This window comes from Melioribacteraceae bacterium (assembly GCA_019638015.1).
Lineage (GTDB): Bacteria > Bacteroidota > Ignavibacteria > Ignavibacteriales > Melioribacteraceae > JAHBUP01.
The window spans coordinates 1,384,115-1,441,785 of record JAHBUP010000001.1 but is presented as its reverse complement, the minus strand read 5'-3'; the positions used below and the strand labels follow the sequence as shown (position 1 = coordinate 1,441,785).

68 protein-coding genes and 5 tRNA genes (1 of these 73 cut by a window edge) are annotated in these 57,671 nt (G+C 35.7%); 1 reads left to right on the top strand and 72 read right to left on the bottom strand.

Annotated elements, in window-relative coordinates; translation table 11 throughout:
* Positions 1-28: 28 nt before the first annotated feature.
* The 72 genes from KF816_05960 to KF816_05605 all read right to left on the bottom strand — a co-directional run bounded on the left by KF816_05960 (position 29) and on the right by KF816_05605 (position 56,638).
* On the bottom strand, positions 29-1,024 hold the full coding sequence (locus KF816_05960) for a MoxR family ATPase (GenBank protein ID MBX3007557.1): 996 nt from the start codon (positions 1,022-1,024) through the stop codon (positions 29-31).
* A gap of 21 nt (positions 1,025-1,045) precedes the next feature.
* Positions 1,046-2,314: a peptidylprolyl isomerase gene (locus KF816_05955; protein ID MBX3007556.1), complete on the bottom strand. Its 1,269-nt coding sequence runs from the start codon at positions 2,312-2,314 to the stop codon at positions 1,046-1,048.
* Positions 2,311-3,147, bottom strand: a complete 837-nt coding sequence (locus KF816_05950) for a peptidyl-prolyl cis-trans isomerase (protein ID MBX3007555.1) — start codon at positions 3,145-3,147, stop codon at positions 2,311-2,313. The genes KF816_05955 and KF816_05950 overlap by 4 nt, the downstream gene beginning before the upstream one ends.
* Positions 3,119-5,089 carry a peptidylprolyl isomerase gene (locus tag KF816_05945; protein ID MBX3007554.1) on the bottom strand — a complete coding sequence of 657 codons (1,971 nt, stop codon included), beginning with the start codon at positions 5,087-5,089 and terminating at the stop codon, positions 3,119-3,121. Before KF816_05945 ends, KF816_05950 begins: the two co-directional genes overlap by 29 nt.
* Positions 5,090-5,170: 81 nt before the next feature.
* Positions 5,171-6,130 (bottom strand): site-specific DNA-methyltransferase, encoded by a 960-nt coding sequence (locus KF816_05940; GenBank protein MBX3007553.1) that lies wholly within the window; start codon positions 6,128-6,130, stop codon positions 5,171-5,173.
* A gap of 29 nt (positions 6,131-6,159) precedes the next feature.
* The gene (gene metG / locus KF816_05935; protein ID MBX3007552.1) at positions 6,160-8,214 is read right to left on the bottom strand and encodes a methionine--tRNA ligase; all 2,055 of its coding nucleotides are present in this window, start codon (positions 8,212-8,214) and stop codon (positions 6,160-6,162) included.
* 80 nt (positions 8,215-8,294) lie between these two features.
* A complete protein-coding gene (tsaA, locus tag KF816_05930) occupies positions 8,295-9,098 on the bottom strand; it encodes a tRNA (N6-threonylcarbamoyladenosine(37)-N6)-methyltransferase TrmO (protein ID MBX3007551.1) in 804 nt (267 codons plus the stop codon).
* A gap of 93 nt (positions 9,099-9,191) precedes the next feature.
* The gene (locus KF816_05925; protein ID MBX3007550.1) at positions 9,192-11,015 is read right to left on the bottom strand and encodes a long-chain fatty acid--CoA ligase; all 1,824 of its coding nucleotides are present in this window, start codon (positions 11,013-11,015) and stop codon (positions 9,192-9,194) included.
* 81 nt (positions 11,016-11,096) lie between these two features.
* Positions 11,097-11,435: a hypothetical protein gene (locus tag KF816_05920; protein ID MBX3007549.1), complete on the bottom strand. Its 339-nt coding sequence runs from the start codon at positions 11,433-11,435 to the stop codon at positions 11,097-11,099.
* Positions 11,436-11,523: 88 nt separating this feature from the next.
* Entirely contained in the window at positions 11,524-12,915 is a 1,392-nt protein-coding gene (fumC, locus tag KF816_05915; GenBank protein MBX3007548.1) for a class II fumarate hydratase, read from the bottom strand.
* Positions 12,916-12,950: 35 nt separating this feature from the next.
* Positions 12,951-13,652: a C40 family peptidase gene (locus tag KF816_05910; GenBank protein MBX3007547.1), complete on the bottom strand. Its 702-nt coding sequence runs from the start codon at positions 13,650-13,652 to the stop codon at positions 12,951-12,953.
* Positions 13,653-14,507, bottom strand: coding sequence for a sigma-70 family RNA polymerase sigma factor (locus KF816_05905; protein MBX3007546.1), 855 nt, complete (start codon positions 14,505-14,507; stop codon positions 13,653-13,655). It lies immediately after the preceding gene.
* Positions 14,508-14,516: 9 nt separating this feature from the next.
* Entirely contained in the window at positions 14,517-14,789 is a 273-nt protein-coding gene (locus tag KF816_05900; GenBank protein ID MBX3007545.1) for a EutN/CcmL family microcompartment protein, read from the bottom strand.
* Between the two features lie 11 nt (positions 14,790-14,800).
* Positions 14,801-15,073, bottom strand: a complete 273-nt coding sequence (locus KF816_05895) for a EutN/CcmL family microcompartment protein (protein MBX3007544.1) — start codon at positions 15,071-15,073, stop codon at positions 14,801-14,803.
* A complete protein-coding gene (locus KF816_05890) occupies positions 15,024-15,473 on the bottom strand; it encodes a hypothetical protein (GenBank protein MBX3007543.1) in 450 nt (149 codons plus the stop codon). The genes KF816_05895 and KF816_05890 overlap by 50 nt, the downstream gene beginning before the upstream one ends.
* Positions 15,451-15,615, bottom strand: a complete 165-nt coding sequence (locus KF816_05885; GenBank protein MBX3007542.1) for a hypothetical protein — start codon at positions 15,613-15,615, stop codon at positions 15,451-15,453. The genes KF816_05890 and KF816_05885 overlap by 23 nt, the downstream gene beginning before the upstream one ends.
* A complete protein-coding gene (locus tag KF816_05880; GenBank protein ID MBX3007541.1) occupies positions 15,608-16,771 on the bottom strand; it encodes a phosphopentomutase in 1,164 nt (387 codons plus the stop codon). Before KF816_05880 ends, KF816_05885 begins: the two co-directional genes overlap by 8 nt.
* A gap of 2 nt (positions 16,772-16,773) precedes the next feature.
* Positions 16,774-18,648 (bottom strand): GAF domain-containing protein, encoded by a 1,875-nt coding sequence (locus tag KF816_05875; protein ID MBX3007540.1) that lies wholly within the window; start codon positions 18,646-18,648, stop codon positions 16,774-16,776.
* 76 nt (positions 18,649-18,724) lie between these two features.
* Entirely contained in the window at positions 18,725-19,303 is a 579-nt protein-coding gene (gene yihA, locus KF816_05870; GenBank protein MBX3007539.1) for a ribosome biogenesis GTP-binding protein YihA/YsxC, read from the bottom strand.
* Positions 19,304-19,363: 60 nt separating this feature from the next.
* On the bottom strand, positions 19,364-19,939 hold the full coding sequence (rplQ, locus tag KF816_05865; protein MBX3007538.1) for a 50S ribosomal protein L17: 576 nt from the start codon (positions 19,937-19,939) through the stop codon (positions 19,364-19,366).
* A 21-nt stretch (positions 19,940-19,960) separates the two neighbouring features.
* The gene (locus KF816_05860; protein MBX3007537.1) at positions 19,961-20,956 is read right to left on the bottom strand and encodes a DNA-directed RNA polymerase subunit alpha; all 996 of its coding nucleotides are present in this window, start codon (positions 20,954-20,956) and stop codon (positions 19,961-19,963) included.
* A 21-nt stretch (positions 20,957-20,977) separates the two neighbouring features.
* On the bottom strand, positions 20,978-21,604 hold the full coding sequence (rpsD, locus tag KF816_05855; GenBank protein MBX3007536.1) for a 30S ribosomal protein S4: 627 nt from the start codon (positions 21,602-21,604) through the stop codon (positions 20,978-20,980).
* 15 nt (positions 21,605-21,619) lie between these two features.
* Positions 21,620-22,006: a 30S ribosomal protein S11 gene (gene rpsK, locus KF816_05850; GenBank protein ID MBX3007535.1), complete on the bottom strand. Its 387-nt coding sequence runs from the start codon at positions 22,004-22,006 to the stop codon at positions 21,620-21,622.
* A 28-nt stretch (positions 22,007-22,034) separates the two neighbouring features.
* Complete coding sequence (gene rpsM / locus KF816_05845; GenBank protein ID MBX3007534.1) at positions 22,035-22,418, bottom strand: 30S ribosomal protein S13; 384 nt, start codon at positions 22,416-22,418, stop codon at positions 22,035-22,037.
* Positions 22,419-22,434: 16 nt separating this feature from the next.
* The gene (rpmJ, locus tag KF816_05840) at positions 22,435-22,548 is read right to left on the bottom strand and encodes a 50S ribosomal protein L36 (protein MBX3007533.1); all 114 of its coding nucleotides are present in this window, start codon (positions 22,546-22,548) and stop codon (positions 22,435-22,437) included.
* A 10-nt stretch (positions 22,549-22,558) separates the two neighbouring features.
* Entirely contained in the window at positions 22,559-22,777 is a 219-nt protein-coding gene (infA, locus tag KF816_05835) for a translation initiation factor IF-1 (protein ID MBX3007532.1), read from the bottom strand.
* A gap of 7 nt (positions 22,778-22,784) precedes the next feature.
* Positions 22,785-23,546 (bottom strand): type I methionyl aminopeptidase, encoded by a 762-nt coding sequence (map, locus tag KF816_05830; GenBank protein ID MBX3007531.1) that lies wholly within the window; start codon positions 23,544-23,546, stop codon positions 22,785-22,787.
* Positions 23,547-23,561: 15 nt separating this feature from the next.
* Positions 23,562-24,896 (bottom strand): preprotein translocase subunit SecY, encoded by a 1,335-nt coding sequence (gene secY, locus KF816_05825; protein ID MBX3007530.1) that lies wholly within the window; start codon positions 24,894-24,896, stop codon positions 23,562-23,564.
* A complete protein-coding gene (gene rplO / locus KF816_05820; GenBank protein ID MBX3007529.1) occupies positions 24,896-25,360 on the bottom strand; it encodes a 50S ribosomal protein L15 in 465 nt (154 codons plus the stop codon). The genes secY and rplO overlap by 1 nt, the downstream gene beginning before the upstream one ends.
* Positions 25,361-25,369: 9 nt before the next feature.
* Positions 25,370-25,558, bottom strand: a complete 189-nt coding sequence (gene rpmD, locus KF816_05815) for a 50S ribosomal protein L30 (protein ID MBX3007528.1) — start codon at positions 25,556-25,558, stop codon at positions 25,370-25,372.
* 11 nt (positions 25,559-25,569) lie between these two features.
* Positions 25,570-26,082: a 30S ribosomal protein S5 gene (rpsE, locus tag KF816_05810; GenBank protein MBX3007527.1), complete on the bottom strand. Its 513-nt coding sequence runs from the start codon at positions 26,080-26,082 to the stop codon at positions 25,570-25,572.
* A gap of 41 nt (positions 26,083-26,123) precedes the next feature.
* Positions 26,124-26,197: transfer RNA gene (locus KF816_05805), tRNA-Gln, on the bottom strand.
* Between the two features lie 4 nt (positions 26,198-26,201).
* Positions 26,202-26,567 carry a 50S ribosomal protein L18 gene (rplR, locus tag KF816_05800; GenBank protein ID MBX3007526.1) on the bottom strand — a complete coding sequence of 122 codons (366 nt, stop codon included), beginning with the start codon at positions 26,565-26,567 and terminating at the stop codon, positions 26,202-26,204.
* A 12-nt stretch (positions 26,568-26,579) separates the two neighbouring features.
* Positions 26,580-27,119 (bottom strand): 50S ribosomal protein L6, encoded by a 540-nt coding sequence (rplF, locus tag KF816_05795; GenBank protein ID MBX3007525.1) that lies wholly within the window; start codon positions 27,117-27,119, stop codon positions 26,580-26,582.
* Between the two features lie 23 nt (positions 27,120-27,142).
* Positions 27,143-27,538, bottom strand: coding sequence for a 30S ribosomal protein S8 (rpsH, locus tag KF816_05790; GenBank protein MBX3007524.1), 396 nt, complete (start codon positions 27,536-27,538; stop codon positions 27,143-27,145).
* Positions 27,539-27,555: 17 nt separating this feature from the next.
* A complete protein-coding gene (gene rpsN, locus KF816_05785) occupies positions 27,556-27,825 on the bottom strand; it encodes a 30S ribosomal protein S14 (GenBank protein MBX3007523.1) in 270 nt (89 codons plus the stop codon).
* Positions 27,826-27,834: 9 nt separating this feature from the next.
* The gene (gene rplE, locus KF816_05780) at positions 27,835-28,479 is read right to left on the bottom strand and encodes a 50S ribosomal protein L5 (protein MBX3007522.1); all 645 of its coding nucleotides are present in this window, start codon (positions 28,477-28,479) and stop codon (positions 27,835-27,837) included.
* 16 nt (positions 28,480-28,495) lie between these two features.
* Entirely contained in the window at positions 28,496-28,822 is a 327-nt protein-coding gene (gene rplX, locus KF816_05775; GenBank protein ID MBX3007521.1) for a 50S ribosomal protein L24, read from the bottom strand.
* Positions 28,823-28,834: 12 nt separating this feature from the next.
* The gene (gene rplN / locus KF816_05770) at positions 28,835-29,203 is read right to left on the bottom strand and encodes a 50S ribosomal protein L14 (GenBank protein MBX3007520.1); all 369 of its coding nucleotides are present in this window, start codon (positions 29,201-29,203) and stop codon (positions 28,835-28,837) included.
* 26 nt (positions 29,204-29,229) lie between these two features.
* Positions 29,230-29,487: a 30S ribosomal protein S17 gene (gene rpsQ / locus KF816_05765; GenBank protein MBX3007519.1), complete on the bottom strand. Its 258-nt coding sequence runs from the start codon at positions 29,485-29,487 to the stop codon at positions 29,230-29,232.
* Positions 29,488-29,504: 17 nt separating this feature from the next.
* Entirely contained in the window at positions 29,505-29,723 is a 219-nt protein-coding gene (gene rpmC / locus KF816_05760) for a 50S ribosomal protein L29 (protein ID MBX3007518.1), read from the bottom strand.
* Positions 29,724-29,739: 16 nt separating this feature from the next.
* The gene (gene rplP, locus KF816_05755) at positions 29,740-30,159 is read right to left on the bottom strand and encodes a 50S ribosomal protein L16 (GenBank protein ID MBX3007517.1); all 420 of its coding nucleotides are present in this window, start codon (positions 30,157-30,159) and stop codon (positions 29,740-29,742) included.
* Positions 30,160-30,180: 21 nt separating this feature from the next.
* The gene (gene rpsC / locus KF816_05750; protein MBX3007516.1) at positions 30,181-30,822 is read right to left on the bottom strand and encodes a 30S ribosomal protein S3; all 642 of its coding nucleotides are present in this window, start codon (positions 30,820-30,822) and stop codon (positions 30,181-30,183) included.
* A 12-nt stretch (positions 30,823-30,834) separates the two neighbouring features.
* Positions 30,835-31,179 (bottom strand): 50S ribosomal protein L22, encoded by a 345-nt coding sequence (gene rplV, locus KF816_05745; protein MBX3007515.1) that lies wholly within the window; start codon positions 31,177-31,179, stop codon positions 30,835-30,837.
* A gap of 15 nt (positions 31,180-31,194) precedes the next feature.
* Positions 31,195-31,482 carry a 30S ribosomal protein S19 gene (gene rpsS, locus KF816_05740; protein MBX3007514.1) on the bottom strand — a complete coding sequence of 96 codons (288 nt, stop codon included), beginning with the start codon at positions 31,480-31,482 and terminating at the stop codon, positions 31,195-31,197.
* 13 nt (positions 31,483-31,495) lie between these two features.
* Positions 31,496-32,320: a 50S ribosomal protein L2 gene (rplB, locus tag KF816_05735; GenBank protein MBX3007513.1), complete on the bottom strand. Its 825-nt coding sequence runs from the start codon at positions 32,318-32,320 to the stop codon at positions 31,496-31,498.
* Positions 32,321-32,339: 19 nt separating this feature from the next.
* Entirely contained in the window at positions 32,340-32,636 is a 297-nt protein-coding gene (gene rplW, locus KF816_05730; GenBank protein ID MBX3007512.1) for a 50S ribosomal protein L23, read from the bottom strand.
* Between the two features lie 13 nt (positions 32,637-32,649).
* Complete coding sequence (gene rplD, locus KF816_05725) at positions 32,650-33,276, bottom strand: 50S ribosomal protein L4 (protein ID MBX3007511.1); 627 nt, start codon at positions 33,274-33,276, stop codon at positions 32,650-32,652.
* Positions 33,277-33,287: 11 nt separating this feature from the next.
* On the bottom strand, positions 33,288-33,908 hold the full coding sequence (gene rplC / locus KF816_05720; protein MBX3007510.1) for a 50S ribosomal protein L3: 621 nt from the start codon (positions 33,906-33,908) through the stop codon (positions 33,288-33,290).
* 11 nt (positions 33,909-33,919) lie between these two features.
* Positions 33,920-34,228 (bottom strand): 30S ribosomal protein S10, encoded by a 309-nt coding sequence (rpsJ, locus tag KF816_05715; GenBank protein ID MBX3007509.1) that lies wholly within the window; start codon positions 34,226-34,228, stop codon positions 33,920-33,922.
* A 69-nt stretch (positions 34,229-34,297) separates the two neighbouring features.
* A complete protein-coding gene (gene tuf / locus KF816_05710) occupies positions 34,298-35,503 on the bottom strand; it encodes an elongation factor Tu (GenBank protein ID MBX3007508.1) in 1,206 nt (401 codons plus the stop codon).
* 55 nt (positions 35,504-35,558) lie between these two features.
* The gene (gene fusA / locus KF816_05705) at positions 35,559-37,652 is read right to left on the bottom strand and encodes an elongation factor G (GenBank protein MBX3007507.1); all 2,094 of its coding nucleotides are present in this window, start codon (positions 37,650-37,652) and stop codon (positions 35,559-35,561) included.
* Positions 37,653-37,672: 20 nt separating this feature from the next.
* Complete coding sequence (gene rpsG / locus KF816_05700) at positions 37,673-38,140, bottom strand: 30S ribosomal protein S7 (GenBank protein MBX3007506.1); 468 nt, start codon at positions 38,138-38,140, stop codon at positions 37,673-37,675.
* A gap of 6 nt (positions 38,141-38,146) precedes the next feature.
* A complete protein-coding gene (rpsL, locus tag KF816_05695; GenBank protein MBX3007505.1) occupies positions 38,147-38,524 on the bottom strand; it encodes a 30S ribosomal protein S12 in 378 nt (125 codons plus the stop codon).
* 106 nt (positions 38,525-38,630) lie between these two features.
* Positions 38,631-42,872 carry a DNA-directed RNA polymerase subunit beta' gene (gene rpoC / locus KF816_05690; protein MBX3007504.1) on the bottom strand — a complete coding sequence of 1,414 codons (4,242 nt, stop codon included), beginning with the start codon at positions 42,870-42,872 and terminating at the stop codon, positions 38,631-38,633.
* A gap of 50 nt (positions 42,873-42,922) precedes the next feature.
* Positions 42,923-46,702: a DNA-directed RNA polymerase subunit beta gene (gene rpoB, locus KF816_05685; GenBank protein MBX3007503.1), complete on the bottom strand. Its 3,780-nt coding sequence runs from the start codon at positions 46,700-46,702 to the stop codon at positions 42,923-42,925.
* Between the two features lie 115 nt (positions 46,703-46,817).
* Positions 46,818-47,198, bottom strand: coding sequence for a 50S ribosomal protein L7/L12 (rplL, locus tag KF816_05680; protein MBX3007502.1), 381 nt, complete (start codon positions 47,196-47,198; stop codon positions 46,818-46,820).
* Between the two features lie 40 nt (positions 47,199-47,238).
* Positions 47,239-47,760: a 50S ribosomal protein L10 gene (gene rplJ, locus KF816_05675; GenBank protein ID MBX3007501.1), complete on the bottom strand. Its 522-nt coding sequence runs from the start codon at positions 47,758-47,760 to the stop codon at positions 47,239-47,241.
* Positions 47,761-47,838: 78 nt separating this feature from the next.
* Positions 47,839-48,540 (bottom strand): 50S ribosomal protein L1, encoded by a 702-nt coding sequence (gene rplA / locus KF816_05670; GenBank protein ID MBX3007500.1) that lies wholly within the window; start codon positions 48,538-48,540, stop codon positions 47,839-47,841.
* Positions 48,541-48,569: 29 nt separating this feature from the next.
* The gene (gene rplK, locus KF816_05665) at positions 48,570-48,995 is read right to left on the bottom strand and encodes a 50S ribosomal protein L11 (GenBank protein MBX3007499.1); all 426 of its coding nucleotides are present in this window, start codon (positions 48,993-48,995) and stop codon (positions 48,570-48,572) included.
* Between the two features lie 18 nt (positions 48,996-49,013).
* Positions 49,014-49,559 (bottom strand): transcription termination/antitermination factor NusG, encoded by a 546-nt coding sequence (gene nusG, locus KF816_05660; GenBank protein MBX3007498.1) that lies wholly within the window; start codon positions 49,557-49,559, stop codon positions 49,014-49,016.
* 1 nt (position 49,560) lies between these two features.
* Positions 49,561-49,743, bottom strand: a complete 183-nt coding sequence (gene secE / locus KF816_05655; GenBank protein MBX3007497.1) for a preprotein translocase subunit SecE — start codon at positions 49,741-49,743, stop codon at positions 49,561-49,563.
* Positions 49,744-49,769: 26 nt separating this feature from the next.
* A tRNA-Trp gene (locus tag KF816_05650) sits at positions 49,770-49,842 on the bottom strand.
* A gap of 1 nt (position 49,843) precedes the next feature.
* The gene (gene rpmG / locus KF816_05645) at positions 49,844-50,011 is read right to left on the bottom strand and encodes a 50S ribosomal protein L33 (protein ID MBX3007496.1); all 168 of its coding nucleotides are present in this window, start codon (positions 50,009-50,011) and stop codon (positions 49,844-49,846) included.
* Positions 50,012-50,053: 42 nt separating this feature from the next.
* A tRNA-Thr gene (locus KF816_05640) sits at positions 50,054-50,126 on the bottom strand.
* Between the two features lie 5 nt (positions 50,127-50,131).
* Positions 50,132-50,204: transfer RNA gene (locus KF816_05635), tRNA-Gly, on the bottom strand.
* Positions 50,205-50,332: 128 nt separating this feature from the next.
* Positions 50,333-50,416: transfer RNA gene (locus tag KF816_05630), tRNA-Tyr, on the bottom strand.
* A 91-nt stretch (positions 50,417-50,507) separates the two neighbouring features.
* Complete coding sequence (locus KF816_05625) at positions 50,508-52,046, bottom strand: YifB family Mg chelatase-like AAA ATPase (protein MBX3007495.1); 1,539 nt, start codon at positions 52,044-52,046, stop codon at positions 50,508-50,510.
* A 55-nt stretch (positions 52,047-52,101) separates the two neighbouring features.
* Positions 52,102-52,599 (bottom strand): NADH-quinone oxidoreductase subunit NuoI, encoded by a 498-nt coding sequence (nuoI, locus tag KF816_05620; GenBank protein ID MBX3007494.1) that lies wholly within the window; start codon positions 52,597-52,599, stop codon positions 52,102-52,104.
* Between the two features lie 16 nt (positions 52,600-52,615).
* Positions 52,616-53,647 carry an NADH-quinone oxidoreductase subunit NuoH gene (nuoH, locus tag KF816_05615; GenBank protein ID MBX3007493.1) on the bottom strand — a complete coding sequence of 344 codons (1,032 nt, stop codon included), beginning with the start codon at positions 53,645-53,647 and terminating at the stop codon, positions 52,616-52,618.
* Positions 53,648-53,683: 36 nt separating this feature from the next.
* Complete coding sequence (locus KF816_05610) at positions 53,684-55,351, bottom strand: (2Fe-2S)-binding protein (protein MBX3007492.1); 1,668 nt, start codon at positions 55,349-55,351, stop codon at positions 53,684-53,686.
* 12 nt (positions 55,352-55,363) lie between these two features.
* Positions 55,364-56,638 carry an insulinase family protein gene (locus KF816_05605; protein MBX3007491.1) on the bottom strand — a complete coding sequence of 425 codons (1,275 nt, stop codon included), beginning with the start codon at positions 56,636-56,638 and terminating at the stop codon, positions 55,364-55,366.
* 324 nt (positions 56,639-56,962) lie between these two features.
* Here KF816_05605 and KF816_05600 point away from each other — a divergent pair, with 324 nt between their 5' ends.
* On the top strand, positions 56,963-57,671 hold the 5' end (the start) of the coding sequence (locus KF816_05600) for a response regulator (GenBank protein ID MBX3007490.1). The gene runs 1,868 nt beyond the window's last position; 709 of the gene's 2,577 nt are visible here — the first part of the coding sequence; its start codon is at positions 56,963-56,965; its stop codon lies off the right edge, out of view.

Below are 57,671 nucleotides of genomic sequence, written 5' to 3'. Positions count from 1 at the left end.
AGTTTAAAAAGAGTTAAATATTAGTTGGTTATTTTGAACTGATCAAATGATCAATAATTTCAACAGATGATATCCCTTCAGCCTCGGCGCTAAAATTTGGGATAATACGATGTCGCAATACTGGTTTCAAAAAATAATTTACGTCTTCAATATTAGGGGTAAATCTCTTTTGCATTATTGCTCTAGTTTTAGCTGCAAGTATTAAATATTGTGCCGCACGCGGTCCGGCACCCCAGTTAACCCAATCTTTTACAAATTTATTGCTATTGGCTGATGTCGGTCTTGTAGAATTAACAAAATTAACTGTGTACTCAATAACATTTTCGGCAACAGGTACCTTTCGAACTAAATCTTGAAAGTTTTTTAATTCATCCTTCGAAACCATAACTTCTATTTTGGGGAAATAATTGCCGGTAGTATTTTTAACAATTTCAGTTTCTTCCTTAGGTGTTGGGTAGTCGAGCCATAAATTAAACATAAATCTATCTAACTGGGCTTCTGGTAATGGATAGGTGCCTTCCTGCTCAATTGGATTTTGTGTAGCTAAAACAAAGAAAGGTTCATCAAGTTTATGTGATACACCTGCCGCTGTAACTCGATGCTCCTGCATAGCTTCGAGAAGTGCCGATTGTGTTTTAGGAGGAGTTCTATTTATTTCATCCGCCAAAATGATATTAGAAAATATAGGACCTTTAATAAATCTGAATCCCCTCTTCTGAGTTGATGGATCTTCATCAATAATTTCGGTACCTGTAATATCTGCGGGCATTAAATCGGGGGTAAATTGAATTCGACTGAAGCTAAGATCTAAAACTTGAGATAATGTTTTTATAATTAATGTTTTTGCTAAACCGGGTACACCAACCAATAAACAATGCCCATTAGAAAAAATGCTGACCAGCATCTGCTCTAAAATGTCTTCTTGACCAACTATGATTTTTTTAATTTCGGTTTTTACACTATTTACCGAATTATGAAGCTTTTCAACGGCTTCTACATCCTTTGCAGATTCAATTTCTTTCAAAACATTATCCTTAAAAAATAGTTATAAACGGATTTCGTAATAAATTTTGGATCGGATATCATCAATTAGTTTATCATACATTTTTTGTTTCTTCTGAAATTCGGCTAATTTTTTTATTTCATCATAATCCATTTCAAGATTGGCTTTATGTTGTGGTATTCTTTTAACTAATTTAACGATATGATAGCCATAGGCTCCACGATCAATCTCAAGTCGTTTAGGAAAACTAATCTCACCATCTTTTAATTTATAAATTACATCTAGCAGAGATTTTTCTAATTGGCTAGTTTCAAAAATTCCAAAGTTTCCGCCAAATTTTGCCGATTCTTTATCATCACTATATTTGCGAGCGAAGTACTCAAATGTATTTACATTTTTAAGAATAGAATCCCGAATATCACTCAAAAATTCGATAGCGGCTAAATCCGCTTGGTCATCAGCTTTAACTTTGGTTAAAATATGACGAGCACGAATTGCATCTCCTCGTCTTTCTAATAATTGGATTATATGAAATCCCACCGGTGATTCAATTACTGTTGACATTTGATTGGGCATTAATGCGAAAGCCGCGGCTTCAAATTCGGGATAGAATACTCCCCGTTTTACGAATCCAAGATCGCCACCTTGTGAAGCACTTCCTGGATCATCAGAATACTTTTTTGCTAATTCATCAAAATCAGCACCTTTCTTCAGTGAGTCCAATAGAAATTGCGCAAATTCTCGAGCCTTTGTTTTAACTCGATCTCCAGTTTTTGGATTTTGAAAAATATGAGAGATATGATATTTATCTGGGACAATGCCTAATGAATCTTTAAAAGTATCATAAAAATCCTCAACCTCTTTTCTCGAAGCCTCTACCTGCCCAAATCGCTTTTGCTGAAGAACTTGTACCATCAAATTTTTCTTTGTGTCATCGTATAAACTGCGTTTCAGTTTTTCAACCGGCATTCCGTAAACCTGTTCTAGCCGTTCCCGGCTGCCATACTGCTGAACAAAATAATTAATTTGGTATTCCAACTGCTGATTTACTTGTTCATCCTTAACTGTAACAGAATCTAACTCAGCTTGAGCATACATAAATTTTTCCTCGATCATTTCATTCAGAACTTGTTCAACCACCAGAGGATCAGAGGGATTTAAATTCTTTTGAGCCGCTACATAATTAACTCTAAAATCCAGCTCAGTTTTAAGAATAACCTCATTATCAACAACAGCTACTATTCTATCTAATACCTGCTGAGCAAATAAATTTATAGATAATAAAAATATTACTAAAATGTACTTTTTCATTCTGAATACCTCTCCAATACAAGGTTGTGATCTTCTATTAAGTTATTAATGTATTTCCTAAGATAATCCCGGTTCTTATTGAGCTGAACTCGTTGTTTAATTTCTTCTTTAATTATTTCCGGTTTAGGATACGAATCCTTATCCAACTTCTGAATTAATTGAATAACGCAATATTTGCCTTCTTCAACCTGAAACACGGTACTGGTTTCGAGCGGCTCTAGAATTGTTAATACTCTTCGTAATGAAACGGGCATCAAATTATATTTATAAGAAAAATAATTTGAGGAGGCTTGATGAAAATTAAGATCGCCTCTGAATGCAATCATTGCTTTATTCCAATCACTTTCCATCAACATATTTCTAAACTTTACCGCTGCATCAAAATTAGAGAAGTAAATTATATTATAAGTAAAAGCATCATCTATTAGTTTAAAGTCGTCCTTATGCTTTTCGTAAAAATCATAAATTTCTTCTTCTGTTATCTCAACCTTATTATTCTCAAGCATATCTTGAAGAAATAGTCCAATCGCTAACTCTTTTCTACTTTTTGCCAAAGTATTTTGATAAGTATCAGTTTCTGTTATTCCGTTTTTCACCGCTTCTTGATATAAAATTTCCCTTTCAATCCAATCATTAATAAGTTCTTCGCGTGTTTTATTTGAACTGCCAGGGTTTTCGAGCAGTTCAATTAAAGTATCCTCAGTTAATTCTGAATCGTTGACTTTTGCTATTATACTGCTTTTCTTTTCTTTATCGGAGCATCCAATAAATAAAATTAAAAGAAAAATTGGCAGAATTAAATAATTAATTTTCGAATGCCTTGGATAACTCATTGTAATAGTATTTTGGTTGATTGATTTTCTTTAATCCATCGATATATTCGGCTTCATATCTTTTACTTTCTAACTCCTGCAATTTGCTTGCAATTTCAGCCTGGCATTCCGATGCATATTTAATTCTTGCTTCTTCTTTATTAATTAATTTTACTATTGACCATCCATCTTGGAATGGGAACGGATTAGAATATGAACCAATCTCATTAAGCAAGTTTGCGTTCTTCGATAATTCATTTACGTCAACTTCAACTAATCCAAAATAACCCATTTTATTTTCATATCCGACACGCTTATTATACTTTGTGTATAATGAGTCAAACTCAGTTCCTTTACCTAATTCTGAATGGATAACTTTGATCAATGAATCGCTTTGTACATAAATCTCCTTAAACTCAACTCTATCTTTCCAGCGGTAATTTTCTTTATTCTTATCATAATAATTTTGAATCATTGCGCTATCTACAACAACTTTGCCCCAAACTTCCTCTTCGAGTATTTTAAATAAATACATTCCATTCTTGTATTCATCTAGCAGATTAGCGAACTCCTTATTTTCAAGATGATAAATCATTGCTTTATCATTTATTAATGATTGTTGTGCAAATTGTTCGATCCCCGTCTTTAATGAATTAGCATTAAGTGGGGCGTTAGCCAAGCCTTGTGTACTCATAAAAAAGAATAATGTGTCACATTTAATGTTTTCAACTTTAGTATTAAATATTACTTTATCCTTGAATTCATTATAAAGAGGTGTTTCTTTGTAACCTATTTTAAGTGAGTCGTTCTTAGCTACTATTGCATCAAAGACAGTTTGATTTATCTGGAAATTCAATTCATTTTTTAATGATGCTATATAAGCAGCATTATCAGCATTAAATCTGGTTCGCTGATAAATCTGTTTTAATTCCTCTTTTTCCATTTCTAACGAAGGTAAGGGCTCAATACCAGTTACTTTTATCAAATGATATCCGAAGGGAGATTTTACCGGTGCGGATACTTCATTAACATTCAGCTTGAAGGCTACTTCATCAAATTCTTTAACCATTCGTCCGCGGGAGAACGATCCTAAATCACCCTTTTTATTTGCCGAACCTGGATCTTGAGAATATTTGAGTGCCATTTCACCAAAATCGGCACCATTTTTTATTTGTTTTTCAACTTCTAAAATTTTTGCTAAGGCTTTTAGTGTATCGGCATTATTAGTAGAATCTTTAAAGGAGATCAAGATATGTTGGGCAGATATTGCTGGCTTTCTTAATATTTTGTCGGTTATCTTAATTACATGATACCCAAAAGATGATTGAACGAGATCCGGATAAACTTTACCTACTTCTGTTGCATAACAAGCATCCTCAATTTGAGTTGGAATAGCTCCAGCAGTAAAATAATATACATCTCCGCCAGTATCTTTCGTATATTTATCATAGGAGTATTGTTTAGCGAGAGTTACAAAATCTTCGCCATTATTAAGTCTATCGATCAACTGTTTCCCAAACGCTTTAAGTTTTTCATCGTCGGTATAAATTGAATCTTCAATCAAAAAAATATGACTAGCCCTCAATTCATATTTTCTTCTTTCGTGTAATTTTTCGATGCCAGGTTTGAAAAGTTTATTTTCAACTATTAAAGCATTGCCAATGGTTTTTCTATAATCATCGAATTCTTTCTGCATATCTGTATCTTTGGTATAACCGCGAACTTCAGCATCTCTTAATTTTAACCTGTAATTCACATACAAGTCGAGAAAATTTTTTCGTTCTTCAATTGAAGATTTTTTTGCAACTTCAACAGATCCGCTATTCTTTAAATAAGCTTTTTCGAATTCCTCTAGGTCAATTTCATATTTACCAAACTCTGCTAAAACAATTTTAGAATTTTGGCTGGTACATGAATAAAAAGATAGTGTAACAAAAAAAATAATTATCAGTGTGTTACGCATTACGAATCCTCCACTTGCTGAATTTAAAGGTTGCTATTTAGCCACATACCGAGTTAAAATCAAGGTATGTATAATTTGAATTTATTTGGCAGAATTACCGGGTTTTATACGGAATGGATGGGTATTGCGTTCCCAAAAAAAACCATGTTCATAACCCTGTATTTCGTCACCAAATTTGCAGTTATTTAACCGCTTTTCGGTAATACATGCATATTCCTTATCGAGTTCAATACCGGTATAGTTTCTTCCCAATTTCTTGGCAGTCACCAAGGTTGTGCCTGAGCCGGCAAAAGGGTCAAATACATAATCCCCCTTTTTAGAAGATGCAATAATTAGTTTTGCAATTAATTTTTCCGGTTTCTGGGTGGGATGTTCTGTATTCTCCGGCATAGACCAAAATGGCACTGAAATATCATTCCATAAATTTGATGGAAAAGTAAGACGGTAATTTGTGCCATTCTCAAATTTCCAATCCTTTGGGATACCGTTTTCATCCCGGTAAGGGGCAATAACTTTTTTTAATAATTTAACTTTCTCTGAATTAAAATGGTATTTATTAGAAACAGTACAAAACCAGATATCTTCCGAACTGTTCTTCCAATTACTTTTTGCCCCCCTTCCCTTCTCCCTTTCCCAAGTAATTCTATTTCTAATTTTGAAATGTTTTTGGAGTACTGTGGCGATAGAGATAGAAGTAAACCAATCGCTGCAAACATAAATTGAAGCTTCCGCTTTTAGAATGGGTTTCAACTTAATTATAATCTCATCAAACCAGGAGGCGTACTCATCAACTCCTTTTGATTTATAAACATTTGAATTGAAGTTTTTGTAAATATTATAAGGTGGATCAATGATTAACAAATCAACAAAATTGGATGGGAGAAAATCTGCCGCTTTATAAAAATCTTGATTTATAGTTTTGTTTGAAATATCACTAATCGAACTTTTGTTCTCTAACTTTATGAGTCTTTGTGTGTACAGTTTTTTTTCACCCGGCAACAGAAGTATGGTTTTATTTAAAGTTGATTTTTGCTTTTTCAAGAATAATTATTAATTAGTGAAAGGATAATTTATTTAGCGTTTGTACCAAGTTTAATTTCACTATCAACTTCGATTAGTTTTACTTTTCCCTCCTCAGAACTGTCTAATGCGAGCACCATTCCTTGAGATTCTAAACCAAATAATTTGGCCGGTTGAAGATTTGCAACCATAAGAATTTTTTTACCTACTAATTCTTCAGGTGTGTAGCTTTTAGCAATCCCGGCAACTACTTGCCTTTTTTCATTACCCAAATCAAGCTGCAGTTTTAAAAGTTTATCACTCTTTTTTACATTCTCCGCCGCAATAATTTTAGCACTACTTAACTTTACTTTTTTAAAATCATCTATAGTTATTAACGGTTCTGCCTTTACTGTTTCAGCTTCAGGTTGACCTAGTTTATTAATCTGCGTGTTGATGACCTCATCCTCAATTTTATTAAATAGAATTACAGGTTGATTGAGCACAGCACCTTCAGCCAAGTGAGTTTTACCAGATTGTTCCCATTCGACAGGTCGAGCATTAAGCATCTCAAATATTTTTTGAGAAGTAAATGGTATTACCGGCTGGAAGACTTCCGCTAGAGTATAAATCGCATTTAAGCAGATATTTACCGCAGTGCCGCATTTAGCTTTATCCGATTTTTGAGTTTTCCATGGTTCAGAATCATTAAAATATTTATTACAGGCACGAGCTAAACTCATCATCTCAAAGATCGCATCTTTAATTTTATATTTCTCAAGTAAGTCGGAAATTACTATAGGTTGTTTTTCGAGATATGAAAGCATCTCGGTATCAATAGATTCTAACGAAGCTCTTGCCGGGACTTTCCCCTCAAAATGTTTATGGGCAAAAGTAAAAGTACGGTTAACAAAGTTTCCTAATATATCCGCAAGTTCGCCATTTGTTCTTGCCTGAAATTCCTTCCAGAAGAAATCGGTATCTTTATTTTCAGGTAAGTTAGCGCCTAATGTATATCGGAGAGTATCTGCAGGAAATAGATCAAGAAACTCAGCAACATCAATTCCCCACCCTCTTGATTTAGAGAATTTTTTACCTTCAAAATTTAGGAATTCATTAGCGGGTACATTTTGTGGAAGAATAAATTTATCTTGAGAAGCATCGTTCCAAGCTAAGAGCATAGCGGGAAATATTATTGTATGAAAAACAACATTATCTTTTCCAATAAAAGCAATGTATTTGGTTTTTTCGTCATTCCAGTAATCTTTCCATAGTTCGGGTTCTCCCCTTTTTTCCGAAAGTTCCTTTGTGGCCGAAACATATCCCAACACAGCTTCGAACCAAACATAAAGTACTTTACCGGTTATATTATCAAGCGGGACTTTTATTCCCCAATCCAAATCTCTAGTTACGGCGCGGTCTTTTAATCCATCTTTAAACCAACCACGGCAATATTGAAGCACATTGTCCTTCCATCCAAATTTCTCATTCATTTCGTCAACATATTTTACAAGTCTATCTTGATATTTACCAAGCGGGAAAAACCAGTGAGAAGTTTCTCTTAGTTTAGGAGTTTCGCCGCTAATTTTACTTTTAGGATTTTTTAATTCGGCTGGATCATAGAGCGCTCCGCATTTCTCACACTCATCACTTCTTGCTTCATCATTCCCGCAATTTGGACAAGTCCCTTCAACATAACGGTCGGGCAAAAACATGTTAGCTTTTTCATCATAAAACTGCATCGATTTTTTTTCAACCAGCAATCCTTGATCATAAAAATTCTTGAAGAAAGTTTGTGCTGTATTGTGGTGGATTGGCAGACTCGTCCGGGAATAGATATCGAAACTCATTCCGAATTTTTCAAATGCTTCTTTATTGGCATTATGAAACCTATCAATAACTTCCTTTGGAGTAATTTTCTCCTTATCGGCAGTAATTGTGATTGGAACGCCATGTTCATCAGATCCGCAGATATACATAACATCGTCGCCATTCAGCCTTTTATAGCGTACATAAATATCCGCAGGTAAATATGCGCCACTCAGATGTCCTAAATGAATATTCCCGTTCGCGTAGGGAAGCGCTGATGTAACTAAAACTTTCTCTTTTGCCAAAATATTGCTCAAATTGATTCATTAATGGGGCGAAATATAAGAAAAATCCAGTTAGAGTTGGAGTGTTAAAAGTGGGTTAATTCTGTTTTAATTCAATAATTACTCATTGGTTTATCACCGAATTGAGCAAGGAATAATTTGTGCAATTGTTTGTCCTCATATTTATCGACTTTTTCACTCAATTCTACTTTGGTATAGCCGGAAAAGATTTGGTTTACATTTACGGTTTTATGATCAACAGAAACATTATATAAAATCCTCCATGTACGATACGCGAGAATGAATGAATCATCAATCTTTGATATTCTTTTTCTTGAATCATCAGTAGGAGAAAACTCCAATTGGAGACGGATAAAATTTTGGAGATTTATATTACCATTTTTTTTAAGCCATAAACATTGTCTTTCTGAATTCGGATTAAATAAAACCATGTATTTTTCATCGATATTGTTTTTTACCCAGCCGGTAACCGCATCAGGGAATGAATCGGAATAGGGTAAATATGGTTTGATATCAAGAACCGGTGAGCCATCAAGAATATCTGATTCTGAAAAGTAAATTATTAAGCCCTCAACTTTTTCCAATTTAACACAGCTAATTCCCAAAGGATTCGGGCGGTAAGGCGCTCTGCTCGCGAATACCCCGACTTTTTTTCGTGTGTGCCGAGGCGGCGATACCAGTGGTTTCCAGTTTGTATTTAAATGGAATGAATAGATAATCCAAATTCTTTCAAAACCTTCAAGTTGATATACTGCCTGCTCAAAATTTTGCTGAGGAAGTAATTCTATGTATGAAATTTCTGAGCCAGCAAGAACTCCTTGACGGGGAGTTTCATACCGATGTGATAAATTTGAGCGAACATATCCGATGGGATTTAATGAGATTATATTATTCATTATTTATCAATTTAAAACAATTCATGGTCTTAATTAATATCCAAAATCATTTAATGATAAAAGATAATAGTAAGACCATGAATTTAAATTAGATTAACCTTCTAAACCTTTATACATATCGCTAATTAAATCGCCATAACGTTCTTCAATCACTTTTCTTTTCAATTTTAAAGAAGGTGTTAATTCTCCTCCCTCAATTGTAAACGGTTTATCAAGAATGGCGAATTTCCTTACTCTTTCAAAGTTGGCTAATTTTTTCTGGAAAGCGTCCATTTCTTTATCAAGCAGTTCATAAATCTGCTTCATATTTACAAGTTCATCAACATTATTGTATTGAATTCTATTTGCATCGGCATATTCTTTCAGAGCTTCATAATCGGGTACGATTAAAGCGCTTAAAAACATTCTTCTATCACCGATAAGTACGAACTGATCTATATACTTACTCGCAAGAAACATATTTTCTATTGGAGTTGGAGCTATATATTTACCTCCGCTTGTTTTAAATAAATGCTTTTTACGGTCGGTAATAATTAAGAATCCTTCAGCATCAAATACACCAATATCACCGGTATGAAGCCAGCCATCTTTAAGAGTTTCTTCAGTTTCTTTTTTATTTTTATAATAACCTTGCATTATGTTAGGACCATAGGCAAGAATTTCACCATCTTTTGCAATCTTAATTTCAACGCCGGGCATTGGTTTTCCTACTGTTCCGAACTTATAATCATTTAATCTATTCGCAGATATAACCGGCGATGATTCAGTGAGTCCGTAACCTTCAATAATCAAAATACCAACGGCTTCAAAAAACTGTCCTAATTCTCTTGAAAGTGCCGCGCCTCCAGAAATGAAGAAACGAAGTTTTCCGCCGGTTTTTTCCCGAAGTTTTTGGTAGACAAGTTTATCGGCTAATTTATGTTTTAGTGTTAAGAATATTGGAACGGGATGCCCCGATTTTTTTGAAACCATATATTCTTTACCAATTTCAACCGCCCAGTTAAATATTTTTTGCTTTTTCTCAGGCTGAGATTCAACATTGCGTTTGATCTTGGAATACATACGCTCAAATAACCGAGGTACTGCAGTCATAATGGTAGGTTTTATATCAAGCATATTGGGTGCAACCTTTTCAATACTTTCAGCGTAAGCAATAGTACCACCACAAGAGAAAGCGGTATAATATCCGCCCATTCTTTCGAATATATGACATAAAGGTAAAAAGCTTAAGAAAATATCATTCTCATCAATATTAAATATCTCATGAGCTCCCTTAATATTTGAGACAATATTCTTGTGTGTGAGCATAACGCCTTTTGGTTCGCCAGTTGTACCGGAAGTATAAATAATGGTACAAAGCTCATTCTCATTAGATAATTTACATTGCTCATCGAAATGTTTCGGATTATCCTTAGAGAATTGAGTTCCCTTTTGTACTACATCATTAAATGAATAAACATTTTGATCAGAGGATTTATCCTCATTGTTCATCACAATAATAAATTTTAGGCTGGAACAATTTTTAGCTACCTTAATTACTTTATTTAACTGGAATTTATTTGAAACAATTATACCAACCGATTCGGAATTATTAACACAAAATTCAATTGTTTCCGAAGTAGAGATTGGATAAAGAGGAACATCAATACCACCTAAGCCAAGAATTGCCATATCGCTGTAAACCCATTCTGGTCGGTTCTCTGCTATTATTGATACTTTATCTCCCCGCTTAACTCCCAAAGCAGCCAATCCTTGAGCAAAATTCTTTGTTGCTTCATATAGTTCGTCATATTTAATACCATGCCATGTATTGCCGGCAAAATACTTTAAAACATGTCTCTCTTTTCCTTTGCCAAAATCTTGGGTAATAATCTGGAATAACTGAGGGATTGTTTTGAAGTCTTTATAAATAGGCATTCTTCTCTCCTTTTAATTGATAAATGAAATTACTTTCCGAATAAATTAAATGCAATAAAAACAAAATTAGATACATATAACTCATTCAATATTCTGAGCCCACACGTCACCATCTACAACGGGGGTTACACAAATAAGCGGATTTTGGGGAACCATAAATTTCTCGAAGATCTCCTCAAATAGGCGGTACTGCATTCCCTGTGATTCTAATTTTGAGAATTTTTTGTACGGCATAAATCTGCCAAGTTTATTAACCGGAGCATTAAAAGTTTCGGCGGTATTAAAATCATTTTTCGCGTTTTTTTTCAGATATAAAATTTTTTCACTATCAGTTCCATCAATCTGGTAATCTTTAGCTCGGAATGCGGTTACATTTCCATCATTAATTACGAGATAGATATTTAGTATCGTTTCAGTCAATTATTCTTCCAAAGAAATTTTTGAATTACAATTAATAAATAACACCAAGACTTTAAATCATTTTAATAATAGATATACATATTACACTTTATTTTCTTTCGCCAATCATTTTCTCAGGGAGAACCACCTCATCAAATTTTTCTGAGGTAAGTAACCCTAGATCCATTGCGGCTTCTTTGAGTGTTTTATTTTCCTTATGAGCTTTCTTTGCAACTTTAGCGGCATTATCGTAACCAATCACGGGGTTTAATGATGTAACGAGCATCAATGAATTTTCGAGATGCTTTTTAATATTGTTATCATTAGTTGTAATTCCAATAACGCAATTATCTGTAAAACTATCACATGCGTCTGCGATCAACTTAATTGATTGAAGAATATTAAATGCAAGTACCGGCATAAAAACATTTAACTCAAAATTGCCACTTGCTCCGGCAAAATTAATTGTTACATCATTTCCAAATACTTGTGCGCAGACCATAGTCATTGCTTCTGATTGAGTTGGATTTACTTTACCCGGCATTATAGAACTTCCCGGCTCATTTTCTGGGAGTGATATTTCACCGATTCCGCATCGTGGACCTGAGCCTAGCCATCGAATATCATTTGCGATTTTCATCAAGCTAGCGGCGATAGTTTTCAACACACCACTAAGTTCAACGATAGCATCTTTGCCGGCCATTGCTTCAAATTTATTTGGGGCAGTTATAAAAGTCATTCCGGTTATTTCAGAAATTTTAGAAGCTACTTTAACCGCATATTGAGGATGTGCATTTAATCCGGTTCCAACCGCAGTTCCACCAAGTGGTATTTCACTCATTCTTTTTAGGGCGTCTTCAATTCTAGCTAATCCATTTGTCAACTGCTGGGCGTAACCGGAAAATTCATCCCCTAGGGTAAGAGGAGTCGCATCCATCAAATGGGTACGTCCAATTTTTATAATATCTTTAAATTCCTTTGATTTCGAATTGAGAGCATCTTTTAATTTAGTTATAGCAGGTATTAAATGGGAATAAACCTGTTCAACAGAAGCCACGTGAATAGCTGTCGGGAATGAATCGTTAGTTGATTGAGCTTTGTTAACATCGTCATTCGGATGAATTGGTTTTTTACTCCCCAACACTCCGCCGGCAATTTCAATTGCACGGTTAGAAATTACCTCATTAACATTCATATTTGTTTGTGTACCACTGCCGGTTTGCCATACAACCAATGGGAAATGCTCATTTAATTTTCCGGCAATTACTTCATCTGCTGCTTGAATAATTAAGTCACATTTATCTTTTGTTAATGAACCTAATTCTGTATTAACAATGGCAGCAGCTTTTTTTACGATTGCCATCGCTCTAATAAATTCGTAAGGAAATCTTTCTCCCCCAATCTTAAAATTCATTAATGAACGGGCTGTTTGCGCACCATAATATTTGTTAGCAGGGACTTTGACTTCCCCCATTGTATCGGTTTCTATTCTGTATTCCATATTTACTCCATTAAAATTTTTAAATAAATATTATTCTAAAAATCTTCCAGCATCTCTATTCTTCTTGCCCCAACAAATCGTTTTGAGTAGTATGCTTCATCAAACGAGGAAATTGTAACTCCTAATTTTCTGCTTGCGTGAATAAACTGGTTATCGCCGATGTACAATCCAACATGTCCGGGGAATGATCTTTTGGTAGTATTAAAAAATACTAAATCGCCAAATTCTAAATCTTCTTGCTCAACTTTATCACCAACCTGATACTGTTCTCTTGCGCTTCTAGGCAGTTCAATATTGACCGCACTCGAAAAAACATTTTTTGTAAAACCTGAACAATCTATACCATCCTCCGAATTACCTCCATATTTGTATGGTGTGTCAATGTATCTGATTATTTCAAGAAGCACTTCTTCTCTAAAACTTTGAGGTATATCGGGATTAATATAATTTTTATAATTAGCTAAAAATTTTTTCTTATCTACTACATTTTCAGTGGGGGGTACTTCATCAAACTCATCAAAAGTTGTATCGGGGAGTGCACTAATATTTGGAGTTATTGTAGAATCTTTATTTATCTGGTTACTTTTTTGATAGCGGATTGATGATGCGGTCTGTTTTGGTTTTGATTTCTTTGAACCATAACGCTGTGCATTAGTTGCCGGAGAGCATCCAACAATGATCCCAAAAACCAAACCAACAAATAATAAATTATTTAGTAAAGAATTTTTAATAATCACTCAACCCAAATAAGTTCTTAAATTTTTACTGCGTGAAGCGTGCCTTAATCTTCGAATAGCTTTTTCTTTAATCTGCCGAACTCGTTCTCGAGTAAGATTAAATTTTTCACCAATTTCCTCTAGCGTGAGAGAATGCTCTTTATTTAATCCAAAATATAAAATTATTACTTCTGCTTCCCTTTCGGTTAATGTAGAAAGAGCCCGTTTAATTTCACTTTTAAGAGAATCGGACATTAAATTTTGATCGGGTGATGGTTGATCATCGTTAGAGAGAATATCTAATAATCTATTTTCCTCTCCTTGCTGAAATGGAGCGTCCATACTAACCGCACGGCCTGCAATTTTTAGTGTATCGGAAACTTCGCTGATGTCCATTTCTAATTCTTGCGCAAGTTCATGTGCGCTTGGTTCACGTTCATATTCCTGTTCAAGACTGCTATAGGCTTTGCCAATTTTATTTAGTGCCCCAACTCTATTTAATGGTAATCTAACAATTCGAGATTGTTCGGCAAGCGCCTGAAGTATTGATTGACGTATCCACCAAACCGCGTATGAAATAAATTTAAATCCTCTTGTTTCATCAAATCTGCGAGCGGCTTTTATTAAACCCAAATTTCCTTCATTAATTAAATCCCCTAAAGAAAGGCCCTGGTTCTGATACTGTTTTGCGACTGAAACCACAAATCTCAAATTTGCTTTAACAAGTTTCTCCAGCGCAGTTTGATCATTTTTTTTAATTCGTATTGCAAGTTCGACTTCTTCATCAGGTGTAAGAAGATCGACCTTACCAATTTCCTGCAGATATTTATCTAAAGATTGACTTTCGCGATTTGTGAATTGTTTGGTGATTTTCAAGAGTAACTCCTAATTGGTCTCTAAATGGATAGAATCAACAATACCTACAATAGAGGCATCCACCGGGGCAAAATCAACATCAAGGGGAATAACAGCTTCACTTGCTGTAACATAATATACTACTTCACCTGGTCCAGCACCAACCGTATCAATAGCAACAAATGGCTCGCCATTTGTTTTGAGCTCAGAATTTAATGGCTGAATGAACTGCATTTTATAACCCTTGAGCGTTTCATATTTTCTGGTTGCCCAAATTGTACCAATAACTCGTGCTAGATACATTTGCTCGCCCGCTATTTTACGGATATGTCAAGTTTATCAACAATAGCCATTATAACGGCATCGATAGGCTTATTTTTAGTAAAGTTTGTTTGGCGGGCAGAACTGCCAGTTGCAACTAAAACTACTTCGCCAACACCAGCTCCAACAGAATCAACCGCTATAACCGTTGAATCTTTCATTTTATATTCGAGATCAAGATGGCGAACTATTAAAAATTTTGAACCAACAAGATTTTCATCTTTCCTTGTTGACCATACTGTCCCAATCACTTTTCCGAGTATCAAATATTCCTCTTAACTCTTTTGATGTGATGATTTCTAAGCCGCTTTTTTTAAAACGTTTTTTATCATCAGTTAAAATTGGCAGTTTATTATTTTTAACAAAAGAACATATTAACGCGTCACGCATGGTTGCAACTTTATCAAAAAAATCTGAAATGTTCAAACCGTAACGGGAATGAATTCCCAGTACAGTTAGACCATAAACCAAATTATCAATTTCACATTTTTGTTTTTTAGATCCGGCAGCAAAATATAATTCCGAAATATTAATTACTGAAGTAAAACATTTGCCTAAAATTAGAGCCATTTCTAAATCAGAAAATTCATCAGCTTTATTGTGTAAAAGATGACCGGCTAAAATATCAGTTTCCAAAAAAAATTCATAACCAGCCGGTTTTTTCATGCAATCTTTTCGCAAATGAAGTCTTTTTAAGTTTTCCTTTTACGTCCAATAACTTTTTAGTTACTTCTACAGGCATTAGCTGCCTTTTACTAATTTCCTGAATTAACCATTCTCTCGATTTATTAAAACTTATATTACTCATTCAGGAAACTCTTACCTGATAAGTTATTATTAATTTGAAAGAAATGAGCGGCGGTTTGGGCAATATCGGCAAATGTATCTCTAACGCCTAAATTTTTTCCTATAATTCCCTTTTGATAAAACAATAAAGGAACATATTCACGAGTATGATCGGTGCTGATATCTGTCGGGTCATTCCCATGATCGGCTGTAAATATAATTTTATCAGTTTCATCAATCGAATCAAGTATCTCCGGCAATCTCTTATCAAATTCTTGCAATGCATTATGAAAGCCAACCGGATCATTTCGGTGACCATAATAAACGTCAAAATCAACCAAATTAACCATTATCAACGAATTTTTAGCGGTCTTTGCTACTTCAATAATTTTTTCAATTCCCTCTAAATTCGACTTGGTTTTTATTTGATGTTTTATTCCTTGGTAATTAAATAGGTCATTTATTTTGCCAATGCCGTAAGTGTCAATACTGTGCAATAACGCAAAATCAAGAATTGTAGGAGATGGCGGATCGAGAGAAAAATCTTTTCGGTTTGTTGTTCTTGAAAAAGTGCCCGGCTCACCTATAAAAGGACGAGCTATTATTCTGCCGACTGCATCTTTTCCGATAAGAACCTGATCGCGGGAGATTTGGCATATTTCATAAAGTCTATCTATTGGAATTATCTCTTCGTGTGCGGCTATCTGAAACACAGAATCGGCACTAGTGTAGACAATTGGGAATTTCGTTTTAATATGTTCTGCCCCTAATTCCTCAATTATTTGAGTGCCTGATGCGGTGCAATTCCCAAGTATTCCTTTTTCGCCGGTAAGTTCCAAAAATTTATTGATGAGTTCTTTCGGAAATCCATTTGGGTAGTAAGGAAATTCTTGAGAGAAATTTAATCCGCCAATTTCCCAATGCCCAGAGGTTGAATCTTTACCCAGTGAAACTTCGGCTAATTTACCAAATGAGGCTAATGGTGATTTTACCGGTTCGATACCTTTGATTGGATATATATTTCCGAGTCCAAGTTTTTGAAGATTTGGAAGATTCAAACCACCGACATAATTTGCCATGTTTGAGAGAGTATTACTTCCGAGATCATTATAATTTGCCGAATCGGGTAATTCCCCAATTCCGACCCCATCTAATATTACAATTATAAAATTATTCACGGTTAACTTGTACTCTTTACACTGTTGCCGCCCCCTTCAAGGGCTTTTTTCAACGCCATTTCAGCGCTCAACATTATATCCTGCACATCCGATTTATTGGTGGTGGCAGCAACCCCTATTGAAACTGTAAATGAAGTTTGTTTAGAGACCACTGCTATATGCTTACGGGCTATTTTTATTCTTAATTTTTCGGCCCATAGAAATGCTTCTTTAGGTGATGTGTTAAAAAAGAAAACAGCAAATATTCTAGTGCTTAATCTCCCCATTAAAGTAAGGGGAGTTATCTCATCAGAAATTGTTTCAGCAATCGATTTTAATACTTTTGGAAACGGATCCGATTCAAATAGAGTTTCCTGCTCAAGAAATTCATCTATCTGAATTAACGCAAGCGCTCCAGGCAATCCTATTTCCTTACTTCTAACGATATCAATTGTAAAACGCTCAATAAATGAATCGAGATTAAGCACACGGGTTTCAACATCAACACTCAACAAACCTTTTAAAATATTTATTGTTGAGAATGAATGAATACGCAGCGCAAATAATTTTGTAGCGTTTTTTAGATAGTTTATTTCATTATTAGAATAAACATTTTTTTTGAGACTCTCAAAACACAACACCCCATAGTTTTGACCATCATAAATTAACGGTATAGTTAAAAATGATCCATCGAAACTCACATCCTCATTTTTGGAGAATCTTGGGATTTCTAAATTAGAAGTATCATCAATTTTTACAGGCATACCACTTAAAATACATTTCCCAACTAAACTGGTTTGTAAATCAATATCCAGATATTCACCAACATATTTAAGCGACGTTTTATTCATAATTTTCGCGGTCTTAAATTTATTTTCATTAGCCGAAAAAGCGACAAGTGTAAATACATCCCAATCGATTAATCCCGCAACCGATTTCTCAATAAGCGAATAAATATCACTTTCATTTTCAAAATCCTTATCATGCCCTAAAATATCAACGAGAGTATTGAGGCGTTTTTCGGCTTGAGTCTCAGCAAACTTCTCTTCAAATAGAGAAATGATTATAGAAATAACACGCGCAATTCTCCCCAATGAATAAACCTGTTCAATGCCAAATGCATCCCCCTGCTTTGAATCAAGAATTATTACCCCGGTCAAGGCTTTTCCGTAAAACATTGGAACACCCACAAAACTTTTAATTCCTATTGGTTCCGAGTAATACCGAATAACATCACGCTCAGCATTCGTGGAAATATCGGTTAATAATTCGGGTTCCTCCTTTTCCACAATTTTTCCTAGAACATCATCCTCAATTTGGAATTTCCGGTTTGATATTTTTGTGGTTGCACTCTGAAATTTATCAAGTGTCAATCTATTTTTATTTTTATTGTACCAAAAAAATGCCGCAGTATGAGCGGTATAGGCTTCCTGAATTACTTTAAGAATTTTCTCAATCACAAAACCAAATTGCTCGTCATGATTAATATCTGCAGGAATTTCCTCATTAACTATTTTCTCAAAAGTTTCTTTGAAATCGGATGGAATTAATATATCTCTTGTAGTACGCCCCGAAACAGAACCAATAGTTTCTGAAGTTAATATTTCTATGTTTTTATTTTTAGAAATTATTTTGAAATCTTCCCCCAAATCAGTTTCAAATTCCTCCACTGAAACTAATTTCTGTTCTTTGTAATCATTGGGATAATGTTCCATTTCAATCGGACTTTCATCGTGGGAATCGCGTCGTAAGAAAATAATAAATCCAACATATACAATTAGTAGAACCGCGGAAATTATACGAAGCATGAGATCATCAGTTAAGAAGGGAATAACCAATAAAAGAGGAATTGCTAAAAAAGTAAGTATTCTTCTCTTATATTTTTCAGTAGTACCCATTAATATTAATGCCGGTTTTTAAAAAGATAATTAATTAAAAAGTGCTCAATAATACTAAAGTTTTGGACTAAATTCATTACATGAAGAGAGAAACGATATGTTTTACTACCTCTTTTTTACCAGTCCCTTTTATTGCAGAATAGGTAAAAAGATTCTCACCGACTAACAGTTCGGGGAAATATTCAATAACTTCCTTTTTGACCTTACTAAGTTCAGATTGATTTAACTTATCAATTTTATTTAGAATTGTACAATAGGCAATATCTCTTGAACGAATAAAATCGTGAAGTAAAATATCTAGATCGGTAGGATGATGGCGCGAATCAATAAGGTGAAAAGCCAGTTTTATATTCTCATTTGTGCTGAAGTAATCTGTAATCAGTTTTTGCCATTTATCTCTTTCGGCTTTAGAAACTTTAGCGTAACCAAATCCGGGTAAATCCACAATGTAAAATTTCTTTTCAACCAGATAATAATTTAATGATCTTGTTTTACCCGGTTGGGATGAAGTTTTGGCGACTGTACCATTAAAGATGGAGTTGATGAATGAAGATTTGCCAACATTCGATCTCCCGCACAATACAAGCGCGGGCAACTGATTTTTTGGTATTTCTTTTAAGCTGTAAACAGCTTTAACGAACTCAATGTTTTTCATAAAATAAAAAAAGAGTAACCGTTTCCAATTACTCTTTTCCTTATCGAAAGTTATGTGAACTTATTTTTCCGTTTTTCTTGGCATTGAAGCTTTTGAAGTAGTTTTCTTTGGCTTCGATTGTGCTTTTTCTTTCTTCACCTTAGGAGTGGCTGCTTTTTCTTTTTTCGGTTTAGCTGCAGCTTTTTTTGCCGGTTTTTCTTCTTTCACTTCTGCAGTTTCAGTATCTGCATCCGGCTTTTCAGCTTTAGCTTTTTTAGCGGCTTTAGGTTTAATTATACCACTGAAATCCACAAGTTCAATTATTGAAAGTTCAGCTCCATCCCCTTTTCTTTGTCCCAATTTAACTACTCGGGTATAACCGCCAGCTCTTTCTCCAATTTTAGAAATTACTTCTCCAAATAATTCTGTTAAAACTTCTCTATCATTAATTTGTGCAGCAACAACTCTTCTGCTATGAACAGAATCTGTTTTAGCTTTTGTAATTAGAGGCTCTACAAAAGTTCTTAATTCTTTTGCTTTGGCACTAGTAGTTTTAATTTTTTTATGCTTTATAAGAGAAGTTGCCAACGCTCTAAGTGTTGCAAGTCTATGACTTGAAGTTCTACCTAATTTTCTACCTTTGACTCGATGTCTCATTATTTAACCTTCTGGAAATAACTAGTTATTATCTACTTTATCTTTAACGTATTTATCAACGTCCATACCGAATTCTAAACCGTGTGTATCCACAATTTCAAGTAATTCGGCGAGTGATTTTCTACCAAAATTTCTGAATTTCAGCATTTCGCTTTCATCTTTGCGAACTAGATCACCCAATGTTTTAATATTAGCTGCTTTGAGGCAGTTGTGTGAACGAACGCTTAATTCAAGATCATCAACGCTTGTTGTTAATATTTTTTTGATTCTTTCAAATTCGGCATCTTTCTCATTTTCTACTTTTTCTTCTTCCGGTTCAGCATCAAAATTAATGAACATCTGAATATGATCTTTCAATATCTTTGATGATGTTGAAAGCGCTTCTTCAGGTGGAATAGAACCATCAGTAGAAATTTCGAGAGTCAATTTTTCAAAATCATTTCTTTCGCCAATACGAACATTTTCAACATCGTAGCGAACATTAACTATTGGGGTAAAAATTGCGTCAATCGGAATCATTCCAATTGTCATTTCTGGAATTTTCTGCTCATTACCCGGAACATAACCTTTGCCCGAGCCAAATCTTAATTCCATATTTAGTTTTGTATTTTCATTTAATCGAGCGATTAATAAATCTGGGTTCAATATTTCTATATCGGGACAAAATTTTTGGATATCGCCAGCTTTAAATTCTTTTGATCCTGAAAATGAAATTTCGCATCCGAGAGTTTTTTTATTGGAGAGTTTCATTCTAACTTTTTTAAGATTTAGAATTACTTCTGTAATATCTTCAACAACACCTGGAACAGTAGAAAACTCATGAAGAACACCATCAATTTTAACTCCGACAATAGCGGTACCAGGAATGGATGATAACATAACACGGCGTAAAGCATTTCCCAAGGTTACACCGAAACCTCTTTCTAGGGGCTGTACCACAAATCTACCGAACTTTAGATTGCTAGACGCTTCATCTAATACAACTGATTCCGGCATTTTTATAAATGGATAGCTCATTTAGTATCCTCTTAATTTTTATTACTTAGAGTACAATTCAACTATTAACTGTTCGTTTGCATTTAACGGTATTTCTTCTCTTTCTGGAACGCTTAAGAAAGTACCGGAAAGTGTAGCTTTATCAACAGACAACCAGTTGTATAAATTATCTTTAGTTCTTCTTAGAGAGTTGTGAATAATATCCATCTTTTTGCTTTTTTCACAAACAGCAATTACATCGCCGCTCGAAAGTGAAAATGATGGAATATCAACAGACTTGCCATTAACGGTAAAATGACCGTGAAGAACTAATTGGCGAGCTGATTTTCTTGATGGTGCAAAACCTAAACGAAACACAGTATTATCTAATCTTCTTTCAAGAAGTTTAATCAAGTTTCCGCCAGTAATACCTTTTTGTCTGTTAGCATGTTCAAAATAATTTTCAAATTGGGTTTCGAGCAGACCATAAATTCTTTTTACTTTTTGTTTCTCTCTCAACTGTACGCCATACTCTGAGAATTTGGATCTTCTGCTCTGTCCGTGCTGACCAGGAGCATAATTTCTCTTTTCAAGCGGACACTTTTCAGACAAACATTTAGTACCCTTTAAGAATAATTTGGTTTTTTCCCTTCTGCATAATTTGCAACTTGGGCCAGTATATCTTGCCATCTAAAATATCTCCTATTAAACTCTTCTGCGTTTTGGTGGTCTGCAACCGTTGTGAGGAATAGGGGTACTATCTTTAATAGATAGAATTTCTATTCCGGCGGTATTGATCGCTCTAATAGCGGCTTCTCTACCTGCACCCGGTCCTTTAACAAAAACATCAACTTTTCTTAAACCGAGATCATGCGCTTCTTTCGCGGCGGCTTCGGCTGTAACTTGTGCGGCAAATGGGGTATTTTTTCTGGAACCTTTAAATCCATTTTTACCGGCCGATGACCATGAAATTGTATTGCCATAAATGTCAGTTAATGTAACAATCACGTTATTAAATGATGCTTTAATGTGGGCTACGCCTACTGCATCAACGTGAACTTTCTTTTTAGTCTTTTTAACTACCTTAGCCAAAACTAAACTCCTAAATAAAATTGATTAATTACTTCTTAGACGGTGCTTTCTTTTTACCGGCTACAGTTTTACGTTTACCTTTTCGGGTTCTTGAATTAGTTCTCGTTCTTTGACCTCTTGCTGGCAATCCTCTACGATGACGGAGTCCTCTGTAACACCCAATATCCATCAATCGTTTAATGTTTTGCTGAACTTCACTGCGGAGTGCGCCTTCTACTTTGTAGTCGGATGTCATTACAGAACGAATTTTAGCAATCTCTTCTTCAGTTAATTCTGATATTTTTTTCTCAGGATTAACATTTGCTTTGGTTAAAATATCCATGGAAACTTTAGGTCCAATACCAAAAATATAAGTTAACCCGATGAAAGCTTTTTTTTGTTTTGGTAAGTCAATACCTGCAATACGAGCCAATCTATAACCTCCTAGTTTAACCTTGTCTTTGTTTATGTTTTGGATTTTTGCATATAACTCTAACTACACCTTTTCTGCGTATAATTTTACAGTTTTCGCATAATTTCTTTACTGAAGCTCTTACCTTCATTTCTACTCCACTATTTATATCTGTAAGTGATTCGGCCCTTATTCAAATCATAAGGGGATAGTTCAATTGCTACTTTATCTCCAACTAAAATTTTGATGAAATGCATTCTCATTTTTCCAGAAATATGAGCAAGAATTTCGTGGCCATTTTCAAGCTTAACCTTGAAGTGGGCATTGGGCAGCGTTTCTGTCACTGTACCATCAACTTTAATAGGACCCTGTTTAGCCATTTATTTATTAACACTTCGTTAAAATTTCTGGTTTACCATCAATAATCGCAATTGTATGCTCAAAATGAGCCGATGGTTTAGCATCGGCAGTTAATACTGTCCAGCCATCATCTGCTACAATTACTTTATATGAGCCCATGTTAATCATCGGCTCGATTGCGAACGTCATTCCGTTTTTAATCAGCGCTCCCGTATTTTTCTTCCCATAGTTTGGAATCTGCGGATCTTCGTGCAAATGTTTACCAACTCCATGACCGCATAAATCTTTAACTACCGAAAAGCCATTCTCTTCAACATATTGTTGAATCGCAAATCCAATATCACCAACGTGGTTTTCAGGAACTGCTGCTTCAATTCCGAGATAAAGTGATTTCTCTGTTACATCCATCAGCTTTTTTTTCTCTTCCGAAATTTGGCCAATGGCTATAGATATTGCGGCGTCTCCAAAAAATTTATTTTTTTCAACACCAACATCCACCGAAAGAATTTCACCTTCTACAAGAGCTCTGTTGCCGGGAATACCGTGAACAACCTCATCATCAATTGAAGAACAAATGGTGCCCGGAAAATCTATTGAACCGGCTTGCGAATATCCTTTGAATGCCGGACGACCATTATTGCTTCGGATATAATCTTCAGCAATCTTATCTAATTCCAATGTTGTAACGCCTGCTTTGGCGTAACGTTTTACTAACTGTAGTGTCTCTGCAACTATCTCACAACTTTCGCGTATTAAATCAATCTCTTTTTTCGTCTTAATCAGTATCAAATTTCAATCTTTATTTTATCTTCTTCCCTTTAGTTTACCTGACTTCATAAAACCATCGTAGTGACGCATTAGTAAATGTGACTCAATTTGTTGTAACGTATCAAGAGCAACACCAACAACAATCAATAAACTTGTTCCACCGAAGAATGAAGCAAAACTTGGAGATACACCAAATTTAGAAACGAATACCGGCAGAATTGCAATGATTGCAAGGAACACAGATCCAGGTAAAGTGATCTTTGTTAAAATATTGTCGATAAAATCAGCAGTCTGTTTTCCTGGCCTAATGCCCGGAATAAATCCACCCTGCTTTTTCATGTTGTCAGCAACATCAACCGGATTAAATGCAATAGCGGTGTAAAAATAAGTGAAGAAGACAATCAATAATGCTTCGGTAAACCCGTAAGTAAATGAGCCGTAGCTGATATATGAAGCTATTGTACCTATAAACTCATTATTCGGGAAAAATGAAAACAGTGTTTGAGGAACAAACATAATTGATTGAGCAAAAATAATTGGCATTACACCCGCAGTATTCACTCTTAAAGGAATATATTGAGTAACACCGCCATACACTTTACGTCCAACAACCCGTTTTGCATATTGCACAGGAATTCTTCTTGTACCTTGAGTAACTAAAATAACTCCAGAAATAATTAGCACCATAAGGGCAACTATTACAATTTCAATTACAATATTTCTTTGACCGGCAGCAATTAATCTGTATTCATCTAAAACTGCATAAGGGAATCTATCGATTATGCCTATGAAGATAATCATCGATATACCGTTACCAATTCCCTTTTCGGTAATCTGCTCACCCATCCACATTATAAACATAACACCGGAAACGAGAATGATTATAGCCGACATTTGCCAAGCAAAACCTCTAACCAATTCTGGTATAACTGGTAATCCATTGTGCTGCATTCCCATCAAATGAACGGAAACACCCCATGCATTTAGGGTTGCAATTAGAACGGTGCCATATCTTGTTAATTGCGTTAATTTCTTTCTTCCTTCTTCTCCTTCTTTCTGAAGTTTTTGTAGATATGGAACAACCGCTCCACCTATCTGCAAAATAATAGAAGCTGAAATGTAAGGCATAATACCAAGTGCAAAGATAGCTGCTTTCGAAAATGCACCACCCACAAATAAATCGTACAAACCAAATAAATTATTGGATGACGCATTTGCGGTTGCCGATGAAAGCAGCGCAGCATCGATACCTGGCAATGTGATATGTGAACCAATTCTAACAATTATGAGCAGAGCCAAAGTGTATAGTATTCTTTGTCGTAGCTCATGAATCTTAAAAATATTACGGAAAGTTTCTTGTAAATTAGCCATTAAAATTTAATCTCTTTAGTGGATCCGCCGTTCGACTCAATTTTTTCTTTAGCTGAAGCGCTGAATGAATTTGCTTCAACGGTTAATTTAGCTGTCAATTCACCATTACCAAGAATTTTGTATGGGGCTGCAGCTTTAGAAATTAACCCGTTTTTATATAAAACAACTGCATTTACTAACCCATCTTCAATTTTCTTATTATCAGCCAATTTTTGAAGATTGCTCAAATTAACAACTTGATACTCAACTCTGAACGGGCTATGAAACCCTCTTTTTGGTACACGGCGTTGGAGAGGCATTTGACCACCTTCAAACCAAGCTCTAAACTTTGCACCAGCGCGTGAACGTTGACCGTTTTCTCCACGTGTTGCAGTTCCACCATGTTGTGAACCTTCACCGCGACCAATTCTTTTAACTTTTTTGTGTGAACCTTTTGCAGGTTTTAAATTACTGAGAATATCCATTTAGTCCTCTTATTCGTCGATTTCTTCTACTTTTACCAAATGAGATACTTTATTAATCATACCTCTTATTTGTGGTGAATCGTTTTTAACAACTGAACGATTTGGTCTAGATAAACCTAAGGCCTCAATAGTTCTTTTTTGAGGAACCGGTCTATCAATTACACTTCCAACTTGGGTTATTTTTAATTTTTTTGCCATAAAATTTCCTATTACAGATTAAACAACTCGGATACTTTGATACCTCTTTTAGAAGCCATAGCACGAGCGTCGATAATATTTAATAATGCATTTAAAGTTGCTTTTACTTGGTTGTGAGGATTACTAGAACCGAGTGATTTAGTTAAAATATCCTGAACACCAGCAGCTTCTAAAACTGCACGCACTCCGCCCCCAGCTATTAACCCCGTACCGGGAGAAGCTGGTTTTAAAAGTACTTCACCAGCACCAAATTTTCCAATTATCGGGTGCGGAATTGTTCCTTTAACAATGGAAACTCTAAATACATTTTTCTTAGCATCGTCAACACCTTTAGAAATCGCATCGGTAACCTCATTAGCCTTGCCTAAACCAACTCCAACATGACCATTACCGTCACCAACAACAACAATTGCATTAAAGCTGAAACGACGACCACCTTTAACCACCTTAGCAACTCTATTGATATGAACAATCTTTTCTTTAAGATTTTCAAGACCCGATACTTTTTTGTGCTTGAAGTTCAATTTAATCTCCTTATTTACAAACTAAGTTTTACGTTTTTTTTTGGCTGCCGGGAGAGGAGTCGAACCTCTACAGACGCCTCCAAAGGGCGTTGTCCTGCCATTAGACGACCCGGCAAACGTTAAATTTTTAATCCGCCTTCGCGTGCGCCTTCGGCTACAGCTTTAACTCTACCATGATAGTTATAACCGCTGCGATCAAAAACTGCTGTAGTTACACCCTTTTCAATAGCTCTTTTAGCAATAAGTTTTCCTACAAGAGTACTTTTTACAATTTTACCTTTAGAGCTCTTTATATCTTCAACAAGTTCTTTCGATTTAGAAGAAGCATCAGCAATTGTTTTTCCAGTTGTATCATCAATCAATTGTGCGTAAATATGATTCAAGCTTCTGAATACACTTAAGCGTGGACGCATTGTATCGCCCGATATTTTTTTACGAACTCTAATTCTTTTTCTATTTCTTCTTTGATTATCTTTCTTAAACATTGCTATCTCCTATTACTTACCAGCGGTCTTACCAGCTTTGCGAACTATTACTTCGTTGCTGTATTTAACACCCTTGCCTTTATATGGTTCAGGTTTTTTCAATGATCTAATTTTAGCGGCTACCAACCCAACAAGTTCTTTATCGCTACCAAATATTTTTATTTGAGTTGGAGCAGGAACCTCAATTTTAATTCCATCCGGAGGCATAAAATAAATTGGATGAGAAAAACCTAAGTTAAAAAGAACAGCTGTTCCTTTCAATTCTGCTTTATAACCAACGCCAACTATATCAAGCGATTTTTGAAAACCTTCAGTAACACCAATAACTAAGTTTTGAAGAAGCGCTCTGGTTAACCCATGTAATGCCCTATTCTCTTTAGTATCATCGGGACGGGTAACAATAATTTCTTCCCCTTCAACCTTTACAGTTATATTTGGGTGAACCTTCATTTGAAGTTCGCCAAGTTTTCCTTTTACTTTAAGAACATCGCCACTTCTCGAAATGGAGACATCTTTTAACAATTTAATTGGTTTTTTTCCTATACGTGACACTTTATTTTACCTCGTAAAATTTTTTACCAAACGTAGCAGACAACTTCTCCGCCTACACCTTCATTTTTTGCTTGTTTATCGGTAAGCAAACCCTTTGGAGTAGAAAGAATTGCAATTCCTAATCCATTATAAACACGCGGTAATTTATCTTTACCGGTATATTGTCTTAAACCAGGTTTTGAAATCTTTCTCATTCCGGTGATAGAAGGAACACCTTGAATATATTTAAGATTAACTCTCAATATATTTTGTTTATTATCTTCCAGAATGACAAAATCTTTAACAAAATGATGATTTTTTAAGATTTCGGCTAAGCCAACCTTCATTTTTGAAGATGGAATATCAACAAATTTCTTTTTGGCTTTAACAGCATTTCTAATTCTAGTTAAAAAATCTGAAATCGGATCGGTAGTGGGCATTTAATAATCTCCTCTTATTACCAACTTGCTTTTTTTAGACCGGGAATTTCGCCGCGCAATGCCATTTCTCTAAGTACTAAACGGGAAACACCGAATTTTCTATAATATGCTCTGGGTCTGCCGGTCATTTCACAACGATTATGCAAACGCACAGTCATGGAATTACGAGGTAACAATTGAAGAGCATCGTAATCGCCAGCTTTTTTTAATTCTGCTCTTTTTTGAGCAAACTTTTCATTCATTTTAGCTTTTTTAATTTCTCTAGCTAATAAACTCTTTCTTGCCATAATTTCCCTTTAGTTAATTTCTTTTTTTCTAAACGGTAATCCGAAAGCTGTCAATAACTCAAATGCTTCCTTGTCAGATACCGCAGTTGTTACGAAAGTAATATCCATTCCTAAAATTCTGGTAACTTTATCAACATTAATTTCGGGGAATATAATTTGTTCTTTTATTCCAAGTGTATAATTGCCTCTACCGTCGAATGATTTATCCGAAACCCCTCTAAAGTCGCGTACACGTGGTAAAGCTAAAGAAACTAATCTATCAAGAAACTCATACATCGATTCGCGTCTCAAAGTAACTTTAGCGCCAATCTTCATTCCTTCGCGAAGTTTAAAATTTGAGATTGATTGCTTAGCGATACGAATAGAAGCTTTTTGGCCGGTAATAGTTTCGAGATCTCGAACTGCTTCTTCTAATATTTTAGAATCTTGAACCGCGTCGCCAACTCCCATATTAACAACTATTTTGGAAAGTTTTGGCACTTGCATAATACTTTTATAGCCAAATTGTTCTTTTAACTTTGGAACAATCTCTTTAGCGTATTTTTCTTTTAATCTAGCTGGAACCTTCACTCTCTTAAAATCCGATTTCTGAGCTTTCTGAGATTCGTCAACTTTTGCTTTTTTCTCTTTTGGTTGTTTCTGTTCTTTTGCCATTATGAACCCTTAATTATTAGCCAAGCATTTCGCCGCTTGATTTGCTTATTCTAACACTTCTTTGTTTACCGGATTTATCATCAACAATAATTTTTGCGCCAATTCTTGTAGCTTCATTTGTTTTTGGATCAAGAATCATAACATTTGAAGCATTAATTGGAGCTTCTTTTTCAACAATACCGCCTTGAGGACTTTTCTGATTTGGCTTGGTATGTCGTTTCCGGATATTAACTCCTTCAATTATCATTCTATTTTCTTGAGGGAAAACCTTTAATACTTTACCGGTTTTTCCTTTATAGTTTCCGGAGATAACAATTACAGTGTCATTTTTTTTAATCTTCATTTTGAACTATCCTTATAAAACCTCTGGAGCCAGAGAAATTATCTTCATAAATTTTTTATCTCTAAGTTCTCTTGCAACGGGCCCAAAAATACGAGAACCTCTTGGTTCGCCCTGAGCATTCAAGAGCACAGCAGCATTTTCATCAAAACGGATATACGAACCGTCATTTCTTCTAACTTCTTTTTTAGTGCGAACAATAACGGCTTTGCTAACTTCCCCTTTTTTAATTCCGCCGCCAGGAATTGCCGATTTAACGCTGACAACAATTATGTCGCCGAGGCTTGCATAACGTCGGTTACTACCGCCCAAAACTCTGATGCATGCCACTTTTTTTGCGCCGGAATTATCGGCTACAACTAATCTGGTTTCTTCTTGTACCATTATACTCTGCTCCTCATCAAACTTTTTTACTTGGCTTTTTCAATTACTTCAACCAAGCGCCATTTTTTTCTTTTGCTCAATGGTCGAGATTCCATAATTTTAACTACATCTCCAATACTGCAAGCATTCTCTTCATCATGGGCCATTAAACGAGTAGTCTTCTTAAAATATTTTTTATAGATTGAGTGAGCTACGCGTCTTTCGATGGCAACTATTATACTTTTCTGCATTTTATTGCTTACAACAGTGCCAATCTTAATTTTTCTTAAACTTCGTTTCTCCATTGGAACTCGAAAACTCCTTATTTATTATCCTTTGAGGTTTTTGCTGCCTGCAATTCTCTTTCTTTCAAGATAGTTCTCATCTTGGCAATATCTTTACGAGTCAAGCGTAACTTTGCAGTGTTAGTTAAATTTTTTAATTCTTTTTGGAATCTTAAATCAACCAAATTTTTTTCTTCTTCAAGGATTCTTTTCTGAATTTCCTCGGTTGACATTTCTCTAATTTCGAAAATCTTCATTTTTGCTTATGCCTTTTTATGATTCTAAGTCGGGTCTTTGAACAATTTTTGTTTTAATTGGTAATTTATGAGCGGCAAGAATTAAAGCATCATGCGCCGTTTTTTTATCAACACCCGAAACTTCAAACATTATTCTTCCAGGGTGAACAACAGCTACCCAAAATTCTGGAGCACCTTTACCTTTACCCATTCTTGTTTCAAGTGGTTTTTTGGTCACTGGTTTATCGGGGAAAATTCTGATCCACGATTTTCCATCTCTTTTCATTTGACGTGAGATCGCAACGCGACAAGCTTCAATTTGTCTGCTTGTAATCCAGGCAGGTTCCATAGCTTTTAAACCATAATCACCAAAAGCAACTAAATGACCTCTTGTAGCTTTACCGGTTCTTCTGCCTCTGTGTGCACGTCGAAATTTTACTCTATTTGGCATTAACATTAGAAATACTCCTAAAACTCATTATTCTGATAAACGTTTACCTAAAATTTCACCGCGGCAAATCCAAACTTTAATACCTATTGCGCCATAAATTGTATGAGCAGTAGCAGTACCATAGTCAATATCTGCACGGAGTGTATGCAAAGGAATTCTACCTTCTTTATATTGTTCAGTACGAGCCATTTCAGCACCGCCCAATCTGCCGGCACACATAATTCTTATGCCTTCAGCACCCATTCTCATTGCCGATGTAATGGATTGTTTCATTGCTCTTCTGAAAGAAATTCTACCCGAAATTTGCTTTGAAATATTTTCGGCAACTAGAAAAGCATCTAATTCTGGTCTTTTAATCTCTGTAATCTGAATCTTAACTTCTTTATCAGTCACCTGTTTTAATTCTTGTTCGATCTGAGCTATCTCTTTTCCACTTTTACCAATTACCACACCAGGTCGAGAAGTGTGAATAGTTAATATTATGTTTTTAGAGGTACGATCAATTATAATCGAAGAAATACCTGCATTCTGCAATCTTTTTCTAACATATGCTCTGAGCTTTTTGTCTTCAACAAGCTTAGTTGCGTAACTTTTATTTTCGTACCAGTTTGAATCCCAGCCACGAATAATACCTACTCTTAAACCAATTGGATTAGTCTTCTGACCCAAAATTTCCTCCGATTACTTTTTTGTTGCTACAACTATTGTAACGTGGTTTGATCTTTTTCTTATTCTATAAGCTCTGCCCATTGGAGCAGGCGAAATTCTTTTTACAGTAGGACCTTGATTTACAAAAGCCTCCTTAACAAACAACTCTGCAACATCATGCTTAGCGTTATCATCTTTATTCATCAAATTTGCAACAGCGGATCTCAACACTTTTTCGGCGTCTTTTGAAGGATGCTTAGGAGAAAAGTGTAATATTTCAATAGCCTGATCAACGGATTTACCTCTAATCAAATCAATAACCAAACGCATTTTGCGAGGTGAAGTTCCGATGTATTTATGAATTGCTCTAGCTTCCATTATCATTCCTCAATATCACTTTACTTTAGATGCTTTTTCAGCTTTAGTTCCGGGATGCCCTCTAAAAATTCTTGTTGGAGCAAATTCCCCTAATTTATGACCTACCATGTTTTCTGAAACATAAACAGGGATCATCTTATTTCCGTTGTGAACTGCAATTGTGTGTCCTACAAAATCGGGTGTAATTGTACTTGTACGGCTCCAGGTTTTAATAATCTTTTTTTGATTACGATCATTAAGTTCTGTTACTTTCTTTAACAATTTAACACTTACAAAGGGACCTTTTTTAACTGATCTTGGCATTTTTATTCTCTAACTATTTTCTTCTCTTAATAATGAGTTTGTTAGTTGGGTTTTTTCTTTTTCTAGTTTTCAACCCTTTAGCTTTTTGACCCCAAGGTGAGACTGGATGACCGCCACCTGAAGTTTTACCTTCTCCACCACCCATTGGGTGATCTACTGGGTTCATAGCAACACCTCTTACGTGAGGTCTAATACCTTTCCATCTACTTCTACCAGCTTTACCTAAACTTATATTTTCATGATCGGAATTTCCCACAGTACCATAAGTAGCTAAACATGTAACGCTAACCATTCTTACTTCACCAGAGGGCATTTTTAACTGTGCAAATTTTCCTTCTTTTGCCATCAGTTGTATTGCTGTTCCAGCTGATCTACCTAACTGACCACCTTTACCAGGTTTTAATTCCACATTATGAATAAAAGAGCCAACTGGTAATTCCTTTATTGGTAATGCGTTTCCAACTTTAATTTCAGAACCAGAACCAGACATAACTTGATCACCAACTTTTAAACCGTTTGGAGCAAGAATATATCTTTTTTCACCATCCGCATAATGCAAAAGAGCAATTCTTGATGTTCTATTAGGATCATATTCAATTGAGAATACTTTAGCTGGAACACCCGGTTTATTTCTTTTGAAATCAATTATTCTGTAATTTCTCTTATGCCCGCCGCCTCTATGGCGTGAAGTAACACGACCAAGATTATTTCTTCCACCCGATTTTTTAATAGGAGCGGTAAGAGATTTTTCCGGAGTATCTTTTGTGATCTCTTCAAATGAGGAGATACTCATAAAGCGGGTTCCGGGAGTATTTGGTTTTAATTTTCTAATTGCCATTTAATTTAAGCTCCAAGTACTATGCTTGACCAAAAATATCGATTGTTTGACCTTCTTTTAATGTAATAACAGCTTTTTTGAATTTTGCTGTTCTACCTACAAATCTACCTCTACGGGTAAATTGTGTTCTTGATTTCCCTTTATATCTAACAGTATTAACCGCAACCACATCAACATTAAATTTTTCTTTAACAGCTTTGGCAATTTCAATTTTATTGGAATCTATATCTACTATAAATCCAAATTTGCTTGGAAATTTACCGGTTATTGCCGTCATTTTTTCTGTTATTAAGGGTCGTATGAGAACGCTTTTCATTTTTTAACCACTTTTAATTTAATGAGCTTTCTAAAAGATTAACTGCGCTTTTCTGAACCAAAAGAATTTGGTTATTCAGTAAGTCGTAAGCAGAAGCATTATTAGCTTCAAGAATATTTACTTTTTCAATATTTCTTCCCGATTTATAAACATTAGGAAGATTACCATTTGTTAAAAGTAAAGTCTTCTTTCCCTTCAAATTAAGAGAGCTGAGCAAATCGCTAAACTTCTTAGTTTTAGGTCCCTCAAAGTTGAAATCCTCAACCAAAATAATTTGGTTTGATTTTGCTTTATAAGAGAGAGCAGACTTACGTGCAAGTGCAGAGACCTTTTTATTAATTTTTTGTCTGTAATCTCTTGGTTTTGGTCCAAAAATTGAACCACCGCCAACCCAAAGTGGGGATCTAGTAGTACCCGCACGGGCACCACCTCTTCCTTTTTGCTTCCAAGGTTTTTTTCCACCGCCGCTAACTTCACTTCTTTCCTTAGCTTTGTGTGTTCCTTGTCGCTGATTGGCTAAAAATGCTTTAACAGCTAAGTAGATAACGTGGTCGTTAGGTTCAATCTCAAAAATTTCTTTTGAGAGTTCTACTGTTTCGCCGCTTTTCGATCCGTCTGTTTTATAAACTTCTAATTTCATTTTTCGAAATCTTATTTGTTGATTGCAACAATTGAATTAATTGAGCCAGGTATAGCTCCTTTCACCATAATAACATTTTTATCTGATAAAACTTTTACAACTTTTAAGTTACTAATAGTAACATTTTCGTAACCCATTCTACCAGCCATCCGTTGTCCCTTAAAAACTCTTGAAGGATATGAACTTGAACCAATAGAACCGGGAGCTCTTAATCTATCACTTTGACCGTGAGTAGTACCGCCAACGCCGCCGAAGTTATGTCTCCTCATTACACCCTGAAAACCTTTTCCTTTGGTTTTACCGGAAACTTTTACTTTATCACCAACTTGGAATAAGTCAACTTTAATCTCATCACCAACCTTAAATTGAGCAATCTCAAAATTTCTGAACTCCTGTAAAAAAACCGGAGCTTTCATGTTCAATTTTTCGAAAACAGTGCTTTGAGCTTTGTTAACCTTTTTCAACTTTTTTTCACCAAAGCCAAGTTGTAATGCTTCGTAACCATCATTATCCTTGGTTTTTATTGCATAAATGCTGCAAGGACCAGCTTCAAGAACTGTTACCGGAATCACTTTACCGTCTTCCGAAAATATGTTGGTCATTCCTAATTTTTTTGCTATCAAGCCAGGCATTTGTTTAATTCCTATAACTTAATCTCTATATCAACGCCAGCGGGAATTTCCAATTTGCTAAGCGCGTCAACAGTTTTATTGTTTGAATTATGAATATCAATAATTCTTTTGTGAGCCCTAATCTCGAATTGTTCTCTCGATTTTTTATCCACGTGAGGGGATCTTAAAACAGTAAATACTGTTCTGCGTGTTGGCAGCGGAATTGGTCCGGATACAACAGCACCAGTACTTTTAACGGTTTTAATAATCTTTTCAGTCGATTTATCAATCAATATATGATCGTATGATTTTAACTTGATTCTTATTTTTTGACCGGGCACTTTTTCTATTCTCCTTGTTCAACATAATGAAGGGACTTTCTTACCGATAAGTCCCTTCTTAAATACTTATTATGATATAATCTTTGTTACAACACCAGCACCAACTGTTCTACCACCTTCGCGGATAGCAAAACGTAAACCTTCTTCCATAGCGATTTCTGCAATAAGTTCAACTCTTAATCTCACGTTATCGCCAGGCATAACCATTTCTGTTCCTTCTGGTAATGAGGCAACACCAGTTACGTCTGTTGTTCTAAAATAGAACTGAGGTCTGTAACCATTAAAGAATGGTGTATGTCTTCCACCTTCTTCTTTTGACAAGATATAAACTTCACCTTCGAACACTTTATGAGGAGTAATAGAACCAGTTTTAGCAAGAACCATTCCTCTTTCAATTTCTTTTTTATCAATACCACGCATTAAAATACCAGCATTATCACCAGCCATAGCTGAATCTAATTCCTTACGGAACATTTCGATACCGGTAACAACTGTTTTCTTGTGCATTCCTAAACCAATCAACTCAATTTCTTCTGATAATCTTACACTTCCTCTTTCAACTCTACCTGTAGCAACAGTTCCACGACCTGTAATTGAGAATACGTCCTCAACCGGCATCAAGAATGGTTTATCAACACTTCTTTCTGGTATTGGAACATAGCTATCAACTGCATCCATAAGTTCCCAAATACAGCTATATCTTTCATCTGAAGGATCTGCGCCAGCAGCACCCGCATCTAATGCATGAAGTGCGGAACCGCGGATAATCGGAATATCGTCACCAGGGAATTCATATTTAGTCAACAATTCTCTTAATTCCATTTCAACTAAATCGATCAATTCTGCGTCATCCATCATATCAACTTTATTCAAGAAAACTACAATTCTCGGTACACCTACTTGACGAGCAAGAAGAATGTGTTCGCGAGTTTGTGGCATAGGACCGTCTGTAGCCGCAACTACTAATATAGCGCCGTCCATTTGAGCAGCACCGGTGATCATATTCTTTACATAATCGGCGTGACCAGGACAGTCAACGTGAGCATAATGTCTATTAGCAGTAGAATACTCAACGTGAGCAGTTGCAATTGTAATACCTCTTTCTCTTTCTTCAGGAGCATTATCAATTGAGTCAAATGTTCTTACTTGTGATAAGCCTTTTTTAGCTAATGCCATGGTGATGGCTGCAGTAAGAGTAGTTTTACCATGGTCTACGTGTCCGATAGTACCTATATTTACGTGAGGTTTACTACGGTCAAATTTTTCTTTTGCCATCTTAAATACTCTCCTTAATGTGTTTTATTTTCTTTTTTTAGATTATTTATTTTTCTTAAACTGATGACTTCTTAGCTTGTGTTTTTTCTGTAATCTCTTCCGCAACAGATTTAGGTACTTCATTATAGTGTGAAAACTGCATCGAATAAATTGCTCTACCTTGAGTCATCGATCGTAACGTTGTTGCGTATCCAAACATTTGGGCAAGAGGCACCATAGCTTTAATTACTTGAGCATCTTTGCGGGAATTAAATCCTTCAATTTTTCCTCTTCTTGAGTTTAAATCACCCATCACATCGCCAAGATATTCCTCAGGGGTTGTGACCTCAACACTCATTATTGGTTCAAGCAAGATTGGACTAGCTTTTAACGCACCCTGCTTAAAAGCCATTGAGGCAGCAACTTTAAATGAAATTTCATCAGAATCAACATCGTGATACGAACCATCGTATAATTTTGCTTTTATATCTACAACCGGGAAACCTGCAAGTACACCATTTCTCATGGCTTCTTCTAAACCGTGCAATACTGGATTTATATATTCTTTTGGAACAGAACCACCGACAATTGCATTCTCAAACTCAAAACCTTTACCTGGTTCGTTAGGTGTAAATTCAATATATACATGGCCATACTTCCCTCGCCCACCAGACTGTTTAACAAATTTACCTTCAGCTTTAACCGATTTGGAAATGGTTTCTCGATAAGCAACTTGAGGTTTACCAACATTTGCTTCAACTTTAAACTCTCTTTTCATTCTATCAACCAATATCTCAAGATGTAATTCGCCCATTCCACTAATCAAAGTTTGGCCTGTTTCATCGTCAACTTTAACTTTAAATGTTGGGTCTTCGTCGGATAATTTCGTTAAAGCATCCGACAATTTATCCTGATCAGCTTTAGTCTTTGGTTCAATTGCAATCTGAATAACCGGCTCGGGGAAGATCATTTTTTCTAAAATAATCGGATCATCCTCTGAACAAAGTGTATCGCCGGTACGTGTGTGTTTTAATCCAACAACCGCGGCTATATCACCAACCCTAATTTGTTCTAAATCTTCTCTGTGGTTAGCATGCATTTGCAGGACACGACCAACTCTCTCTTTTCTATTTGATACAGAATTGAAAATGTATGAACCACTATCTAATACGCCACTGTAAACTCTAATAAATGTAAGTTTTCCAACATAAGGATCGGTCATTACTTTAAATGCTAAAGCAGTAAACTTTTCTTTTTCACTAATTTTTCTTTCAACATGATCATTTTTATGTATATGATGCGCAACCAAATTACCCGAATCCAAGGGGGAAGGTAAGAAATCGATTACGGCATCAAGTAACATTTGAACGCCTTTGTTCTTGAATGATGAACCACACAATACCGGGATAATTTTAGATTGAACAGTGGCCAAACGGAGAACATTCTTAACCTCTTCTGTAGAGATCTCTTTACCTTCCAAATATTTCTCTAGTAAAGAATCATCAACATCAGACACAGCTTCCAACATTTGAGTACGGTATTTCTGAGCTATCGGCAATAAATCGGCAGGAATCTCCACATCATCAAAGGTCATTCCTTGCGTATCTTCATGAAACATTCTTGCTTTCATACTCATAAGATCGATGATACCAACAAAAATATCACCTTCTCCAACAGGAACAACAATCGGAACAGCGTTAGCAGCCAATTTTTCTCTCATCATCTGAACTGCATGAAAGAAATCAGCTCCAATTCTATCCATTTTATTAACAAATGCAATTCTTGGCACACCATATTTATCAGCTTGACGCCAAACTGTTTCAGACTGGGGTTCAACACCGCCAACTGCACAAAACAAAGCTATAGCGCCATCAAGAACTCTTAAAGATCGTTCAACTTCAACAGTAAAATCAACGTGACCTGGAGTATCAATTATATTTATTTGATGATCGCGCCACGAAGTAGAAGTAGCCGCACTAGTAATAGTAATCCCGCGTTCTTTTTCCTGCTCCATCCAATCCATAGTAGCGGCGCCATCATGTACTTCACCCATTCTATGCAATTTACCGGTATAATATAAAATTCTTTCGGTTGTAGTAGTTTTACCGGCATCAATGTGCGCCATAATACCAATGTTTCTTACTTTATCTATGTCAACTCTTTTCGACATCTAAAATTATATTCCCTTTCTTACCATTTAAAGTGGGCAAAAGCTTTATTTGCTTCAGCCATTCTATGTGTGTCATCTTTCTTTTTAACTGAAGAACCTTCACCATTTGAAGCGGCAATCAATTCTGCGGCAACTTTTAGAGCCATTGATTTATCTTTTCTATCTCTGGCGTAGTTTTTAATCCAGCGAAACGCAAGAGCAACTCTTCTCTCAGGGCGAACTTCCATTGGAACTTGATACGTGGCACCCCCAACTCTTCTGCTTCTCACTTCAACGAGAGGTTGAACATTTTGAACCGCTTTTTTAAATACTTCTAGAGCAGGTTTTTTAGTTCTCTGCTCAATAATATCGAAGCTGTCATAAATTATAGTTCTGGCGGTAGATTTTTTGCCATGCAACATAATGTAGTTCATAAATTTTGAAACCAGAATATCATTGAATTTTGGATCTGGTTTTAAGTATTTTTTTTCTGCTCTTTTCTTTCTCATATCAGTCTATTTTGCTTTAGGTTTTTTGGTTCCATATTTAGAACGACTCTTTTTACGATCTTCCACACCGCTTGTATCCAATGTACCTCTAATAATGTGATAGCGCACGCCGGGTAAATCCTTAACTCTGCCGCCTCTAATAAGAACAATTGAGTGTTCTTGTAAATTGTGTCCTTCTCCCGGGATATAAGCAGTAACTTCAATATGATTTGTGAGACGAACTCTTGCAACCTTGCGAAGTGCCGAATTTGGTTTCTTCGGCGTAGTTGTATAAACTCTTGTACAAACTCCTCTTTTTTGCGGACATGCGTCCAAAGCCGGAGCTTTGTTTTTTGAGGTTACAACTAATCTTCCTTTTCTAACCAACTGATTTATTGTTGGCACGTAAAATCCTCCGAAATAATTACTTTTCGATAAAAATTCAGACTTGAAATTTATTGATTATCAGTTAATTTGTCAAGCAAGTCTGTTTATTATTTTAACAATTACTTTATATTATTTCCTTTTCTACAACCAAAGCTTCATCTTCTGGTACATTTTGTACTTCATCAGCTGTTAATATTATCTCACGGTACTTTTTAAGACCTGTTCCAGCGGGAATTAAGTGTCCCATCACAACATTTTCCTTTAAACCAATTAGTCTATCTACTCTTGCCTCTGTTGCCGCATTAGTTAATACCTTAGTAGTTTCCTGGAATGATGCTGCCGAAATAAAGCTTTCGGTTGAGAGTGCCGCATGCGTAATACCCAACAAAATATTATCGAAAGTTGCAGGATCAGCATCTCGAGCTTCAATTAATTTCTTGCTTTTTCTAGTTAAATCGGTATTAACCTCACGGAATTTTGCACGAGTGATAAGTTGTCCAGTTCTATATTTGGATTGGCCTGGATCGGTAATATAAACCATCCCTTTCAACATTTCGTTTTCGTCAATTAATTTATTTCTACCAACAAGATCTTCTTCAATGAATGTTGAGTCCCCAGCAGATATCACTTGAAGCTTCTGAAGCATCTGTTTTACAATCACTTCGATATGTTTATCATTAATTTTTACACCTTGCAGACGGTAAACATCTTGAATTTCATTTACAAGATACTCTTGTACTGCATTGGTACCTTTAATCTTCAAGATATCATGAGGATTAATAGGACCATCAGTAATTTTTTCACCTGCTGGAATTTCATCATTTTCTTGAACAAGTATATGTTTTCCGTAAGGGATGTTATATACTTTCTGGATTGTCCCGTCAAGAGATTCGATAATGATTTCTCGAGAACCTTTTTTACGGGCTCCAAATTTCACTTTTCCTTCAATCTCAGAAACAACCGCAGGATCATGTGGACTTCTAGCTTCAAATAATTCAGTTACTCTTGGCAAACCGCCTGTGATATCGCGGGTTTTAGAAGCCGATTTCGAAATTTTTGCCACAATTGTTCCAGCCTGGATATGTTCCCCTTCTTCAACTGAAAGATAAGCACGAGTTGGAATATTGAATACCTTCTCATGTCCTTTATCATCTTTTATCATGATACTTGGCGTTAATGTTTTATCTTTCGATTCAATAACTACTTTTTGTACGTGACCAGTCTGATCATCAGCAACTTGTTGCAAAGTATTATTTTCAATAAGATCAATAAAAGAAACAGTTCCGGGAATATCGGCTACAATTACAGCGTTGTAAGGATCGTGATTGTATAGGGCTTGACCTTTTTGAACTTTTTGGTCATCACTTACCATTAACTCGGCGCCATAAGGAATATCAAATTTTCTAATTTGTCTATCATCGTCATCAAATATTCCGATTGAACCTCTTCTTCCAATAACAACTTTTACTTTTCCAAAGAAGTCAGTTTTTTCTACAAAGGCAATTTTATCAAAGCGAATTGTTCCGGCTACGTTAGTTTCAACTTGTGATTGTGACGCAATACGCGCTGATGTACCTCCAAGGTGGAATGTACGCAATGTTAACTGTGTTCCAGGTTCACCAATTGATTGTGCCGCAATGATTCCCACAGCCTCACCAATTTCAACCAATTGACCAGTAGTTAAATTACGGCCATAACATTTAGCGCATACTCCGCGTTTCGATTCGCAGGTTAATACTGTTCTAATATAAACTTGATCAAGGTTTGCATCATCTATTCGTTCGGCAATTTCTTCTGTAATTACTTCACCAGCCTCAATAATCAAATCATCATTTCGGGTATCGTAAACATCCTCTTGAGCAACACGTCCGGTAATTCTTTCTGCAAGTGGCTCTCTTTCCAATTCAACATCTTTTAATGCAGAAACGTAAACACCACGAATAGTGCCGCAATCAATTTCCGAGATAATTACATCTTGAGCAACATCGCACAATCTTCTGGTTAGGTATCCCGCATCGGCAGTTTTAAGAGCCGTATCAGCAAGTCCTTTACGAGCACCGTGTGTTGAGATGAAGTATTCTAGAACCGAAAGTCCTTCTTTAAAGTTAGCAACAATCGGGTTTTCAATAATTTCACCAGATTGACCGGTTAAGCTTTTTTGTGGTTTCATCATCAAACCACGCATACCGGCTAATTGACGCACCTGATCTTGGGAACCTCTCGCACCGGAATCAACCATCATATGTAGAGGATTGAATCCGTTCTGATCGGTTTTCAATTTTTCCATTAACGATTTTGCCACGTTATTCGTTGTGAATGTCCATACGTCGATAATTTTGTTATATCGCTCTGCATCTGTAATCAAGCCTTGTTCATACTCATTCAATATATCAGAAACTTTTTTATTAGAATCATTAATGAGTTTAACCTTTTCTTCAGGAATGATCATATCGCTGAAACTGATTGATATTCCAGCGCTGGTAGCGTAACGGTAACCTAAGTCTTTCAAGTCATCGAGGAATTTAGCAGTTACTTCGTTTCCTAATTTGATGAACATTCTATAAATAAATCCACTGAAACTTTTCTTCATTAATAATTCATTAATGAATCCCATTTCCTTCGGAACAATTGCATTGAAAATTACTCTTCCAATTGTTGTCTCCAAAAATGCTTCATCAATCTTAACTTTAATTTTTGCATGAAGATCCACCACCTGATAGTTATAAGCTATCATTGCTTCTTCAGTGCTGGAGAAAATTTTACCTTCACCTTTTGCACCTGCTCTAGCTTTTGTTAAGTAATAAAGACCAAGAACTATATCTTGAGAAGGCAGCACAATAGGTAAACCATTTTGTGGAGATAGAATATTATGACTGCTTAACATTAAAACAGAAGCTTCAAGTTGAGCCTCATATGAAAGAGGAACGTGAACAGCCATTTGATCGCCATCGAAATCCGCATTGAAAGCTGTACAAACCAATGGATGAAGCTGAATTGCTTTTCCATCAATTAATATTGGTTGAAAAGCTTGAATACCCAATCTGTGAAGAGTGGGTGCGCGGTTCAACATAATTGGATGACCATCAATCAACTTTTCCAGAATATCCCAAATAACCGGCTCTTTTCTATCAACCGCTTTTCTTGCACTTTTTACAGTTTTAAAATGTCCGCGTTCAATCAGTTTTCTAATAATGAAAGGTTTGAATAGCTCAACTGCCATATCTTTTGGTAACCCGCATTGGTGAAGTTTCAATTCAGGACCAACCACAATTACAGAACGACCTGAATAATCAACACGTTTTCCTAAAAGGTTTTGACGGAAACGTCCCTGCTTACCTTTTAACATATCGCTTAAAGATTTAAGCGGACGGTTACCATCACTTCTAACTGCGCTTGCTCTTCTTGAATTATCGAATAATGCGTCAACTGCTTCTTGAAGCATTCTTTTTTCATTACGAAGAATAACTTCGGGAGCTTTAATATCTAATAATCTTCTTAATCTATTATTTCTAATAATAACTCTTCTATACAGGTCATTTAAATCTGAAGTCGCAAATCGGCCACCTTCCAGAGGTACAAGGGGACGAAGTTCAGGTGGAATTACTGGTATTACACTCAGAATCATCCATTCGGGTTTATTAGGAACTTTAGCTTCCTTCTCTCTGAATGCTTCCAATACTCTCAATCTTTTTAGTAGATCAGTTCTTTTTTGTTGTGAAGTATCGGGTCCCAACTGCGATTTTAGATCTGCGAATGTTGCTTCAATATCAATCTTCTTCAGCAATTCTTTAACAGCATCGCCACCTATTTTAGCAACAAATTTTTTCGGGTCGTCATCTTCCAAACCATCATTTTCATGAGGTAGAGAAGATAATATTTCATAATACTGATCTTCGGAAATCAAATCTTTTTTATTTAATCCTGTAGGACCGGGATTAATAACGACGTAGGATTCGTAGTAAACTATTTTTTCAAGTTCTTTGGTGGTCATTCCAATAATATTACCAATTTTAGAAGGAAGAGCTTTAAAGAACCAAATATGAACAACCGGAACAGCTAATGATATATGCCCCATTCTCTCGCGGCGAACACTTTTTAGAGTAACTTCAACACCGCAACGATCGCACACAATACCTTTGTAGCGAATGCCTTTATATTTTCCGCACGCGCATTCCCAATCTTTTACCGGACCAAATATTTTCTCGCAGAATAGTCCCTCTTTTTCAGGTCTGAATGAGCGGTAATTAATAGTTTCCGGCTTTGTTACCTCACCGTGAGATCTTGATAGAATATCATCAGGACTAGCTAAACCAATGGTTAAGGTTTCTATCTGTTTAATTTTATTTTCTTGCGCTTTTAATCGCATTTTTCACTCCTTTAGTCAAACTCTGGTTGACCTGCCAACTGCAGGCGGGTTTAGTTAATTTTAATATCTAATCCGAGTCCTTGAAGTTCTTTAATCATTACATTAAATGCTTCAGGGATATTTGGTTCAGGAATATTTTCCCCTTTAACTATTGCTTCATAGGTTTTGGCTCTTCCGGTAACGTCATCACTTTTAACCGTGAGAACTTCTTGAAGAACATGTGCAGCACCATAACCTTCTAGCGCCCAAACTTCCATTTCACCAAATCGTTGACCGCCAAATTGAGCTTTACCACCCAACGGTTGCTGGGTAATTAAAGAGTATGGCCCAATTGAACGGGCATGGATTTTATCATCAACCATGTGACCCAATTTCATCATATATATATATCCGGTTGTAACTTTCTGGTGGAACTTTTCACCTGTTCTGCCATTGTACAACCATGTTTTACTTCCTTCATCTATTTCAGCTTTTTTAATCCAATCTTCTACTTCAGAAACTCTGGCGCTGTCAAAAATCGGTGTTTCAAATTTAACGCCCAATTTTTTACCTACCCATCCAAGAGCTGTTTCATACAATTGACCAATGTTCATACGTGAAGGTACACCGAGCGGATTAAGAACTATATCAACCGGTGTTCCATCTTCATGATATGGCATATCTTCGAGCGGAACAACTTTAGCAACAACACCTTTATTACCGTGTCGGCCTGCCATTTTATCACCAACAGAAATTTTTCTTTTTTTAGCAACATATACTTTAGCTAACTGAGTAATTCCCGGAGGCAACTCATCACCGCTCTGTATTTTTAATTTTTCTCTCTTGTAGTCTTCTTCTATATCGGCGAGAATTGTGAAATAATTGGAGAAGAGAGTTTTTATTTGTTCATTAATATTTTTCTTTTCGAACCAGTCGCGTGTATAATCTAATTTTGTAACATCTTCAATATTAGAAAACGTTTCTTCTTTGATTGTTGTGCCGCTTCTTAAAACAACAGAGCCATCTAGATCACGAACACCTGAGGATGTTTTTCCTTCGGTAATACGAGTTAATTTTGTTACAAGTTTATTATAGTGTTCTTCTTTACTTTTTAAATAAGAATTTTCAAGCTGATCCATCTGTTTCTTTTCAACTTTTTTAGAATCAGCATCCTTTCTTTTACGGCTAAATAATCTGGTTTTAATAACAACACCTTTTAATCCTGGAGGGGCTTTCAAGGATGCATCTTTAACATCACCGGCTTTATCACCAAATATTGCTTTAAGCAATTTTTCTTCCGGTGTTGGATCGGTTTCTCCTTTAGGAGTAATTTTTCCAATCAGAATATCACCTTCTTTAACCTCAGCACCTTCTCTAACAATACCATTCTCATCGAGATCTTTTGTAGCTTCTTCACTAACGTTTGGAATATCTCTAGTTAGTTCTTCTTCACCCCGTTTTGTTTCTCTCACTTGTAATTCAAATTCTTCAATATGAATTGAAGTGAAAACATCATCAGCAACAAGTCTTTCACTTAAAACAATAGCATCTTCAAAGTTATAACCACGCCAAGGCATGAATGCAACAGATACATTTCTGCCGAGCGCCAATTCACCTTTTTCGATTGCAGGTCCATCGGCGAGTACATCACCTTTTTTAATTCTTTGACCAGTTATCACAATTGGTTTCTGATTAAAGCAGGTTTCCTGGTTAGTACCGGCAAACTTACTCATCTCATAAGTAACTATTTTTTCATCATCAAAACTAACTAGAGTTTCAGGAGCATCTTCATCAACATCATATCTAACAATCACTCTTTTGGAGTCAGCGTATTCAATTACACCATTATCTTCTGCAATAACTATTGAACGTGAATCACGGGCTATTTTATATTCCATTCCGGTTCCAACAACAGGAGCTTCAGGAACTAAAAGTGGAACAGCTTGACGCTGCATGTTAGAACCCATGAGAGCGCGGTTAGCGTCATCATGCTCAAGAAATGGAATTAATGCAGCAGCAGCCGATACAATTTGAGTAGGAGCAACATCCATATAATGTACTTCGGAAGGAACAACTATCGGGAATTCACCTTTAGCTCTACATTTTACTCTTTCGAGTACGTATCTTCCCTGCTCATCAATAGGTGCGTTTGCCTGAGCAATAATAAATTCATCTTCCTGATCTGCGCTTAAATAATCTACATTATTAGAAACTTTACCATCTTTAACTTTGCGATAAGGAGTTTCTAAGAATCCATAATTGTTAACCCGTGCGTAAATAGTTAGAGAAGAAATAAGACCGATGTTTGGACCTTCGGGTGTTTCAATTGGGCAGAGGCGTCCATAATGTGAATGGTGCACGTCACGGACTTCAAATCCGGCGCGTTCACGAGTTAAGCCCCCTGGTCCGAGAGCTGAAATTCTTCTCTTATGGGTCAATTCTGAAAGCGGGTTTGTTTGATCCATAAACTGTGACAACTGATTGGTACCGAAGAACGCGTTAATTACTGATGTAATTGTTCTTGCATTAACTAAATCTTGCGGCTGCATGTTTTCGTTATCGCGCATATTCATTCTTTCTTTAATAGTGCGCGCCATTCTTGCTAAACCAACATTATACTGCTGTTGAAGTTGTTCACCAACAGTTCTCACTCTTCTATTTCCTAAATGGTCTATATCATCCACATTCACATTACCATTTTTTAACTTGATAATGTTTTTCATGATGGCAATTATATCTTCAGGGGTTAATACTTTTACATTATCGGGTACATTTAGGTTAAGGCGATCGTTCATTCTAAAACGGCCAACGTCACCCAAATCATATCTTTTATCATTAAAGAAAAGTTTTTCAATTAAACCAACCGCGGTATCAATATCAGGAGCTTCGCTGGATCGGAGTTGACGATAAATTGCGTAGAGAGCTTCATCTTTGTTGGTTGATGTATCTTTTTTAAGAGTATTAATCACTAAGTCCTGTTCGTAAGAAGTTTCGAGACTAATCAATTGAACAGTTGTAACAGCGGAGGCTTTAATATTATCTATTATTTCTTCAGTTAATTCAGAATCTTTAGTAGCGTAAATTTCACCGGTTTGATGATCAATAACATCATTAGCTACAATTCTACCCGAGTGAGTATCGGCGTTTATTTGTTTAACAGCGACTTCTTCGATCAAATCGAATAAGTTAAGAATTTGTTCTTCGGTTTCGTAACCCAGAGCTCGCAACAATGTTGAAGCCGGGAATTTTTTTCGTCTATCGATATAAACGTACATTATGTTATTTATATCGGTAGCAAATTCTACCCAAGAACCTCTAAAAGGAATAATTCTCGCAGAATAAATTGGGGTACCATTTGGATGGAAAGTTTGAGCGAAAGCAACACCGGGAGAACGGTGCAATTGGCTTACAATAACTCTCTCGGCGCCATTGATAATAAATGTTCCGCGCCGTGTCATAAATGGTAAATTACCAAGGTAAACTTCTTGTTCAACTGAATTTACATATTCACCGGTTTCATCATCTTTTGTTGATAAACGCAATTTAGCTTTTAAAGGAGCCGAATAGGTTAATCCTCTTTCTTCGCATTCAGGAATTGAGAATCTTGGTTTTTCAATATAATACTCGATAAAATCTAGTCTGTAAAATTCTTTATTGTCAAGGATGGGGAAATTTGCATTGAAAACTGCTTGTAAACCAACATTTTCTCTTAATGATGGATTTACCTTTAATTGAAGAAATTCCTCGAATGAATCTAACTGAATATTAAGCAAATCAGGCATCTTCATTGAAGAAAAAATAGAGGCAAAAGTAATTCTACCTGTGCTCTTATTGATTTTTGATTTTTCCAACCCTAACCTCCGATGTGGTTAATTTTATTCCTTCATAATAATGAAAGAAAGTGGCAAGACGGTTTTCACCCTCTTACCACTTAATTTAATTCTAATAAACTGGCTAATGATTTAATTACTTAACCTGAACAGTTGCGCCGGCTTCTTCTAATTCTTTTTTGATTTTTTCAGCTTCATCTTTAGAGATAGCTTCTTTAACTGCTTTTGGAGCACCGTCAACTAAATCTTTTGCTTCTTTAAGTCCTAAACCAGTATGAGCGCGAACAACTTTAATAACATTAATTTTTGTTGCGCCAGCAGCTTGAAGAATAACATCAAATTCAGTCTGTTCTTCGACTGGAGCGGCAGCTGCACCCGGAGCTGCAGCACCGGCAACTACAACTGGAGCGGCAGCAGTAACACCAAATTCATCTTCTAATGCTTTTTTTAATTCTGAAGCTTCAACAAGTGTAAGCGCTTTAATTTTTTCTACGATTTCAACAATTTTCTCTGACATTTTATTATTTCTCCTGTTTCTTTATTAATAATTCAAATTTTTATGCAGCTTTTTTCTTTGCGACTTCATCGATAACGCTGACTAAATCTCTTATAACTGCATTTATAGCACCAACAATTCCTGAAGCCGGAGCGGCAATACTACCAACAATACCAGACATAATTTCTTCTTTAGTTGGCATTGAAGCTATTGCTTCTAATTGTTCAGCTCCGTAGAACGTTGTTTCGAGGTAACAGCCTTTAAATTGGAGTTTTTTTGCTTCTTCATTATATTTTTTAATGATTTTAGCCGGTGCAACAAAGTTTTCATTAGCAAACGCTACACCAATCATTCCAACAAGCTGTTCATTTAACTTTTCAAAAGCGCCTAATTGTTCGAGGGCCTTTTTGAAGAGAGTATTTTTAAAGACTTTATAAGTAACCCCTTCTTTACGAAATTGGGCGCGAAGTTTGTTGATATCGGCAACATTTACCCCGCGGTAATCAACCAAAAACATTGCAGAAGAATTACCAATAAGCTCTTTAATCTGCTCAATCTGCTCTTCTTTTTCTAATCTTTTCATCATTCTCCTATGCAATTAACACACATTATTATGTAGAAGCATTTTTTATCCGTCAAATTACGGATGAGTGCGTAAAATTTATTTTGTACTAAATACTGTTTCGTCTTTAGAAATTTTTAAGCCAGGACCCATCGTAGAAGAGATAAACAAACTTCTAACATATTGACCCTTAGCAGAAGAAGGTTTCATCTTCATAATTGTTTGAAGGAAAGCTCTCGCGTTATCTGCCAATTGCTCACTTGAAAAAGATAATTTACCTAATGAAGTGTGTACAATACCGGCTTTTTCAACACGGAACTCGATTTTGCCCGCTTTAACTTCTTTTACAGCTTTGGCAACATCGGTAGTAACTGTACCACTTTTCGGGTTTGGCATTAATCCTTTAGGACCAAGCACGCGGCCTAATTTTCCCAATTCACCCATCGCATCCGGAGTTGCAATAATCACGTCAACTTCAGCCCAACCACCTTTTATTTTTTCAAGGTATTCCTCGAAGCCAGCATATTCTGCACCTGCTTGAAGAGCGGTTTCGGCATTGGCTCCTTTTGCAATCACCAATACTGTAACTTTTTTACCGGTTCCATGTGGCAAAGAAACTGTTCCGCGAATCATTTGATCGGCATGTCGAGGATCAACTCCAAGTCTTATAGCGCAATCAACAGATTCATCAAATTTAACTTTAGAACAATCTTTAAGAATTTTAATTGCCTCTTCAAGACGGTATTCTTTGTCTTTGTTCACAGTTTTATTAATAGATTTCACTCTTTTTGAAACGTTCATAGTCATTCCAACAAAATTGATTTAACAAATTAGTCTTCTACTGTAAAGCCCATACTTCTGGCAGTACCTGCTACCATGCTCATTGCATGTTCAACATCGTGAGCATTAAGATCAGGCATTTTCAAGGTTGCAATTTCTTTAACCTGAGCTTTTGTAACTTTTGCTACTTTTACTTTATGCGGTTCGGCAGAACCTCTTTCAACTTTTGCTGCTTTTTTTAGTAACACTGCAGCTGGAGGAGTTTTTGTAATAAATGTAAAGGATTTATCTGAATATACAGTTATTACAACCGGGATTATAAGTCCAGGTTTTTCGGAAGTTCTTGAATTAAACTGCTTGCAGAACTCCATGATATTTACACCTTTTTGACCAAGGGCAGGACCGATTGGAGGAGAAGGATTAGCCTGACCGCCTGGTACTTGCAACTTAATATAACTATCGATTTTCTTTGCCATTTTATACCTACTGTACTTTTATTTTTCTAATTCAGCTTGAGTAAAATCAATTTCAACAGGAGTTTTTCTTCCAAAAATTGAAACCATAACTTTAATTTTCATTTTTTCTTCATTTACTTCTTGAATAACGCCGGAGAAATTATTGAAAGGACCATCTATAATTTTAACGAAATCGCCGGTTCTAAATATCGTATCGGTTCTTTCGGTATCCTCGTTTTGAGATAATCTTCCAACAATTCTTTTAACTTCTTCAGGAAGGAGTGGAACAGGAACGTTTTGTGAACCGAGAAATCCCATTACCGATGGGGTATTAACTATAAAATCTTTAACTCTTAAATCTAAATCCGCATTCAATAAAATGTAACCTGGGAAAAAGTTCTTCTTCTTAGTCTTTTTCTTACCATCTTTTACTTCAAAGACTTTTTCGGTAGGAACTAAAATTTCGAAGATTCTAGCTTTTAATTCTTCATTATCACGTAATTCGGATTCGATCAGAGTCTTCACCTTATTTTCATGACCAGAGAAAGTTCTTACAACGTACCATTTAGCGGTTACAGTTTCCAAACTAGAATATTCCTTTTAAGATTTGGCTAATTCCCATATCAATGATGTAGGTGAAAACTGCTAAAATTAAACATGCGACGATAACAATGGATGTCGATTCTTTTAGTTCTTCCTTAGTTGGCCAGGTAACTTTTTTCATTTCCTTAACCACATCATTAACAAAGTTTACAATTTTTTCTTTCATAGTTTAATCACCATAATTAAGCATTGCACGTCAGGAGGGACTCGAACCCCCAACCTGCGGTTTTGGAGACCGCTGCTCTACCAATTGAGCCACTGACGTATTATTTAGTTTCCTTAAATACAACATGTTTTTTTGCAACAGGGTCATATTTTTTAAATTCAACACGATTAGGATGATTTCTTTTATTCTTGGTTGTTGAATATCTATATCCAGTATTAGCAGTACTCTCAAGAATAATTATTTGTCTAATATTTTTTGATTTTGCCATTTTAACTATTCCTTATTAAACTTAATCCGTTTTACGGCTTTGAGCTGATGACCGGGATTGAACCGGTGACCTCTTCCTTACCAAGGAAGTGCTCTACCAACTGAGCTACATCAGCAATAGAGCGGGAGACGGGACTCGAACCCGCGACCAACAGCTTGGAAGGCTGTGACTCTACCAACTGAGTTACTCCCGCAATACAAACAATAAATAAAAAGCATACTACAGACTAATCTGTATGTTTTATTAAAATTTTATTTTCAGAAAGAATTGGCGAAGTGTGAATATTTTTGGTGACATTCTACTTCATCAATTCGAGTAGTGTGGGCGGCGAGGGATTCGAACCCCCAAAGGCGTATGCCAACGGATTTACAGTCCGCCCCGGCTCTCCAACTCCGGCGTCCGCCCATAGGCGCTTTCAGTATGTATAAGAATTTATGCGAGCGACAAAAATATAGGTCTCAACTTTAAAAAGCAATATTTTTTTTAGGCTTTTAGTTCAATGCCGCCAAAGTTCCCTATCCAAACTCCGGTATTGTATAGCCTCGCTTATGTGTTGGGTTAATATATTGGGTGAGTTTTCCAGATCCGCGATTGTTCTGCCAACTTTCAGTATTCTATCATAAGCTCTTGCTGAAAGCCCTAATTTGGTCATCGCCATTTTAAGTAATTCTTCACTGGATAAATCTAATCTGCAGTATTCTGCAATTTCTTTTGATCCCATATCGGCATTTTTGTAGATCATTTTTCGGCCCACAAATCTTTTAGATTGAATCACTCTCGCCGATATTACCCGTTCTCTAATCATCTCAGAGGGTTCTCCACTTGATTTACTCGTCAACTCTTTGAATTTGACTGCAGGTACCTCAATATGAATATCTATTCGGTCTAACAATGGCCCCGATATTTTTGCCATATATTTTTGAATTTGGGTTGTATTGCAGGTACAATCTTTGTTCGCATCGGTAAAATATCCGCAAGGGCATGGATTCATTGCTGCGGCAAGCATAAAATTTGCTGGAAATTCTAACGACATTTTTGATCGGCTTATAGTAACTTGAGAATCTTCGAGTGGCTGCCGAAGGACTTCAAGAACATTTTTTTTGAATTCAGGTAGTTCATCCAAAAATAAAACTCCATGATGCGCAAATGATACTTCACCGGGGCGCGGAAAGGAACCACCCCCAATTAGTGCCGCATCACTAATTGTGTGATGGGGATTTCGAAATGGTCTTTGAGTTATTAATGCTTTATTCTTTGGTAATATCCCGGCAACCGAATGAATTTTTGTAGTTTCAAGTGATTCTTCAAAAGTTAGCGGAGGTAATATTGTTGGTAATCTTTTTGCGAGCATCGATTTTCCTGAACCGGGAGGTCCGATCATAATTATATTGTGCCCTCCCGCGGCGGCTATTTCAAGTGCACGTTTTACATTTTCCTGCCCTTTTACTTCAGCAAAATCTAAGGTATACGAATTAACCTCATTAAATATTTCATTTATATTAGTAGATACAGGGTTGATTTGCTTTTCACCATTTAAAAAACTGATAACTTCCGATAATCTTTCAACCGGGTATACATCAATATTATTTACTATCGATGCTTCTTTGGAAGAATCCTTTGGCAGTATAATTCTTCTAAATCCAGATTTTCGAGAACCAAATGAGATTGGAAGTGCTCCTTTAACTTTTCTTAGAATTCCCTCGAGTGAAAGCTCTCCGAGTATTATTGTATCCTCCAAACTTGAAGAATTAATAATACCATTAGCCGCAAGAATTCCAACAGCAATTGGAAGATCAAACGCGCTCCCTTCCTTTTTAATATCTGCGGGGGCAAGGTTTACAGTAACTTTTTTGAGGGGAAATTCAAAACCAGAATTTTTAATAGCGGCGGTAACCCGCTCACGACTCTCTTTTACCGCATTATCGGGTAATCCTACAATTGTGAATGATGGAATTTGTTTTTCGAAATGAGTTTCTACTTCTACCGTGAATGAATCAATTCCATAAGTCGTGCCCGTGAATACTTTTGAAAACATATTCCCCCACTTTGATGAATTGAAAATTTAGACAAAGATTTTATTGTATTATAAATTAACCTTTAAATTTTCTTAAGAAATTAATTCGGTCTTTTAAATCTTCTACCGGGACTAACAATTTATCTTTCCCATAAATAGCATCTTTTCGATTGCTGAATACTAATTCATAATCTTTACTCATAACAATTGCTTCCTCGGGGCAAACTTCCTCGCAGAATCCGCAGAAGATACATCTCAACATATTTATTTCAAATTTTTCAGGATATCTTTCTTTTTCATATTCAGTTTCGGCGGCTTGAACTTCAATAGCCAAAGCAGGGCAAACACGTGAACACAATCCGCATGCTACACATCTTTCTTGACCATTATTTTCTTGAACTAAGACCGGTCTTCCTCTATATGAAGCCGGCGGATCAAATTTGACTTCGGGATATTCCATTGTAACTGCCGGACGAAACATATTCCTTAGAGTTAATGCCATCCCTTTGGCTATTTCAGGAATATATAATTTCTCGAATAAATTTAAATCTTTATCTCTTTTCTTAGATGACATAAAAACCTTTCACCAATTATAAATTGAAAATCATAATTAATAGAGCTACCCATAAAATATTTAACAGTGATAGCGGAAACATAACTTTCCAACCCAAGTTCATTAGTTGATCATATCTGAATCGGGGGATTGACCATCGAACCCAAATTATAAAAAACATTAAAGCGCCCATTTTTACGAAGAATGATCCAACTTGAATAATGGTTGTAAGTGTAGTTCCCAATCCAAGTTTATCGATATATGGAACCTGCCAGCCACCAAGATATAATGTTACAATCATACCGCTAGCAATTATCATGTTTGCATACTCGGCTAAAAAGAATCCGGCAAATTTCATTGAACTGTATTCAGTATGATAACCGCCAACTAATTCAGGTTCTGCTTCGGGAAGATCGAATGGAAGGCGGTTAATTTCTGCGAATGCCGAAACTAAAAATGTGATAAATCCAATTGGCTGAACCAGTGCATTCCACATAAATCCATATTGCGATTCAACAATTTTAACCGGACTGAGTGATTCCGACATTAATATTACACCGGCGATCGAAAATCCCATTGAAACTTCATAGGAGATCATTTGCGCGGAGGAACGAATTCCACCAAGAAGTGAATATTTACTTCCTGAACTCCAGCCTGCAAGTGTAATTCCATACACACCAATCGAGGTAAATGCTAGTACATATAGTATTCCAATATTCACATCAGCTACAACTAAATTTATGTTATATCCAAATACGTCTATGGCCGGTCCAATTGGAATTACGGCGTATGTAGTGAATGCAACAAAGAGCGCAATGAATGGGGCGAGTGCGTGTAACGGTTTATTAGCTTTAGCCGGAATAATATCTTCCTTAAAAACTAATTTTGCAACATCGGCAAATGGTTGAAGCAAACCAAGCCATCCAACTCTGTTTGGACCTTTTCTATTTTGAACCCATGCGCTTATCTTTCTTTCAAAATAAACTAGATATGCAACCGTTGTAAGCATTAGCGAAACAACAATTAAAATCTTTATAAGAGAGATTACTATAATTTCAAGAATACTCATTAATTAATTCTCCTTGATTTCATTTGATGGCAGCGATTAAACGGCAGCCACTTTTTCTTTAATATTTAATGTTATCCCCTGTTCACCGATAGAATCGTAATCAACTCCCTTGAAACTAGGTATAGAGGATGAAATTTCGCTAAACACATTTTCTGCTAAATCAAATTTATTTTTTATGCCAAACTCATTTCCGATAGCGGCTAAAATTTTCCAGGCAGGGCGAGAATTATACTTTTTACCTTGATTCCATCTATCAAACTTAGTTCCGAACTTATCCCAGCGGCTCATATTCATTCCATCAATTGCTCTATCCATTTCTTCGGTAATAACTGCAGGTTTAATCCTTTGAATTCTTCCTTGAACATTTACAAATGTACCATGCTTTTCAGCATATGTTGAAGCCGGCAGAATTATGGTCGCGTATTCAGATGTTAAATTTTTATTTGAAGCGATTTGAATTAATAATCCAAGTTTAGTTAAAAGCTCTTTCCATTCTTCATTCACAGAACATAAATCATCATTGAGAATAACTAGTGCTTTAATTTTCTTCTCCTTTATTTGAAGAGCCAAAGTTGATAGATCGGCACTAGCTTTTAAACCTACCAATTTTGCTCCGGCACTGTTTGGCGATTTATCTTCACAAATTAAAATATCATCTTTATCGCCGGGGATATTAAATTCAAGAAATTCTACTTGAGAAGAGCCAAACTGTTTTGCCAATTTTTGAATTAGATAGTTCTCTTCAACAGTAGCGAAAGCTGATCCTATAAAACTTACTTCTCCCTTTTTAAATTCTTTAATTTTATTTACCGTAATAGGAATAATTTCATCCCATGTAGAATCGGTTAGGTTACCATCAATTCTAATTGCCGGATTAACAAATCTAGTTTCGGCATTAACAAATTTAAATGTATTCAATCTTCCATTATCACACATCCAGTAACTATTAACCTCATCATTTTGGCGGGGGGTTAATCGTAATATTTCATTGTTGCGAACCCAAATTTCAATATTGCATCCGCGAGAGCATCCAACACAAATTGAGTTTGTTGAGGACATCTCCCACACTCTCGATTTAAAGCGAAAATCGTTATTAGTTAATGCGCCAACCGGACAGATATCTACAGTATTAAGAGTGTAAGGATTATCGAATGATTCACCCGGGAATGTTGTAATTGTAACTTTATCACCCCTTTTGGTAAATGTAAGTTGATTCTCTTTGGCGATTTCATCTGAAAATCGGATACATCGAGAACAGGAGATACATCTTTCACCATCAAATTTTATATGTGGACCGAGCTGAACTCTTTTTTCTTTTCTCTGTTTTATCTCTTCAAATCTACTTTCACCTACGCTGTGTTGATAAGCATAATCTTGAAGCTTGCATTCGCCAGCTTCATCGCAGATTGGGCAATCCAACGGATGATTAATTAAAATGAATTCCATCACCGCGTTTCTAGCTTCGAGAGTTTTCTGCGATTTTGTATGTACCACCATTCCATCGGTTGATAAAGTAGCGCATGAAATTGCAAGTTTGGGCATCTTCTCTATTTCAACGAGGCAAACCCGGCAATTACCTGAAACCGATAAACTTGGATGCCAGCAGAAATGAGGGATTTCAATTCCAGCCTGGCGCGCGGTTTCTATTACAGTTTGACCCTGTTTAAATTCTATCTGTTTTCCGTCAATAGTGATTGTCGGCATATTTCATTTCCTTTAAGCTGCTTTTGAGAGCAATAAATTTTTTTGAGACAAAATTACTCTTGTTAGAGTACCATTTTCAAATAATTCGTTAGCAAAATTTATAATTTCTTTTTTAGAAACCGCATTAATTTTATCTATAGTTTCTTGTGTACTTTTAATTTTACCGAAATAAATATATGATTGGGCGATTCTCATCTGCCGGTTATTTACACTTTCGAGGCTAAGAAGCATATTGCCAATCAAATATTGTTTTGCGCGATCAAGTTCTTCGTTTGATACCATTTTGGTTTTAATCTTTCTGATTTCCTCATAAACCAATTTTTGAGCTTTATAAAAAGTTTTTTCATTTGTGGAAAGATATACCCCAAAGGTGGACATATCATAAAATGAATTAAGGAAAGAATTAATTTGATATGTAATGCCATTCTCTTCACGCAATTTTTGAAAAAGTCTGGAACTGCTTCCTTCTCCAAGTATATGGGACATTACACTGAGTACCACTCTCTCTTTATCTTTATAACCATAAGTAGGTTTACCGAGTATAAAGTGGGTCTGCTGGGTTTCTTTTTCTACAAAAAAATCGTTCGAAGGTTGAAGAATTATATTTCGCTTTTTACCGTTCGTGGATTTGAATTTTTTAGTAACAAATTTTTTCGCGAGTCTGATTAACTCATCGTGTTCAACATTACCGCTGGCTACAATAAACATTCTGTCCAACGTATAATTTTCATCAACATATTTTTGCAGATCTTTTCTTCTAAATTTCTTTAAGTTATCAACAGTACCAATAATAGGCATACCAATTGTGTTGCCACTGAACACAGTGCTTTCAAACCTATCAAAAATTAATTCTTCAGGTGAATCCTCGATATCGTAAAGTTCATCAATTACAACACCCGATTCTTTAGAAATATCGGAAGGCCTAAATAAAGAATTTTGAACCATGTCTGCTAATACTTCAAATATTCTGGGGAGATGAATATTGAGTCCCCTGCCATAAAAACAAGTATGTTCTTTTGAGGTGAAAGCGTTTAAATAAGCTCCCAAAGATTCAACATCTTCAGCAATTTTTTTTGCCGACCTTTTTACAGTTCCTTTAAAAAACATGTGTTCTAAAAAATGGCTTATTCCATTTACATCTTCGGTTTCATCCGCGGAACCTACATTAAACCAAAATCCCAACGAAAACGAGTTTACAAACTTTATTCTCTCAGATATAACTTTTATGCCATTATCCAGGGTAGTTATCTTGATATTTTTGAGCGACAAATAATTTCCATTAATAATTGGTGCAAATATAAGTAATTGTTCGTAACAACTTTATGGGAAAATTCTCTTCTATTGCAAAGAATTAGCAATAGACTAACATTAAGTTTAAATGTTACATTTAATTTCAAATAGAGAAATTATAAACATGAAATTAGGCAATTAAATTATTTCGATTCTCATCAGAGAAGATCATGCATCGATTCAGATTGAATTATTTATTCTACTTACCTATTTTACTTTTGAAATGCCTATATCAATAATATCGGCTATAATAATTCCAAATTGATTCGATAATTATTTATAAAACTATATTATATCAAACTTTTTAAGCTATACTGACTAATGATTCGAAATGTTAAAGGAAAAGTTTTTGTAGTTGATGATACCCCCTCAACCGTGGGTTTATTAAGAGAAACACTTGAGCAGGAGGGCTATCGGGTATTTATTGCTACCAGCGGCGATAAGGCAGTTGACCGGGTCGAGCAAATAATGCCGGATGTAATTCTGCTGGATGTACTGATGCCGGGGATTGATGGATTTGAAACGTGCAGAAGATTAAAGAGTAATGAAAAAGTAAAAGATATACCTATTCTTTTTATGACCGGTTTGAGCGCAATTGAAAGTAAAGTTAAAGGATTTCAGGTTGGGGCTATAGATTATGTAACAAAACCAATTGAAATTGATGAAGTTTTATCAAGAATTAGAACCCACATCTCGCTAAAAAAAATACAGACAGAGCTGCTCTCCAAAAATGTTGAACTCCAAAATGAAATTAACGAAAGAGAAAACGCTGAAAATAAAATTAAAGAACTAAATCAAAACTTAGAAAAACGGGTAAATAGTCGAACTCAAGAGCTCGCCAAAGTTAATCGAACTCTTAGAATTTTAAGTGATGTAAACCATTTGATTGTTCGTTCAAATTTCGAAGAAGAATTATTAGAAAGCGCCGTAAAAATAATTATTGATTCTGCCGGTTATAAAAATGCCCTATTTGGGATTTTAGACTCAAAATTATATTCTATGAAGATATGGTATAAAGAAGCAGCACCAT

Excerpts from the sequence above, each read along its gene's own strand:
- KF816_05955 (MBX3007556.1), bottom strand. The coding sequence starts at position 2,314 with ATGAAAAAGTACATTTTAGTAATATTTTTATTATCTATAAATTTATTT.
- KF816_05950 (MBX3007555.1), bottom strand. The coding sequence starts at position 3,147 with ATGAGTTATCCAAGGCATTCGAAAATTAATTATTTAATTCTGCCAATT.
- KF816_05945 (MBX3007554.1), bottom strand. The coding sequence starts at position 5,089 with ATGCGTAACACACTGATAATTATTTTTTTTGTTACACTATCTTTTTAT.
- tsaA (MBX3007551.1), bottom strand. The coding sequence starts at position 9,098 with ATGAATAATATAATCTCATTAAATCCCATCGGATATGTTCGCTCAAAT.
- KF816_05925 (MBX3007550.1), bottom strand. The coding sequence starts at position 11,015 with ATGCCTATTTATAAAGACTTCAAAACAATCCCTCAGTTATTCCAGATT.
- fumC (MBX3007548.1), bottom strand. The coding sequence starts at position 12,915 with ATGGAATACAGAATAGAAACCGATACAATGGGGGAAGTCAAAGTCCCT.
- KF816_05900 (MBX3007545.1), bottom strand. The coding sequence starts at position 14,789 with ATGTATCTAGCACGAGTTATTGGTACAATTTGGGCAACCAGAAAATAT.
- KF816_05890 (MBX3007543.1), bottom strand. The coding sequence starts at position 15,473 with ATGAAAAAACCGGCTGGTTATGAATTTTTTTTGGAAACTGATATTTTA.
- KF816_05885 (MBX3007542.1), bottom strand. The coding sequence starts at position 15,615 with ATGAGTAATATAAGTTTTAATAAATCGAGAGAATGGTTAATTCAGGAA.
- KF816_05875 (MBX3007540.1), bottom strand. The coding sequence starts at position 18,648 with ATGGGTACTACTGAAAAATATAAGAGAAGAATACTTACTTTTTTAGCA.
- yihA (MBX3007539.1), bottom strand. The coding sequence starts at position 19,303 with ATGAAAAACATTGAGTTCGTTAAAGCTGTTTACAGCTTAAAAGAAATA.
- rplQ (MBX3007538.1), bottom strand. The coding sequence starts at position 19,939 with ATGAGACATCGAGTCAAAGGTAGAAAATTAGGTAGAACTTCAAGTCAT.
- KF816_05860 (MBX3007537.1), bottom strand. The coding sequence starts at position 20,956 with ATGAGCTATCCATTTATAAAAATGCCGGAATCAGTTGTATTAGATGAA.
- rpsD (MBX3007536.1), bottom strand. The coding sequence starts at position 21,604 with ATGGCAAGATATACTGGCCCAAGTTGCAAATTATGCAGAAGGGAAAAA.
- rpmJ (MBX3007533.1), bottom strand. The coding sequence starts at position 22,548 with ATGAAGGTAAGAGCTTCAGTAAAGAAATTATGCGAAAACTGTAAAATT.
- infA (MBX3007532.1), bottom strand. The coding sequence starts at position 22,777 with ATGGCTAAACAGGGTCCTATTAAAGTTGATGGTACAGTGACAGAAACG.
- secY (MBX3007530.1), bottom strand. The coding sequence starts at position 24,896 with ATGGCTAATTTACAAGAAACTTTCCGTAATATTTTTAAGATTCATGAG.
- rplO (MBX3007529.1), bottom strand. The coding sequence starts at position 25,360 with ATGGATATTCTCAGTAATTTAAAACCTGCAAAAGGTTCACACAAAAAA.
- rpmD (MBX3007528.1), bottom strand. The coding sequence starts at position 25,558 with ATGGCAAAAAAATTAAAAATAACCCAAGTTGGAAGTGTAATTGATAGA.
- rplR (MBX3007526.1), bottom strand. The coding sequence starts at position 26,567 with ATGTTTAAGAAAGATAATCAAAGAAGAAATAGAAAAAGAATTAGAGTT.
- rpsH (MBX3007524.1), bottom strand. The coding sequence starts at position 27,538 with ATGCCCACTACCGATCCGATTTCAGATTTTTTAACTAGAATTAGAAAT.
- rpsN (MBX3007523.1), bottom strand. The coding sequence starts at position 27,825 with ATGGCAAGAAAGAGTTTATTAGCTAGAGAAATTAAAAAAGCTAAAATG.
- rplE (MBX3007522.1), bottom strand. The coding sequence starts at position 28,479 with ATGGCAAAAGAACAGAAACAACCAAAAGAGAAAAAAGCAAAAGTTGAC.
- rplX (MBX3007521.1), bottom strand. The coding sequence starts at position 28,822 with ATGAAGATTAAAAAAAATGACACTGTAATTGTTATCTCCGGAAACTAT.
- rplN (MBX3007520.1), bottom strand. The coding sequence starts at position 29,203 with ATGGTACAAGAAGAAACCAGATTAGTTGTAGCCGATAATTCCGGCGCA.
- rpsQ (MBX3007519.1), bottom strand. The coding sequence starts at position 29,487 with ATGGAGAAACGAAGTTTAAGAAAAATTAAGATTGGCACTGTTGTAAGC.
- rpmC (MBX3007518.1), bottom strand. The coding sequence starts at position 29,723 with ATGAAGATTTTCGAAATTAGAGAAATGTCAACCGAGGAAATTCAGAAA.
- rplP (MBX3007517.1), bottom strand. The coding sequence starts at position 30,159 with ATGTTAATGCCAAATAGAGTAAAATTTCGACGTGCACACAGAGGCAGA.
- rplV (MBX3007515.1), bottom strand. The coding sequence starts at position 31,179 with ATGGAAGCTAGAGCAATTCATAAATACATCGGAACTTCACCTCGCAAA.
- rpsS (MBX3007514.1), bottom strand. The coding sequence starts at position 31,482 with ATGCCAAGATCAGTTAAAAAAGGTCCCTTTGTAAGTGTTAAATTGTTA.
- rplB (MBX3007513.1), bottom strand. The coding sequence starts at position 32,320 with ATGGCAATTAGAAAATTAAAACCAAATACTCCCGGAACCCGCTTTATG.
- rplW (MBX3007512.1), bottom strand. The coding sequence starts at position 32,636 with ATGAAAAGCGTTCTCATACGACCCTTAATAACAGAAAAAATGACGGCA.
- rplD (MBX3007511.1), bottom strand. The coding sequence starts at position 33,276 with ATGAAATTAGAAGTTTATAAAACAGACGGATCGAAAAGCGGCGAAACA.
- rplC (MBX3007510.1), bottom strand. The coding sequence starts at position 33,908 with ATGCCTGGCTTGATAGCAAAAAAATTAGGAATGACCAACATATTTTCG.
- tuf (MBX3007508.1), bottom strand. The coding sequence starts at position 35,503 with ATGGCAAAAGAAAAATTTGACCGTAGTAAACCTCACGTAAATATAGGT.
- fusA (MBX3007507.1), bottom strand. The coding sequence starts at position 37,652 with ATGTCGAAAAGAGTTGACATAGATAAAGTAAGAAACATTGGTATTATG.
- rpsG (MBX3007506.1), bottom strand. The coding sequence starts at position 38,140 with ATGAGAAAGAAAAGAGCAGAAAAAAAATACTTAAAACCAGATCCAAAA.
- rpoC (MBX3007504.1), bottom strand. The coding sequence starts at position 42,872 with ATGCGATTAAAAGCGCAAGAAAATAAAATTAAACAGATAGAAACCTTA.
- rplL (MBX3007502.1), bottom strand. The coding sequence starts at position 47,198 with ATGTCAGAGAAAATTGTTGAAATCGTAGAAAAAATTAAAGCGCTTACA.
- rplJ (MBX3007501.1), bottom strand. The coding sequence starts at position 47,760 with ATGAAAAGATTAGAAAAAGAAGAGCAGATTGAGCAGATTAAAGAGCTT.
- rplA (MBX3007500.1), bottom strand. The coding sequence starts at position 48,540 with ATGAACGTTTCAAAAAGAGTGAAATCTATTAATAAAACTGTGAACAAA.
- rplK (MBX3007499.1), bottom strand. The coding sequence starts at position 48,995 with ATGGCAAAGAAAATCGATAGTTATATTAAGTTGCAAGTACCAGGCGGT.
- secE (MBX3007497.1), bottom strand. The coding sequence starts at position 49,743 with ATGAAAGAAAAAATTGTAAACTTTGTTAATGATGTGGTTAAGGAAATG.
- rpmG (MBX3007496.1), bottom strand. The coding sequence starts at position 50,011 with ATGGCAAAATCAAAAAATATTAGACAAATAATTATTCTTGAGAGTACT.
- KF816_05625 (MBX3007495.1), bottom strand. The coding sequence starts at position 52,046 with ATGTTTTCAAAAGTATTCACGGGCACGACTTATGGAATTGATTCATTC.
- nuoI (MBX3007494.1), bottom strand. The coding sequence starts at position 52,599 with ATGTCATCTAAGAAAAGAGATAAAGATTTAAATTTATTCGAGAAATTA.
- nuoH (MBX3007493.1), bottom strand. The coding sequence starts at position 53,647 with ATGAGTATTCTTGAAATTATAGTAATCTCTCTTATAAAGATTTTAATT.
- KF816_05610 (MBX3007492.1), bottom strand. The coding sequence starts at position 55,351 with ATGCCGACAATCACTATTGACGGAAAACAGATAGAATTTAAACAGGGT.